The sequence below is a fragment of the Shewanella sp. S1-58-MNA-CIBAN-0166 genome, assembly GCF_040310085.1.
GTDB lineage: Bacteria > Pseudomonadota > Gammaproteobacteria > Enterobacterales > Shewanellaceae > Shewanella.
Map to the genome: position 1 here is coordinate 57,672 of NZ_JBEOPN010000016.1, position 43,809 is coordinate 101,480.

36 protein-coding genes, 1 tRNA gene and 1 pseudogene (1 of these 38 cut by a window edge) are annotated in these 43,809 nt (G+C 41.4%); 16 read left to right on the top strand and 22 right to left on the bottom strand.

What is annotated here, in order from left to right; all coding sequences use genetic code 11:
- The 6 genes in view from fabG to yceD are tightly spaced (at most 32 nt apart) and all read right to left on the bottom strand, a layout consistent with a single transcriptional unit that may run on beyond the window.
- On the bottom strand, nucleotides 1–607 hold the 5' portion of the coding sequence (gene fabG / locus AAEY99_RS11460) for a 3-oxoacyl-ACP reductase FabG (protein ID WP_351010558.1). It extends 140 nt beyond the left edge of the window; the window shows 607 of its 747 coding nt (coding positions 1–607); it begins with the start codon at nucleotides 605–607; its stop codon lies off the left edge, out of view.
- 10 nt (nucleotides 608–617) lie between these two features.
- Nucleotides 618–1,544 (bottom strand): ACP S-malonyltransferase, encoded by a 927-nt coding sequence (fabD, locus tag AAEY99_RS11465; RefSeq protein WP_162023381.1) that lies wholly within the window; start codon nucleotides 1,542–1,544, stop codon nucleotides 618–620.
- A gap of 32 nt (nucleotides 1,545–1,576) precedes the next feature.
- Complete coding sequence (locus AAEY99_RS11470) at nucleotides 1,577–2,536, bottom strand: beta-ketoacyl-ACP synthase III (RefSeq protein ID WP_351010559.1); 960 nt, start codon at nucleotides 2,534–2,536, stop codon at nucleotides 1,577–1,579.
- An 8-nt stretch (nucleotides 2,537–2,544) separates the two neighbouring features.
- On the bottom strand, nucleotides 2,545–3,573 hold the full coding sequence (gene plsX, locus AAEY99_RS11475) for a phosphate acyltransferase PlsX (RefSeq protein WP_101086811.1): 1,029 nt from the start codon (nucleotides 3,571–3,573) through the stop codon (nucleotides 2,545–2,547).
- Between the two features lie 15 nt (nucleotides 3,574–3,588).
- A complete protein-coding gene (gene rpmF, locus AAEY99_RS11480; RefSeq protein ID WP_011636967.1) occupies nucleotides 3,589–3,759 on the bottom strand; it encodes a 50S ribosomal protein L32 in 171 nt (56 codons plus the stop codon).
- A gap of 18 nt (nucleotides 3,760–3,777) precedes the next feature.
- The gene (yceD, locus tag AAEY99_RS11485) at nucleotides 3,778–4,302 is read right to left on the bottom strand and encodes a 23S rRNA accumulation protein YceD (RefSeq protein ID WP_101086810.1); all 525 of its coding nucleotides are present in this window, start codon (nucleotides 4,300–4,302) and stop codon (nucleotides 3,778–3,780) included.
- Nucleotides 4,303–4,550: 248 nt separating this feature from the next.
- Here yceD and AAEY99_RS11490 point away from each other — a divergent pair, with 248 nt between their 5' ends.
- Nucleotides 4,551–5,177: a Maf family protein gene (locus AAEY99_RS11490; RefSeq protein WP_162023382.1), complete on the top strand. Its 627-nt coding sequence runs from the start codon at nucleotides 4,551–4,553 to the stop codon at nucleotides 5,175–5,177.
- Between the two features lie 206 nt (nucleotides 5,178–5,383).
- Here AAEY99_RS11490 and AAEY99_RS11495 read toward each other — a convergent pair whose 3' ends face one another.
- Nucleotides 5,384–6,037 carry an HAD-IIIA family hydrolase gene (locus AAEY99_RS11495; protein WP_351010562.1) on the bottom strand — a complete coding sequence of 218 codons (654 nt, stop codon included), beginning with the start codon at nucleotides 6,035–6,037 and terminating at the stop codon, nucleotides 5,384–5,386.
- A gap of 31 nt (nucleotides 6,038–6,068) precedes the next feature.
- On the bottom strand, nucleotides 6,069–7,025 hold the full coding sequence (gene rluC / locus AAEY99_RS11500; RefSeq protein ID WP_351010563.1) for a 23S rRNA pseudouridine(955/2504/2580) synthase RluC: 957 nt from the start codon (nucleotides 7,023–7,025) through the stop codon (nucleotides 6,069–6,071).
- A gap of 627 nt (nucleotides 7,026–7,652) precedes the next feature.
- On the opposite strand from rluC, the gene rne reads away from it, so the two are divergent.
- A complete protein-coding gene (gene rne / locus AAEY99_RS11505; RefSeq protein WP_351010565.1) occupies nucleotides 7,653–11,018 on the top strand; it encodes a ribonuclease E in 3,366 nt (1,121 codons plus the stop codon).
- Nucleotides 11,019–11,211: 193 nt separating this feature from the next.
- Nucleotides 11,212–11,888, top strand: a pseudogene (locus AAEY99_RS11510) (SulP family inorganic anion transporter).
- Nucleotides 11,889–12,137: 249 nt separating this feature from the next.
- On the opposite strand, the gene AAEY99_RS11515 reads toward AAEY99_RS11510, so the two are convergent.
- Entirely contained in the window at nucleotides 12,138–13,055 is a 918-nt protein-coding gene (locus AAEY99_RS11515; RefSeq protein WP_101086805.1) for a bifunctional methionine sulfoxide reductase B/A protein, read from the bottom strand.
- 162 nt (nucleotides 13,056–13,217) lie between these two features.
- Here AAEY99_RS11515 and AAEY99_RS11520 point away from each other — a divergent pair, with 162 nt between their 5' ends.
- Nucleotides 13,218–14,057, top strand: a complete 840-nt coding sequence (locus AAEY99_RS11520) for an isopenicillin N synthase family dioxygenase (RefSeq protein WP_101086804.1) — start codon at nucleotides 13,218–13,220, stop codon at nucleotides 14,055–14,057.
- A gap of 130 nt (nucleotides 14,058–14,187) precedes the next feature.
- On the top strand, nucleotides 14,188–15,129 hold the full coding sequence (gene ylqF, locus AAEY99_RS11525; RefSeq protein ID WP_101086803.1) for a ribosome biogenesis GTPase YlqF: 942 nt from the start codon (nucleotides 14,188–14,190) through the stop codon (nucleotides 15,127–15,129).
- Nucleotides 15,130–15,283: 154 nt separating this feature from the next.
- Here ylqF and AAEY99_RS11530 read toward each other — a convergent pair whose 3' ends face one another.
- Both AAEY99_RS11530 and AAEY99_RS11535 read right to left on the bottom strand, forming a co-directional pair.
- The gene (locus AAEY99_RS11530; protein WP_351010566.1) at nucleotides 15,284–15,769 is read right to left on the bottom strand and encodes a low molecular weight protein-tyrosine-phosphatase; all 486 of its coding nucleotides are present in this window, start codon (nucleotides 15,767–15,769) and stop codon (nucleotides 15,284–15,286) included.
- A gap of 166 nt (nucleotides 15,770–15,935) precedes the next feature.
- Nucleotides 15,936–16,784, bottom strand: a complete 849-nt coding sequence (locus AAEY99_RS11535) for a DNA ligase (protein ID WP_101086802.1) — start codon at nucleotides 16,782–16,784, stop codon at nucleotides 15,936–15,938.
- 406 nt (nucleotides 16,785–17,190) lie between these two features.
- Between AAEY99_RS11535 and AAEY99_RS11540 the strand changes: the two genes are divergently transcribed.
- The gene (locus AAEY99_RS11540; RefSeq protein ID WP_101086801.1) at nucleotides 17,191–17,562 is read left to right on the top strand and encodes a diacylglycerol kinase; all 372 of its coding nucleotides are present in this window, start codon (nucleotides 17,191–17,193) and stop codon (nucleotides 17,560–17,562) included.
- Nucleotides 17,563–17,579: 17 nt separating this feature from the next.
- On the opposite strand, the gene hdfR is transcribed toward AAEY99_RS11540, so the two are convergent.
- Nucleotides 17,580–18,434, bottom strand: a complete 855-nt coding sequence (gene hdfR, locus AAEY99_RS11545) for an HTH-type transcriptional regulator HdfR (protein ID WP_101086800.1) — start codon at nucleotides 18,432–18,434, stop codon at nucleotides 17,580–17,582.
- A gap of 108 nt (nucleotides 18,435–18,542) precedes the next feature.
- On the opposite strand from hdfR, the gene AAEY99_RS11550 reads away from it, so the two are divergent.
- From AAEY99_RS11550 to AAEY99_RS11560, 3 genes are all read left to right on the top strand, one after another.
- Nucleotides 18,543–18,971 (top strand): MaoP family protein, encoded by a 429-nt coding sequence (locus AAEY99_RS11550; protein WP_101086799.1) that lies wholly within the window; start codon nucleotides 18,543–18,545, stop codon nucleotides 18,969–18,971.
- A gap of 447 nt (nucleotides 18,972–19,418) precedes the next feature.
- Nucleotides 19,419–20,330 (top strand): porin family protein, encoded by a 912-nt coding sequence (locus AAEY99_RS11555; RefSeq protein WP_101086798.1) that lies wholly within the window; start codon nucleotides 19,419–19,421, stop codon nucleotides 20,328–20,330.
- Between the two features lie 152 nt (nucleotides 20,331–20,482).
- Nucleotides 20,483–21,508 carry a GGDEF domain-containing protein gene (locus AAEY99_RS11560; protein WP_101086797.1) on the top strand — a complete coding sequence of 342 codons (1,026 nt, stop codon included), beginning with the start codon at nucleotides 20,483–20,485 and terminating at the stop codon, nucleotides 21,506–21,508.
- Nucleotides 21,509–21,607: 99 nt separating this feature from the next.
- On the opposite strand, the gene bioD is transcribed toward AAEY99_RS11560, so the two are convergent.
- The 4 genes from bioD to bioB are packed head-to-tail and all read right to left on the bottom strand — an operon-like array spanning nucleotide 21,608 to nucleotide 25,363.
- A complete protein-coding gene (bioD, locus tag AAEY99_RS11565) occupies nucleotides 21,608–22,315 on the bottom strand; it encodes a dethiobiotin synthase (RefSeq protein ID WP_197708446.1) in 708 nt (235 codons plus the stop codon).
- 7 nt (nucleotides 22,316–22,322) lie between these two features.
- Nucleotides 22,323–23,084 carry a methyltransferase domain-containing protein gene (locus AAEY99_RS11570; RefSeq protein WP_101086795.1) on the bottom strand — a complete coding sequence of 254 codons (762 nt, stop codon included), beginning with the start codon at nucleotides 23,082–23,084 and terminating at the stop codon, nucleotides 22,323–22,325.
- A gap of 20 nt (nucleotides 23,085–23,104) precedes the next feature.
- A complete protein-coding gene (locus tag AAEY99_RS11575) occupies nucleotides 23,105–24,304 on the bottom strand; it encodes an aminotransferase class I/II-fold pyridoxal phosphate-dependent enzyme (protein ID WP_351010568.1) in 1,200 nt (399 codons plus the stop codon).
- A 6-nt stretch (nucleotides 24,305–24,310) separates the two neighbouring features.
- Nucleotides 24,311–25,363, bottom strand: coding sequence for a biotin synthase BioB (gene bioB, locus AAEY99_RS11580; RefSeq protein WP_162023394.1), 1,053 nt, complete (start codon nucleotides 25,361–25,363; stop codon nucleotides 24,311–24,313).
- 114 nt (nucleotides 25,364–25,477) lie between these two features.
- On the opposite strand from bioB, the gene bioA reads away from it, so the two are divergent.
- Entirely contained in the window at nucleotides 25,478–26,812 is a 1,335-nt protein-coding gene (bioA, locus tag AAEY99_RS11585; protein WP_351010570.1) for an adenosylmethionine--8-amino-7-oxononanoate transaminase, read from the top strand.
- Nucleotides 26,813–26,957: 145 nt separating this feature from the next.
- On the opposite strand, the gene AAEY99_RS11590 is transcribed toward bioA, so the two are convergent.
- Entirely contained in the window at nucleotides 26,958–27,497 is a 540-nt protein-coding gene (locus tag AAEY99_RS11590; protein ID WP_351010571.1) for an Lrp/AsnC family transcriptional regulator, read from the bottom strand.
- A 224-nt stretch (nucleotides 27,498–27,721) separates the two neighbouring features.
- Between AAEY99_RS11590 and AAEY99_RS11595 the strand changes: the two genes are divergently transcribed.
- The 3 genes from AAEY99_RS11595 (at nucleotide 27,722) to AAEY99_RS11605 (ending at nucleotide 32,456) form a co-directional block, all read left to right on the top strand.
- A complete protein-coding gene (locus tag AAEY99_RS11595; RefSeq protein ID WP_351010573.1) occupies nucleotides 27,722–29,884 on the top strand; it encodes a TonB-dependent receptor in 2,163 nt (720 codons plus the stop codon).
- A 60-nt stretch (nucleotides 29,885–29,944) separates the two neighbouring features.
- Entirely contained in the window at nucleotides 29,945–31,252 is a 1,308-nt protein-coding gene (locus AAEY99_RS11600) for a cytosine permease (protein ID WP_351010574.1), read from the top strand.
- 79 nt (nucleotides 31,253–31,331) lie between these two features.
- A complete protein-coding gene (locus tag AAEY99_RS11605) occupies nucleotides 31,332–32,456 on the top strand; it encodes an S-methyl thiohydantoin desulfurase family protein (protein WP_182744026.1) in 1,125 nt (374 codons plus the stop codon).
- Between the two features lie 53 nt (nucleotides 32,457–32,509).
- Here the strand turns inward: AAEY99_RS11605 and AAEY99_RS11610 are convergent, their stop codons facing one another.
- Both AAEY99_RS11610 and AAEY99_RS11615 read right to left on the bottom strand, forming a co-directional pair.
- Entirely contained in the window at nucleotides 32,510–33,112 is a 603-nt protein-coding gene (locus tag AAEY99_RS11610) for a glutathione S-transferase family protein (protein WP_220487284.1), read from the bottom strand.
- A gap of 28 nt (nucleotides 33,113–33,140) precedes the next feature.
- Nucleotides 33,141–36,563 carry a hybrid sensor histidine kinase/response regulator gene (locus AAEY99_RS11615; RefSeq protein ID WP_101086791.1) on the bottom strand — a complete coding sequence of 1,141 codons (3,423 nt, stop codon included), beginning with the start codon at nucleotides 36,561–36,563 and terminating at the stop codon, nucleotides 33,141–33,143.
- 256 nt (nucleotides 36,564–36,819) lie between these two features.
- Between AAEY99_RS11615 and acs the strand changes: the two genes are divergently transcribed.
- Entirely contained in the window at nucleotides 36,820–38,772 is a 1,953-nt protein-coding gene (acs, locus tag AAEY99_RS11620) for an acetate--CoA ligase (protein WP_101086790.1), read from the top strand.
- 111 nt (nucleotides 38,773–38,883) lie between these two features.
- Here acs and AAEY99_RS11625 read toward each other — a convergent pair whose 3' ends face one another.
- Nucleotides 38,884–39,285 (bottom strand): hypothetical protein, encoded by a 402-nt coding sequence (locus AAEY99_RS11625; RefSeq protein ID WP_101086789.1) that lies wholly within the window; start codon nucleotides 39,283–39,285, stop codon nucleotides 38,884–38,886.
- Between the two features lie 246 nt (nucleotides 39,286–39,531).
- Here AAEY99_RS11625 and radD point away from each other — a divergent pair, with 246 nt between their 5' ends.
- A complete protein-coding gene (gene radD / locus AAEY99_RS11630) occupies nucleotides 39,532–41,283 on the top strand; it encodes a DNA repair helicase RadD (protein ID WP_182744028.1) in 1,752 nt (583 codons plus the stop codon).
- 79 nt (nucleotides 41,284–41,362) lie between these two features.
- Complete coding sequence (locus AAEY99_RS11635) at nucleotides 41,363–41,623, top strand: GrxA family glutaredoxin (protein ID WP_011636939.1); 261 nt, start codon at nucleotides 41,363–41,365, stop codon at nucleotides 41,621–41,623.
- Nucleotides 41,624–41,690: 67 nt separating this feature from the next.
- On the opposite strand, the gene AAEY99_RS11640 is transcribed toward AAEY99_RS11635, so the two are convergent.
- Both AAEY99_RS11640 and AAEY99_RS11645 read right to left on the bottom strand, forming a co-directional pair.
- Nucleotides 41,691–42,842, bottom strand: coding sequence for a DcaP family trimeric outer membrane transporter (locus AAEY99_RS11640; RefSeq protein ID WP_101086787.1), 1,152 nt, complete (start codon nucleotides 42,840–42,842; stop codon nucleotides 41,691–41,693).
- Between the two features lie 613 nt (nucleotides 42,843–43,455).
- A tRNA-Lys gene (locus tag AAEY99_RS11645) sits at nucleotides 43,456–43,531 on the bottom strand.
- Nucleotides 43,532–43,809: the final 278 nt, after the last annotated feature.

Below are 43,809 nucleotides of genomic sequence, written 5' to 3' on the forward strand. Positions count from 1 at the left end.
CTTGTTGCTGCTCAACTGTCAGCTCATCTGTCATGTCTGTCTGAATAAATCCAGGTGCAATAGCATTCACTGTTATTTGACGAGATGCAACCTCTCTTGCAAGAGATTTTGTAAATCCGATCAAACCAGCTTTAGCTGCCGAGTAATTTACTTGGCCAGCGTTGCCCATTGTACCTACTACAGAACCGATACTGATAATACGTCCGAAACGTTTTTTCATCATAGATCGCATTACTGGTTTAGACAATTTAAATAATGAAGTCAAATTAGTGTCAATAATATCTTGCCACTCATCATCTTTCATCCGCATTAATAAATTATCACGGGTAATACCCGCATTGTTGATAAGAATATCAACTTCACCTGCTTTTTCTTTGATCTGGCTATATAAATCAGCAACAGATTCAGAGTCAGTGACATTTAACACCATCCCAAAGCCTTTGTCACCTAGGTATGCTTGAATCGCCGCTGCACCTTTTTCACTGGTTGCCGTACCGATAACCATCGCGCCAGCTTGTACCAATGATTCAGCAATCGCACGCCCAATACCGCGACTAGCGCCTGTCACTAAAGCAACTTTACCGTCTAAATTAATGCTAAAGCTCATATCAACTCCTTTATTCGACTAATGCTGCAAATGAAGCAACATCATTGACCGCTTGAGCGGATATCGATTTATTAATTCTTTTTGTTAAACCGGTTAATACTTTACCCGGTCCACACTCTATTAATTTTGTAACACCTTGTGTCGCCATAAATTCAACAGACTCGCTCCAACGCACTGGGCAATATAACTGACGCACTAATGCATCTTTAATTGCCTGTGAATCTGTCGGCATGGCCACATCAACATTGTTAACGACATTAATGGTAGGCTCTGAGAATGTCACTTCAATTAACGCTTTAGCGAGTTCATCAGCGGCTGGCTTCATTAGTGCACAATGTGACGGTACACTCACAGGTAATGCTACTGTCATTTTTGCCCCTGCAGCTTTACATGCAGCTGCAGCGCGTTCAACAGCCGCTTTCTCACCGGCTATCACAACTTGACCTGGGCTGTTGTAGTTAACAGGGCTTACCACGCTACCTTCTGCAGACTCTGCGCATGCTTTAGCAATAGCAGCATCATCAAGACCAATAATGGCAAACATGGCACCAGAACCTGCTGGCACAGCTTGTTGCATTAACTTTCCGCGTAGTTCAACTAATTTAACTGCATCAATAAATTCAATCACACCTGCGCAAACTAAAGCAGAATACTCTCCAAGGCTGTGACCTGCTAATAAAGAAGGCATGGGCTTGTTAGATGCTTGATATGCACGCCAAATAGCTACGCTTGCCGTAAGCAATGCAGGCTGAGTTTTATCTGTTTCATTCAAGGTCTCAGCTGGACCATTGGCAACAAGATCCCATAAATCATAACCTAACGCTTCACTCGCTTCAGCAAAGGTTTTTTCGATAACATCGTTAGATTGAGCTAATTCAGCTAACATTCCTACAGCCTGTGAACCTTGGCCAGGAAATACAAAAGCAACATTTTCCATAAACGCTTACCTGTATAAAATTAATTTGAAAATTAAAAACGAACTAAAGCACTGCCCCAAGCAAAACCACCGCCAAATGCTTCGAGTAGTAATAAATGTCCACGCTGAATTCGACCATCACGCACCGCTTCATCTAATGCGATAGGCACCGATGCCGCTGAAGTATTACCGTGTCTCGCTAAAGTCAGCACGACTTTATCTAGACTCATGTGCAACTTTTTAGCCGTGGCATTAATAATGCGGAAATTAGCTTGATGTGGCACTAGCCAGTCAATTTCTGATTTATCGACATTATTAAGACGCAAAGTTTCGGTGACCACATTAGACAGCTGGGTAACTGCAACTTTAAACACATCGTTGCCTTTCATCGTCATAAAACCAACGGCTTCAGAACTTTCATTAGCACGAGGAGGGAAAGAGCATTTTAATAAATCCCCTTGGCTGCCATCAGCATAGATATGCGTTGCAATGATACCGGGGGTTTCACTAACACCAATAATCGCGGCGCCGGCACCATCGCCAAATAAAATGACGGTAGAGCGATCAGCAGGATCGCACATCCGAGACAATACGTCAGAACCTATAACCAGTACTTTTTTAGCAGAATCCGTTTTTACGAATTGATCCGCAACCGATAGAGCATAAATAAATCCAGAACACGCGGCAGCAATATCAAAGGCAGGGATATTTTTGACGCCTAATAAGGCTTGAATTTCGCATGCAGCTGCAGGAAATGCGTTTGATGCACTGGTGGTTCCACAAACAATCATATCAAGATCGCTTGCTTCGATCCCTGCCATTTCAAGCGCTTTTAGTGCCGCTTGATAACCCATTGTTGAAACCGATTCATCTGATGCAGCAATGCGCCGTTCAGAAATACCGGTTCGGTCAACAATCCATTGGTCACTGGTTTCAACCATTTTTTCGAGATCTTGATTGCTACGAACTTGCACAGGTAGATAGCTACCTGTTCCGAGAATTTTTGTGTGCATATATGAGATCAGCTATTGATGTCTAAAAGAATCGACTCCAAACGATCTTTAATCATTTCAGGAAGACGACGTTTTGCTTCTGTTGCTGCTAAATTTAATGCTTGTAAAAATGCAGCTTCATCCGCGTTACCATGACTCTTTACTACTATTCCGCGCAATCCTATCAGACTTGCACCGTTATAGTGGTCGGGGTTCATCTTACTGAGTACTGCTTGTATGCGTGGAGCGATGAGTTTGGAGAGTAAACGAACAAAAAAACCGTCATTTAAGCCGCGTTTTAATTGATGTACTAACAGTTTTGCGATGCCTTCAGAAGTCTTTAAGGTGATATTACCGACAAAGCCATCACAAACAATGACATCCACATTACCAGTGTAAATTTCATCGCCTTCAACAAAGCCGATATAATTAACTTGTTCGGTGTGTTGTAAAATTTGTCCGGCCTGTTGAACCTGGTCGTTACCTTTAATGGCTTCAATACCGACATTAAGCAAAGCGACTTTGGGACGGGATTTCTTATGGACAGCTTCACATAAGACAGACCCCATAATAGCAAACTGGAATAAGGTCTCGGAATCACAAGATACATTAGCCCCTAAATCCAGCAGATAAACGGGCTTGCCAGTCATTGCAGGTAAACAAGAAACCAGTGCGGGTCTATCAATACCCGGTAATGTTTTTAATAGCACCTTAGCCATCGCCATCAACGCACCAGTATTACCAGCGCTAACGCAGGCCTCGGCTTTTCCGTCACGTACCAGTTCAAGCGCTATTCTCATAGAACTGTTTTTACGCGAACGCAAAGCATGAATGGGCCTATCGCACATTGTCACGACTTCAGTAGTGTGGATTATTTCAATTCTGGATAAATCAGCTGAGTGAGCTTGGGGGAGGTATTTTTCTATTTCGGTTTTATTACCAACCAAAATAATATTTAAAGAGGTATGAAATTTCAGTGCCTGCATCGCTGCAGGCACTGTCACGTGGGGGCCGTGATCGCCCCCCATCGCATCTAACGCAAGCGTCAGATTTGTCATCAGATAATCAACAAATTACTTGTTGATAACCTTTTTACCGCGGTAAAAACCATCAGCAGTCACGTTGTGACGTAGATGTAATTCACCGCTAGTTGCGTCTACTGATAATTGAGCAGTGCTCAATGAATCATGTGAACGACGCATGCCGCGCTTTGAACGTGATTTTTTATTCTGTTGTACAGCCATTGGACCTGTCTCCTACGATTACTTGCTCTTCAGTTTTTCTAACACTGCAAACGGATTTGGACGCTCCTCATGAGCGGGTTCGATCTCGCCTACAACTATATCTTTCGATCCAGACTTACAACTATTATCATCGTGCATCGGGATGATAGGCATAGCGACTATCAATTCATCTTCAATCAATTGATGCAGACGTACTTCACCAATCTCATTACACTCAATTGGATCATACGCATCCGGGAGCTCATCGATTTCTGCCTCAGTCTTACAAGGACTAAAACAAAAGTCGACCGTAACCTCAGTAGTAAATTGTGTCATGCAACGTTGACATAGCAGAGTGAGCTCCGTCACAGCCTTCCCGCGAAGGTAGACTATCCCCTGTAAATCGACGCCACATTCCAACGACACAACTACGTCGGAACAGTCGCCGGCACATAACTCGCTTAATCGCTTAAGTTGCTTACCTAAAATGGTACCTTCATATCGAAGGCCGCTAGAGGCAGCGCGTATAGGATCAATTGAAACCGGTATCTTTACTGTTTGCATAAGGCGCGCATATTATAGTTTGAAAACGCTGGAGTCAAAGAAAATTTCCGTAAAAATACGGTAACCTCACCTAACAAGGAACTTTAGGTACTCTTTAAATCCGGCATTGAATTTGAAAGTTGGTAAATTTTACCGAACCCAACCCCATCACACAAGCATTACTCGAGAAAAATGATCCATTTGCATAGATGAATACAGTAAACTGACTAATATTCTGTTATTAGCCAATAAATAATGAAACAAAACCAATGAAATTCAATCTTGTACTTGCGTCAACCTCACCTTTTCGTCAACAACTATTGCAAAAATTAATGCTGCCTTTTAGTTGTGTTAACCCAGATATTGATGAAACCCCATTAAAAGATGAGACAGCATTAGCATTGGTTAAGCGCTTAGCCGAGCAAAAAGCATTAGCAGGCGCGAACTTAATTGATCAAACATCTGTGCCGCAATTAATTATTGGTTCCGATCAAGTCGCGCTGATTAACGGTCAAATTATCGGTAAGCCTTATACTGTAGACAATGCGATAGCTCAATTAAGCTCAGCATCTGGTCAAGCAATTACTTTTTATACAGGTCTTGCTGTATTCAATAGTGCCAATCAACAAATGATATCTTGTGTTGAACCGTTTACGGTTCATTTTAAACACTTATCTGCTGCGCAAATTCGCTATTACGTCGATGCAGAGCAGCCACTATATTGCGCGGGGAGTTTTAAATGCGAAGGATTAGGCATTGCCTTATTTAGCCGTTTAGAAGGTGACGACCCAAATAGCTTAATTGGACTACCATTAATTAAGCTGATTGATTTACTCTCACAACACGGTGTAGATGTTCTTAGTACAGCAGCAGAATGCTCAATCAACGAATACTAATATCGAATACTAATATCGAATATAAGGTCGATACCGAATCTAAAAAGGTGCATTGATGAAGGTAATGGTGTTTGCGCTTGATGTGGGAACGATAACAGGTGTAACACCGAGATAAGCTAAGCAACATATAAAGCGTATGCTATGCAGCATCGAACACTTATATTCGACGCTGCATTACACATCTGGCAATACATCACCCACAATAATTAAACATAGTCATGTATCGCCGATGCTTGGTCGACAATCGCGCGTGGATTTAACGTTTTCAATCTAGCTTCATTATGTGCGCCGTAACTCACACCGATACTCGCCATGCCAGCATTATTGGCCATGGTTAAATCATGAATCGAATCACCAATCATGACGGCTCTATCGGCAGCAACATCAAAATGTCTCAATAATGAATGCAGCATCTCAGGATCTGGCTTGCTCTTAGCGTCATCAGCGCAACGCGTCGCATGAAAATACTGTCCTAAGCCTGTTAATGCTAATACCTTGTCTAGACCATCTCGTCCTTTACCCGTCGCCACAGCTAATTGATAACCAGCCGCATGTAGATTAATAATGAGCGACTCTACCCCCTCAAACAGAGGTGTAGGCTGCTCATTGGCAAAATGATGACGTCGATAACAATCAATAATCTGTTGATGGTTTTGGTGACCAGCAAATAAAATCGGCATGATTTTAGGTAAAGATAAGCCTATGACATCTCTAATTTGTTGCTCAGAGGGTATAGGTAAAATTAATTCTTGTGCTACATCTTGCATACAAGACACTATTTTACCTACGGTATCCATTAGCGTGCCATCCCAATCGAAAATGACTAGTTCATAAGCTTTATCTTTAATGTTCAATATCATGCCCTACTTCATTTGCACATATCTGTGGGTGTTATACTCTCTTCAATTTATCAAGAGTGCTCAATAACACTGGATCTAAAGGCGCTTTAACTTGCATGATTTCATCATTTTCTGGATGAGTGAATTTAAGTTCAGCCGCGTGTAAAAACAGACGGTCTAACCCTAAAGCACGCATGCTGTCGTCAAATTGTTGCTCGCTGTATTTATCATCACAAGCAATTGCATGGCCTGCATACTGACAATGCACTCGTATTTGATGGGTTCGCCCTGTAACAGGACTCGCCTTAACTAAAGTACACCCTTGGTAACGCTGCATGATCTTATAACGGGTTTCTGACTCTTTACCCTCTTTGTTAACCCGAACGATTCTCTCGCCCGACTTTAAGGTAATTTTTAATAGCGGTGCTTTAACCACTTTATCACTTGCTTGCCATTCACCACGCACCAACGCTAAATAATCTTTTTGCATGGTTTTACTGCGCAATTGCTCATGTAAATGCTTTAGTGCACTTCGCTTCTTGGCCACAAGCAACACACCCGAGGTATCTTTATCTAATCGATGCACTAGCTCTAAAAACTTTTGCTGTGGTCGCAGTGAGCGTAATCCTTCAATCACACCATAATCGACACCGCTGCCACCATGCACAGCAATACCAGCAGGCTTGTTTAACACGATAAGATGATTATCTTCATGGATAATACGATCTTCAAGCTGTGACACTCTGGATAAATTAGGAGATGGTGCCTTGCGATTGTCTTTTTCGGCAACACGAACAGGCGGTACTCTTACGATGTCACCAATTTGTAATTTGTATTCAGGCTTGATGCGTTTTTTATTTACCCGCACTTCCCCTTTGCGCACAATCCGATAGATCATGCTTTTAGGAACACCTTTTAATTTAGTTAGCAGAAAATTATCGATTCGTTGTTCAAAATGATCTTCGTCGATAGTCACGTATTCAACTTGGGGGGTAGTTTGAGTATTCATGATGCGCCATATAGTGGTAACCCCAATAGTGTACCTTATCTTGCAAATGATTGGCTATTGCCGCATCAGACTTGAAATAAATACATGAAAGAATATAGGCTTTTGATTGCTGAAAATAACGTTTGTTGGTATATTTGCCCACAGGTTGAGAGTAAACAGTGGATAAAGTGTTCACAACTTTGACCAAATGCGAAACACTAGCAGTTAAAAAAATGAACCTAATCGGTAGCAACTCATTGATTTGCAAATTGTATTAATTAAAAAACGACAAAAACCGTTTGTGCAATTAAACCGTAAGTTTTGAATAAAGATTTCAATTTAACTGTAGTAAATCGCCCCAAATTCGAACAACATTTTAGCTTGTTATCAAACAAACCGATTCGACTTGGGCATTAACGGATTAAAATACCATAATTTATGGGGTTGGTTGTTAGTCAACCAATTCCTTGTTTTTGTAAACATTAGAAAATAAGCCATAAATAGGATGCGACACGCAGTGACTGCGTTTTACAGTAATGAGCACCTAATTGCCTGGATCTAGCCGTGAGGTTATACCGATTAATTCAGGCCCGTAATGCAGAAAAAATCGTGTTGTTTGATGACCTCATTTAGAAGAATCACGTCATCATGAAACGTATGTTAATTAATGCAACTCAATCAGAAGAGTTGCGCGTAGCCCTAGTTGATGGGCAAGAACTGTATGATTTAGACATTGAAAGTCCAGGTCACGAACAGAAAAAATCAAATATCTATAAAGGTAAAATCACTCGAGTAGAACCGTCACTTGAAGCCGCATTCGTTGATTACGGTGCAGATCGTCATGGTTTTTTACCCCTCAAAGAAATTGGTCGCGAATACTTCCCTAAAGGTTATTCATTCCAAGGCCGCCCAAACATTAAAGAAGTGGTACAAGAAGGCCAAGAAGTCATCGTTCAAATCGATAAAGAAGAACGTGGCAACAAAGGCGCTGCACTAACTACCTTTATTAGTCTTGCTGGCTCTTATTTAGTATTAATGCCAAATAACCCTCGTGCTGGCGGTATTTCTCGTCGTATCGAAGGTGATGAACGTACCGAACTCAAAGAAGCAATGGCTGAGCTAGAAGTACCTAATGGTATGGGCTTGATTGTGCGAACTGCTGGTGTAGGCAAAGAATCAACAGAGCTAAAGTGGGACTTAAAAGTACTACAACATCATTGGGACGCTATTCAAGAAGCTGCTCAAAGTAAAGCCGCACCATTCTTAATTCATCAAGAAAGCAACGTGATTGTTCGCGCTATTCGTGACTACTTACGTCGCGATGTGGGTGAGATCCTTATCGATCACCCACGTATTTTCGAAGAAGCTAAATTGCACATTGGTTTAGTTCGCCCCGATTTCGTAGAACGTGTAAAACTATATGATTCTGAAGTACCGTTGTTTACGCACTTTCAAATTGAGTCTCAAATCGAGTCAGCGTTCCAACGCGAAGTGCGTTTACCTTCAGGCGGATCAATTGTTATTGACCCGACAGAAGCATTAACGTCGATCGATATCAACTCAGCCCGTGCAACTAAAGGCGGCGATATTGAAGAAACAGCACTCAACACTAACCTTGAAGCTGCGGATGAAATTGCTCGTCAATTACGTCTACGTGACTTAGGCGGTTTAGTGGTTATCGACTTTATCGATATGACACCTGTTCGTCATCAACGTGAAGTAGAAAACCGTTTACGTGATGCAGTACATCACGACCGTGCACGAGTGCAATTAGGTCGTATTTCTCGCTTTGGTTTAATGGAAATGTCGCGTCAGCGTCTGCGTCCATCGTTAGAAGAATCAGCAGCTCACTTGTGTCCACGTTGTCATGGCCAAGGCACTATTCGCAGTACTGAATCATTAGCGCTATCGATTTTACGTTTAATGGAAGAAGAAGCCATTAAAGAGAACACTACACAAATCGAAGCGATTGTACCGGTTGATGTTGCTGCGTTCTTATTAAACGAGAAACGTAAAGCAATTCGTATTACCGAAGAACGTCACGAAGTTGAAGTTTACATCATCCCAGATGCACACATGCAAACACCTGATTACCGCGTTGTACGTCGTAAGAGTGATGATGAAGTCAGTGAATCTAGCTATAAACGAGTAGAACAACCCGTCGCCAAATTGTATGAGCCTCGTAAGCTTGAGCGTGCAGCGTCTCCTGAACCTGCATTAAAAGGCTTTACTGCTCCACAAAAAGCAGCTGAAGATACAGTAAAAGCAATACCTGCAAATGTCGCTCCGGTGGCAACGTCTAATCAGCCAGGATTATTCACTCGAATGATCTCAGCAATTAGCGCCTTATTTTCAGGTAATGAAGCTGAGGCTAAAGATACCAAAGCAGCTGAACCAACGAAAGAAACGGCTCAAACTAACACCCGTCGTAATACCCGTCGTAATGACACTCGTAACGACAGCACTAACCGTAATGACAAACGCAATGATAGTCGTCGTCAGCGAAATGACAGCGATAAATCAAAAGACAGCACAGAAGCTCGTCCTCAGAATAAGCGTAATGAACGTAATAGCAGAAATACGGTTCAAGATGACAACGCCAAAAACAAACCGAGAACTGAGAAAGTTGACAAGCCATTGCCTGTCAATGAAACCAAAGCAACAGAGGTTAAAGTAACAGAGCCTAAAGTTGCTACGGAAAAATCTCCAAAACAAGAAGCTGCTCGTGAGCGTCGCCAGCGTCGTAATTTACGTCGTAAAGTGCGTATTGAAAGCGAACAGAGTGAAACATTACCAACAACCGATGTTAATGATAATAAATCAACTGAGCAATCAGTTGAGGTAATGACATCAGAACCTAAAGCGGTAGAGTCAAAAGTAGCTGAAGAAAAAACATCAGAAACGAGAGCGCCACGCAGTCGTCGTCAACCTCGTAAAGAGAAGACTGAACAAACGGTTGAAGCACCAACAGAGAACGGTACAGACCAAGCAACTGATCCAGTAGCTGAAGTAACAAATGTTACCATTACTGCACCCGTTGAAGCTGACACAACTAATATCGTTGAAGTAAAAACAGAAGCAACTCAAGCAGATGTTAATACTGTCACTGAAACAGTAGTTGCTAACGCTGACGTTGTAACTGAAACGGATGAGTCAAGCTCAAGCGCTGACGATGCTACATCAGACAGCGAAGCTGAAGGCCGTGAAGGTCAACGTCGTAGCCGTCGTAGCCCGCGTCACTTACGTGCAGCAGGTCAACGCCGTCGTCGTGATGATGAAACGGGCTCTACTCAACCAGCCGTTTTCACACCTAATGATGAGCTAGAAAAGCAATTAGACGCAGAACAAGCTAGAGCTCAAGCGAAGACTCCAGATATTGAAGGTGAAGCAATTGCTGAAGTCGTTAATACACCTGTTGAACCCGTTACTAAGCCAGTTGAAGCCGTAGAGACAGAAGCTAACAAAGCTGATGCTGTAGCGGTTAATGTTGAAACAACTGAAACGCCAGTAGAAATAAAGGTGGCACCTCAAGCAGTAAAAGCACCTGAGGCCCCTGAACTTAAAGCTGAAGTAGAAGTTGCTAAAACAACCGTTGATGTTGAAGCTAAACAAGCACCGGTAGCGACAGTGACTGAAACAACATCTATTGAAACTGAAAAAACCGCAGCGTTAACTAGCAAGCAAGATAAATCGGTTGCGGCCAATTCATCTGCGCCAATGGCTAAGCCTGCTGCAATTGTGCGCCAAGCTAAACCTGAAGTGGTAAAAGACGTCACGGCGGCAATAGCAGCCACGGTTGCAGCTGAAGTTGCACCGTCGATAAAAGCACCTGTAAAAACAAGTCGCTTTGGTTCTATGGTGTCATCTGACACGACTAAACCTACGGTCGATGTACGTGAGCAGAAAGCTGTACCTCAAGGGCGTACTTATGAAGCCCAAGCGACTGAAAGCAACACTCCCAAAGTAGCAAAGAATAACAGTGCATCTGCTGATATGACTCGCCCTGGAGAGTAACGATAATAAGGGGCTAAAACTAGCCCCCATTATTTATAAAGCCATGCTTAGCATGGCTTTTTTATTGACAATATTAATAGAAAACTCAAAAAACAGCCTCATTGGATTGATATCATCACAGTTCCAAAAATCAAGTCTTTTTTGTTGAAATAATCCCCATTTTTATTAACTTACAAACAAAACCAGAAGTTAAATATTCGATCTCATTCGCCATAAAACAAGTAGTAGTAAAGCCGATATTTTGTCAGGATTAACCGTGGCGTTAGCCTTAATCCCAGAAGCAGTTGCCTTTGCGTTCGTCGCCCATGTTGAACCTATGGTAGGACTATACGCTGCCTTCATTATGGGTTTAATCACCGCATTAATTGGCGGGCGACCAGGTATGATTTCCGGCGCTACAGGTGCTATGGCAGTAGTCATGGTGTCATTAGTGATTGAACACGGTATAGCGGCATTTACCGATTTGGCTTTTGCTGTGTTTGTTGGTGTTATCGTATCTGCTTTGGTGTTTGCATGGCAACATGCAAAACACATCAACATTGACATAAGTGAAGACACAAATGGCTGGAAAATATATCGCTTAAATGGGCCATTATTCTTTGGCTCAGAGGCTAATTTCCTTGAATTATTTGATGCTGAAAATAATAACTAAGATGTGATTATTGATTTTCAAAATTCACGAGTGGCAGATCATTCAGCGTTAGAGGCTATCGATACCTTAGCTAAACGTTATGTGGTTGCGGGGAAACGTCTGCCTTTTCGTCACTTAAGCCAAGATTGTAAAGCCCTACTCCTAAAGCACTTGATTTGGTTGAAATGTACCTTATTGAAGATCTGCACAACAAAGTGGCCGACGATAAATTAGACTAAACGGACATAATACCAATTCCAATAATTATCTGGTCATTCAGCGGGAGTTACTCAGGCTTTCCATTTCTTTGTTGCATTGTTTTACAAGGGAACAACCATTCTTTCAACAATGCGCCTCAAACTGGAAAACCTGAGAGGCTCTGATTGAGCACATAATTAATGGAATTGATATAAAAAAAGGGGTGATTGAATATTCAATCACCCCTTTTTTATTATGCTTAGCCCTCATACAAGAGCAAAAAATTTAGTTTACACTTTACGCTTATCTGCAAACTTACTCATGACTTTATCAAATTTAGGCTTAACCACTAATTGGCAATAAGGTTGTTCACCATGCTTTGCAAAGTAGTCATCATGATAATTTTCAGCAGGATAAAATGTGTCAAACGCACTGATTTCGGTCACTATCGGCCTAGGCCAAAGTTGTTGTTCAGTTAACGCATGAATAAATCGGTTTGCAGCATCTACTTGTTCACTGTTATGGGCAAAAATAGCTGAACGATACTGTGGCCCTTTATCATTACCCTGTTGATTAAGTGTGGTCGGATCGTGGCTTTCAAATAGTACGCTAAGTAAGGTGTCAAATTGAATAACCGCAGGGTCAAATTCAATATGAACCACTTCTGCATGAGCTGTTTTACCAGAACACACTGCGTCATAATTTGCATCTTTTGCTTCACCGCCACAATAACCTGATTTAACACTGTGCACGCCATTAAGTTGAGCAAAAATAGCCTCAACACACCAAAAGCACCCAGCGCCAAAAGTGGCCTTTTGGTAAGAAGCTACCGCCGAACTTGATTGCGCTAACTCATCACGGGATTTAAAAATCATCGATACTGAATTAACACAATGACGAACATTATTATCCGTTAAATGCTCGCCTTCAAACACATGACCTAAATGACCGCCACATTGTGCACAGGTGATTTCGGTTCGATGACCATCAGCATCAGGAGTATGTTCTACTGCGCCCTCGATTTCATCATCAAATGCAGGCCAGCCACAATGTGCATTAAATTTATGTTCACTGTTATAAAGAGGTGCATGGCACTTTTTACATAAATAAACGCCTTGCGCATCATGATCAACATATTCACCGCTGAAAGGCCGTTCTGTACCTTTTTGTTCAATTACATATTTTTCAAATTCGGTTAAATTATTCATTGTCGGCTCTCATTGAGTTGTTTGTCGCAAATATTAACAAAGGATACGTGAGATCCGCAGCATCAGTTCAACCAATACAACATGAAGACACGCAAAGAATTGCGACAAAGTGTGACTAAGGTTACCATTAGCAGTGGGTCAACACACTAATAAGAAAATATAATGAAACTAAATACAATTGATTACTTAGCACCAGATAGCGCTGAGCGCTTTGTTGAATCGCTTCAACAAACAGGTTTTGGGGTACTATCGAATCACCCTATTCAAAAGCAACTTGTCGAAGACATTTATAAAGAGTGGTACAACTTCTTCCAATCTGAACAAAAACATGACTTTTTGTTCAAGTCAGAAACACACGATGGATTTTTTCCTGCATCGATTTCTGAAACAGCCAAAGGTAACAATGTAAAAGATATCAAAGAATATTATCATGTGTATCCATGGGGCCGTATTCCTGATTCACTTAGATCCAATATTCTTGCATATTATGAACATGCCAACACCCTAGCTGCGGAATTACTCAGTTGGATTGAAAAATATACACCTGCAGATGTTGCGGCAAAATATACGATTCCATTACCTGACATGATTGCTCAAAGCCAGCAAACCTTATTACGCATTCTTCATTATCCTCCAGTGAACGGAGATGAGGAAATGGGCGCAATCCGTGCCGCGGCGCATGAAGACATTAACCTCATCACCATATTACCTGCAGCAAATGAACCTGGACTACAAGTGAAAACCAAAACCGGTGAATGGATTGACGTACCTAGCGATTTTGGCAGCATCATTATTAACATCGGTGACATGTTGCAAGAAGCATCGGGTGGCTATTTCCCTTCGACATCACATAGGGTTATCAACCCTGAAGGGACAGACAAAACCAAATCACGGATTTCATTACCGCTGTTTTTGCATCCTAATCCAGAAGTCGTGTTATCAGAGCGTTATACCGCTGACAGCTATTTACAGGAAAGATTACGTGAATTAGGCGTCATTTAAACATTAATGCTTCATTTAGCAATGATACTAAGCGCCTTCGGGCGCTTTTTTTATGCATTTAATCTGCTAACGAGGTAGAATATCACTTTTGTATTTATTGTATTTACTCTCCGGTTTATAAGGCAACATCATGGCAATTCAGTGGTATCCAGGACACATGCACAAAGCACGTAAAGAGATCGAGGAGGCAATGCCTCAAGTGGATCTCGTTATTGAAGTGCTCGATGCACGTATTCCATACAGCAGTGAAAATCCGATGGTGTCACAACTACGTGGTGATAAACCCTGCATTAAATTACTGAATAAATCTGATTTAGCCGATCCTAAGGTTACCGCCCAATGGATTGAATACCTAGAACGTGAACAAGGCGTTCAGGCATCAGCAATCACAAGTTTACAACCCAGTATGGTAAAAAGCATTCCTGATCTTTGCCGTAAACTGGTGCCACACCGTGACATTATGGAAAAAGACATCCGCACCATGATCATGGGTATTCCTAATGTTGGTAAATCTACAATTATTAATACCTTAGCGGGTCGCACTATAGCCAAAACAGGTAATGAACCTGCTGTCACAAGACGTCAGCAACGTATTAACTTACGTAACGGAATAGTACTATCGGATACTCCGGGCATTTTATGGCCAAAGGTGGACAATGAAGCCAGTAGCTATCGCCTTGCTGTCACTGGTGCAATTAAAGATACCGCTATGGAATACGAAGATGTGGCAATGTTTGCTGCTGGCTATTTCCTTAAAGCCTATCCCGACGAAATTTGCGAACGTTATAAGCTTCAATCGCTACCCGCCAGCGATATCGAATTACTCGAAGCTATCAGTCGTTCCCGCGGAGCACTTCGCCCTGGCGCACGAGTTGATTACCATAAAGTATCTGAACTCTTACTACATGAATACCGCTCAGGGAAAATCGGACTATTAAGCCTTGAAACTCCAGCGATGGCTGAAATAGAAAAAGAGGAAGTTGCACGTAAATTAGCTGAGAAAGAACTCATTAAACAGCAGAAAATAGAGCAAGAGAAACTTAAACGCTCCGGTAAACGTTATAACGATTAAGCCGAACAAAGTCTAGGTCGTCAACATCAATGCCGGCCTAGCACTTATTATTCAGAAAGAACTGCCATGCTTAAGTAGCCTGAATTAAGTAACCATAATTAATTAACCTAGATAAGTAGCCTTAGTTAAATCTCCTTAGTTAATTGATTATATTTCAACGTTTAGCTAACTTAATCGCCAATGCCATTAAACTGGCCTCAAGCAAATCGATAACCATCTCAAATCCTCGCTCACCACCATAATATGGGTCAGGTACTTCTTCGACTAACGAATCACCATAGCTTAATATCAACTGTAATTTATATCGTAAATGGACAGGACACCTGTCTTTCAAATCATTTAAATTGGCAAAGTCTGCCGCTAAAATCAAATCAAATCGTTCAAAATCAGCATCGATAACCTGCCGAGCTGTCATTCCTGAAAAATCAAGTCCGCGCTTGTTGCCAGCAATAATACTGCGACTATCCGGAGCATGCCCTTGATGATAAGCAATAGTCCCTGCAGAATCGATATCAAGTTGATGCGAGTGACGTTTCATTTGTTGCCTAAACACTGCCTCTGCCGTCGGCGAACGGCAAATATTGCCCATACAGACAAACAACACCGAGCGAACATTTAAAAGATATTTATCATCGATCATTGATAACCGCCATTTTCTCCAGTTTTATATCATCACTTAATCATGTTGCCGATACCTTAACCGGGGTTATGATCATTACTAATTGTAGTTTTACATTTAGTTCTACATTTAGTTTTACCATTATTATTTAATAATACACCACGCAACATGTCAGCAAGTTTGAGCGTTATTGTGATGGCCTTTGGCGTAGAAAAGTAGCAAATCTTGGTGTCCCTTTTTGAGTTAAGCCTAAATATTGATAAGTAATTATCGAACCAACTAAAGGTGGATTTTCTCGTTGTTTATCGCTTAAACCACTGCCTATATTAAACACGATCCCTGCAGGTGTTTTTACGATTAACGCACCTAGCTTACCTCTATATTTACCTTTACCTTCTGTATGACCAATCACTACAGCTTCAGCGTCATATTTGGGTTTGAGCTTAACAATATACTCACTGCGGCCGACAGCATAATGCGCTTGCTGATAATGTAACATCAATCCTTCACCGCCAGCATTAACGACGGAATCAAGCAGTGTAAACAAAGCTTCCGTTGAAACCACTGGCCCCTGCTTAATGACCTGTAAATGTATGGAGGCCGTTTGTTCTACCAACATTTTCATTGCTGAATAGCGATCAATAAAGGGGCCGGAATGTCGTGGCAAATCAAACATCATAAACTTGACTTCCAGCCACTCTTTATCAGGTACTTGCTGACGTCGAACCAATGCAGAAATATCTTCGAAACGATTACGACCTAACCAAAGTTCACCGTCAATAGCAGTATTAGGAAAACCAAGGGTAAACGACGCAGGTAGAGTCACTTTTCGGCCACTGCGAGTCAGCATATTACTGCCATCCCAATAGCCTCGAACGCCATCGAGTTTCTCGCTGATTAAGTATTCAGTGACGTCGATATCTTGTTGATACTTTGTTGCTAACTGAATAGGAGGAATTGATAACACTTCACTCTTTATCGTAAAACAATGCAGTGAACTAATGACCAAAATTAAAATATAAGGTAGCTTACGCATATGCAATCCTTGCTAATAATAAAATCCATTTAGTGTCTTTTCGTTTTCGTTTTTGTTCAAAAGTTTATTTCAATGCCTCAAGTGTTTACTGTATTGGGCATCAAGTCACTTCCGAGCAATACCGCTCAAAACACTGTTATAACACCTGCCATTCGTGACGAAAGACTTACGCCTGTTTAAAATGATTATCTGTAATGTTAAGTGAGCCTAGTACAAACAGAAGAATTATCCATTCATTGGTCGGGCTTATTTTGATATAAATCGATGCATGATGAGGGCAGATATCAGCACAACGATAAATGTTTTTTCTGCTCTACAGCACATCATAAGACCGAAATAACCGCTGGATGCATATGAACAGAATGTTACAATCTACGGAATGAACATCAAAAAGATAATGAGCAAAATGAAACCAGAGAACAATCATGGTCTAAAACGCGTATTTCGAGCGACAGGATTTTCAATGCTAGGGCTAAAGTCAGCGTGGAAAAATGAAGCGGCATTCAGACAAGAAACCGTGCTTGCTTGCCTAATGCTACCTATTGCACTACTACTCAATATCAGTAGTACTGATCGTATTTTGCTTATCATGACGGTGTTAATTGTATTGATTGTAGAATTGTTGAACTCCGCTATTGAAGCGGTAGTTGATCGGATTGGTGATGAGATCCATCCACTCAGTGGTCAGGCAAAAGACATTGCTTCTGCAGCAGTCTTTATCAGTTTAGTATTATGTGCCATCACTTGGGGCATCGTTATTTGGCCATTACTGTTTTAATAACAGCCAGACGAATATCATTTAGTGTGCTTAGCGGTAGTCAAAATTGAAATGGCTTGTTCAATATAAGCAAGTCTTTCATTTTCAGCCCAATAAGCAGCATACACATGCCGATGGATACATTTTGCATCATCGACAACATACAGAGTCCCGTTATCTAAATAAGGCTGTATGAGTGCCTCAGGCAAAAATGCACATCCGCCGTTATTAAGTATAAAGTCCAACGCCATACGAGCAGAACTTGTATGTAATACCGGCAAAGGTAACATGGTAAAATCCTGAGCATGAGTGATATTAAAGGCAGTCCCCCAATCTACTTTTATATAAGGTAAAGTAGGTGTTTGAGTAAGCTTAACGCCTGCTTGTTTGCAGACTAAATACAATTTTACTTCAGCAAGCTTAACTAATATAACGCCATCAAGCTTTGGAGGATCAAACGTAATCGCAATATCTAAGGTTCGTTCAATAAGTTGACGAGTCATTACTGCTGCAGGTAACACATCCGTTCTTAAAGCCACTCCTTCCAAGCCTAAATGTAATGGCTGTAAAAAACCTTGTAAAAAAGCATCCCAAATATTATCGCCAGCCGACAACGCTAACTGAGCACTGTGCTGCTGATTTAAAATAATATCTTGTTTTGCTCTTTCCCAGGCGTTAAGCACGGCCTCAGCATGGCCGAGCATTCTTTCACCTGCCGGAGTTGGTTGAATGTTGTTACGTAAGCGTTCAAATAACTCTATACCCAGAATATTTTCTAATTGCTTTATCCTAAAACTGACAGCACTTCGAGTGAGGTATAGATTTTCAGCCGCTTTACCAAAGTGTCGAGTACGGGACACTTCTAAGAAGGTTTTTAATAAATCTGTATCCATAAAAATTCTTTACCATTAAGGACAAAATATTTTGATTTAAAAAATGATAATACTAGCCAATACTCCAGTTGCAAATCTTTATATCTCATAATCTAGAAGGTATTAGCCATGTCTCAGCAATCATTTATCAATGCAAAACAAGGTATTGATGCTAACACCAATGGTCATAGCAACAGTTTTCAATCTACTAAACGCTTCTATGATGACGTGAATTTCCCAAAAGGATTTAAACGTTGTGGTGATTTTACCAATAAGGAAGCTGAGTTGCTTGAACAACACGGTCAAGCAATGAAAAATTTAGCCGATGGCTCGCAGTTACCTTGTCATGTTGACGAAGACCAATTTGTTAACGTTTTACAGGGTAAAAAACCTGCAACAACACCAATGGAGCTATTGTGGTCTAAATATTGTCGTCTAGCAAAAGGCAAACCATTTTATGCTGTTGTTGGGACAATTCACGCGCCAGCAAGCTCTAAAGTTGAAATTGAATTTGACGATGTAGAAGAAGATGCTTCTGACACCGATGAGTCAGAATAAACTATCTTTCAACGGCTAAAGTCGCCACATTAAACATGTAACATATTTGTTGCATGAGTAGTAAAAGTAGAGTCAACATCCTGCTCTACTTTTCTTGTTCTGTCACATTTTTGTCACCCACCGCAGATACGCCAATGCTCTGGCGCCTTTATCCGTGTTGACTTTTCGCTGGAATGGTTGTTTTTACACCGTTGAGTTCAAGCTATTAACGAAAACTTGATTTAGCGCAATAATTCTATACAAATACTTCACATTTAGTAGCAAGGTGCTAGTATATGCACTGAACAGTTTGTCGTTTTTATTTTAACTTAATGTTTATGGCTGCGCATTTTGATAATCCTTATTTGGGATATCAGCGCTGAATAGGTTAGGTATTAAATTCGACAAAAGCATCATATGAAGACGCATATCCTGTGATATAGAAAAAATAATAAATGCGGAGTTTCAATGATAAGATCTTTTATTTGTATAGTGTTGTTGATATTAGGTACTCGAACTGCTGCGGCAGAAACGGAACTATCAACTAACAACTCAACAGTTACCGATAAATATACCCTTGATATCGGTATGTTTTATGCTAATTCAGATTCAAACTTCATCGCTACAAACCCTAAAACAGGCGGAACATTCCCGGTAGACTTTGAAGATGAACTGCTACTTGCTGAAGAGCAATACTTACCCTACTTTGAATTCACATTCTCTTTTAACCAACGCCATAGTATTTATATTGATTGGAAGTCGTTGGATCGCAAAGCAGACACTGAAACGGTATCAGAAGATTTTATTCTTGAAGATATTGATGGAAAAGACTACCTGATTGAAACTGGCGCCAAACTGAATACCGAACTCAATATTGATATTCTGCGAATTGGCTATGGTTATGACATATGGCAAGGAACTCACTACGCTGTTGGAGTATCCGTTGGTATACATACCATGTTTATCGAAACCGCTTTTAAAGGCACTATCGGTATTTGCGTGCCAGACTCAACCTTAACCAGTTTATGCAACGATGCAGTAGCAACACCTGAAGTGATAGACGACACTCTAACGGCGCCTCTACCAGACATTGGCCTTTACGGCTCTTACGAATTTTATCCTGGTTGGACATTTGATGCTCACGCCCAATATTTTGCTATCAAATATGATGATGTAGATGGATCACTTATCGATATCCGTTTAGGTGTTGAAGCTAAGGTTTGCGATAATTGGTCATTAAAACTGGCTTACAACTATTATGATGTTGATGTCACAATCGAAAAAACACGTAATGTCGGTAATATTGAACAGCGTACTTTTGATTACAATATAAACTACAGCTTTACTGGCCCAATGTTTGCTGTCTCTTACGTTTTTTAATATGATTCAAGTCACTAAAAAAGCATCTTCGGATGCTTTTTTGTTATTTGTATCACTATAATATCATGGTACAAACTCTGCTATTATTGTTATATTTACTTCAATTGTAGATTTTTTAAAGTCTTTCCTTAGCCCGGATCATGAGGCACTTAATGTCGAACACTCTACTGCAAACCGCTGCAGCCAATTTGAAAAAAGCTGTTCCGTTAATGTTAAAATATAGAATACCCACAACACCAACAAACTACGCGCTTTGGTATGCTTACGTGGGTGAACAAAACCCGTTACTTAATCAAGAGTTAGATACTGCAGTAAAACAAAATCAAACCTGTTCACCAGTGACCAGCGAATTGTTATATCGTAAACATGTGGCTGATCCGGTTGAGCTAGATGTGCGCGACATGCGTAAGAACCTTGATGCTATGGTATGTGAGTTATCTCAGTCACTCAAAGATACTAATTTGGACACTGAGACATTTCAAAATCAAATTGATAAAGATTTTAAAAAATTAAGCGAGCTTGAAAATAAAGGTTTCTCTCTCGAGCAAGTGATTGGTATTATTAGAAATATCGTTAAAGAATCTTCCAGCATCCGTTCTAGTACCGTGAGTTTTACCGAACAACTCCAAAAAGCTCAATCAGAGATTGATACTCTCAAAACTCGTTTAGCTGAATCTGAAAAAGACATGCTATTTGACGCCCTAACCAATGTGTTAAATCGCCGTGCATTTAACACTGACATTGAAGCGCAAATAAGTTCAGCCCCTGCGGGTACCTGCATGATTTTAATTGATATTGATCACTTTAAAACCTTCAACGATAATTTTGGTCATCAACTTGGTGATTTAGTCCTAAAAACCGTTGCGAAACGGATCCAAGAAGCCTGCCGTGACGGAATTAAATTGTACCGTTTTGGTGGTGAAGAGTTCGCCATTATTGTGCCAAGTAGTCAGTTTAGAGTTGCTAGACAATTAGCTGAAGGCATTCGCAGAGCGCTCGAAAAACTCAGTGTCAAAGACAGACGCAGTGACAAGGTTATTGATTCGATAACCGCATCTTTTGGTGTTGCTGAATGGAAACCTAAGCAAAATGTATCGCAATTAATTGAAGCAACCGATAAGTTACTGTACGAAGCAAAACGCTTAGGTCGTAATAGAGTGATGCCAATCGCAAACTAATCATTCTGGTAATATCAATTGATTGATCGCCCGCTTTTGCCTGCTCATACTGAAAAGCTAACTGCGGGCAAAGTTGGGCTTAATATTTTCGACTACGAATTATTTCGGTAATTGCAGATAACTCGCGGCATGTTCAGCTGTTGCATTGGCTAAATGAGGCACATAACCTAAAAATGGTCCCTGCATCATCTGCTGTAAACTGTTGAGGTTATCGTCAATAAAAGCCATATCAGGGTCCACTTGATTAGCAACCCACCCCGCTATCGACAATCCGTCGGCCAACACAGCCTCTTGAGTTAATAACGCATGGTTTAAACAGCCTAGTTTCATGCCTACAACTAAAATAACCTCAACCTGAGATATCGCCTGTTGACCTTGAACCAGCTGAATTTGTTGTAGCTTGGCGTGCAATAATTTAACAGTCTCAGATAAATACTCACCATTACCTAGTGGTAAACGCCAGCCACCAGCACCTTCTATCAAGGCGAAATCTGCATCTAACATCGCGGGATGGTACATAGTATCAAGTACACGTTGAGCCGTTAATGTTTGATTAGTTTGTTTGGCAGCAATGTGCGGCGCTATAGCGGGTTCAAAACAAATAGGATTCACCACTTGATACGGTAAATCCATATTCGACTGAGCTATTAGCATTAAGGCATCACTGTTGCGTAAGCCCGCGTCGGTGGATATACATCCTGATGCTATCGGTTTAAAGCCACATTTATGGCCTTGAGCCTTGGATAATAATGCAGCCGAAACTAAGGTTTTACCGCTGTCGGTATCGGTTCCTGTCACAAAGTACAACATCGTTTCAACCTCGCTTGGCGCGGATATACGCAATTTGATAAGTTAATGGCAAGCCTTTATCGGTACGCATTGTTTCTGCAAGTACGATGCGTTGCTGCCATTGTTGCTTTGTGAGTGGCTGATGTTGTGTTGAATTGTTTTCGTCTTGTTGAGCAAACGACGCACCCACCCCCTTTATTGAGTACAGCAAGCTGCGCAAATCATCAAAATACACGCTAATACTCTCAACATGGATATCAATGCTGTGCCAATCATCCACAGTCGTATGAGATGCACTCAATGCGGCATTAAGTGCCGATACGGAATAAAATGGGTTAACTCTAAAGCCTAATGTTTGTAATTCAGCCAAACTGCCATCAACAACTACACTAAGATGACACTCACCATTTTGTCGCAATACTCGATGAAACTCAGCAAATGCTTGTGGTAACGTTTGGCACCATTGCAAGGCTAAATTAGAATAGATACTGTCAATGGAAGCACTCTGTAATCCAAGCGCCTGTGCGTCGCTGCATATCGGTAAATAATCAGGGTGTTGTTTGGTTAATTGCTTAAGCATGCCATGAGCGATATCAACCGCAACGACCTGCTTAACATCAAAGGCATGAAAACTCGTACCAGGACCGGCACCGACATCAAGTAAGGTGCCAAATAGATGCGCATTGTCTAATAATTGCTTAGCGGTAATACGTTGTAATACATCATGTTGCTTGTAATGAGATGCGGCGATTGAAAATTTGCTTGCCACTGGATTATCTAACGTCATGAGAGTCTCATCGATACGATTTATTTAGCCACTGTTTGTGGCGCTAATGCACCTAGCTTTGCGTCAGTATCACTATATTGGTGAATAAGCTGAGTTAAAGTGCTCACAAGTGATTGAATATCAGCGGCTTTATGCTGTGCATTTAAAGTAATCCGCAAACGCGCCTGACCTTTTGGCACGGTTGGTGAACGAATAGCACCAACTAAAAAACCTCGTTGTTTTAACTGCTGCGCAATAGCGATAACCTGATGATTATCACCGATCATAATCGGTTGAATTGCGGTAGTAGAAGACGTAATACTCAATTTATTTACTAATGCGAGTTGCCTAAACAATGCAATATTAGCCGTTAATTGTTCCAATAATTCTGGGTGAGTTTGTTGCCAATTAATTGCCGCTAATGCTAATTGAGCATTGGCTGGCGCTAAAGCGGTTGAGTAAATATACTCACGACACGTCGCAACCAAGTAATCAATCACTTCTGTGGAAGCTAAAATAGCGGCGCCTTGGCAGCCTAGCGCCTTACCAAAGGTGACGACTTGAATATCGACATTATCGGCATTAACAAACGAGCTTGGTAATACCCCAAAACCATGGGCATCATCGACAATGAGCCAACAGCCATGTTGCTTACATAAATCCGATAGCTCAACAATGGGGGCTATGTCGCCGTCCATACTGAATACGCTCTCGGTAACCACTGCGGTATTGGGATTTCGTTCAATAATGCGTGCAGCGCTATTGATTTCGTTATGCAAAAATCGGCTAATTTTGCTGCCGCTGTCTTTTAAACCGTCAATGACAGAGGCATGCACCAATTTATCAGCAATGACCGTATCATCGGGGTTAAACAAGGTTTTCATTAACGCGCTATTGGCACTAAAGCCTGAACTAAACAGCATACAAGCTTGGTGACCGGTAATCTCACATAAACCTTGTTCCAGCGCCACATGGGCTTGGCTATAACCACTTACAAGCGGTGATGCCCCACTGCCCACACCATATACTGTTGCACCGTCGTAAAGTGCTTGTGCTAACGCTGGTTCATGGGCTAAACCCAAATAATCATTATGACTAAAATCAATCAATACTGACTGTTGCGACGTTGCTGCCACATGTCGCTGGCGTAAAAGACCTGCTGCGTTTAGTTCAGCAAGCTTTTCACTTATCCTTAAAGCTATTGGGTGTTTCCCAATCGCAGGCAGGCCTAATGACGTCATGCTTAATTACAGCGCTGCTGCGTCAAAAAACTGCTTGGTCGACTTATCTTGTATGGCGTTAGCTTTGGCTAATAATGCGTTATCTGTTTCGATGTGGGCTTGTGGGCCTTGTTCCGGGTGCAAACCTAAACGACGGAACAAATTCATATCATCGTTTTCTTCTGGGTTTGCTGTAGTTAATAGCTTACAACCGTAGAAAATAGAGTTAGCACCAGCAAAGAAACACATAGATTGCAGTTCATCACTCATGCTTTCTCGTCCTGCAGATAAACGCACCCGCGACTTAGGCATAATAATGCGGGCTACAGCAATGGTGCGCACAAATTCAAGCGGGTCAAGATCATCTATATTCTCAAACGGCGTACCGGCCACTTTGACTAACATGTTGATTGGCACCGAATCTGGATGTTGTTCTAAATTGGCCAATTGTTGCAATAAACCGGCGCGATCTGTGGCTTGTTCGCCCATTCCAACAATGCCGCCAGAACAGACTTTCATCCCAGATGCACGTACGTTTGTTAGCGTATCTAAGCGACTTTGATAGGTGCGAGTGGTAATAACGTCGCCGTAATATTCTGGTGAGGTATCAAGGTTATGGTTGTAGTAATCCAAACCAGCATCGGCTAATTTCCCGGCCTGCTCAGATGACAACATGCCTAATGTCATACAGGTTTCCATGCCTAAGGCACGAACATCTTTTACCATTTGCGTTAAATATGGCATATCTTTGTCACGCGGGTTACGCCAGGCTGCCCCCATACAAAAACGCGATGCTCCAGCAGCTTTAGCACTTTTAGCCTCGGTTAATACTTTATCAATTTCAAGCAAACGTTCTTTTTCAAGGCCAGTGTCATAGCGTGCGCTTTGTGGACAATATTTACAGTCCTCAGGGCATGCACCGGTTTTAATTGATAAAAGACGGCTGATCTGCACTTCGTTAGGGTCAAACGTTTCACGATGAATACTGTGAGCCTTAAACAATAAATCATTCATAGGCAGCGCAAACAATGCTTCAATTTGTGCTTTTTGCCAATCGTGACGAACTTCAGCTAACGACATGGTTCATTCCTTTATTTTGATTTTATGTTGGCTAGGATACCCTGAGCCCGTAAACTGTCAACGCAACAACCACTTTGCGCTTTACTAGCGGTCAAATAATGAGCACCTATAATTATGGCACTTCCCGACACAAATACCACTATCGATTACGCTTTCGATGCACAACATATATGGCACCCTTATACCTCTATGACCCAGTCTCTGCCTGTATATGGAGTCGTTTCCGCTCAAGGTTGCGAGTTGACTTTAGACGATGGCAAAGTACTTATAGATGGCACCAGTTCGTGGTGGTCTTGTGTGCATGGTTATAGTCATCCGACCATTTTAGCGGCTATGCAAAAGCAGTTATCACAACTGAGTCATGTGATGTTTGGTGGCATAACCCACCAGCCAGCCATTGAAACCTCAAAACGCTTAGTGCAGATGACGAGTGATAATTTAACTAAGGTTTTTTTAGCCGACTCGGGCTCAATTGCAGTAGAAGTTGCATTAAAAATGGCGCTGCAATATTGGCAAGGCCGAAATCAACCACAAAAGCAGCGGATTATGACCGTAAAAAGTGGTTATCATGGCGATACCTTTGCCGCGATGAGCGTATGTGATCCTGATGGTGGAATGCACACCATGTTCGGTAATAATGTCACTGAACAAGTCTTTATCCCTGCGCCAACGTCTAAGTTTAATGACCCCCTTAACCAAACAGATTCACTGGCTTTAGATGCTGCATTTGCTCAACATCACCAAGATATTGCAGCCGTAATTATTGAGCCCATCATGCAAGGCGCTGGCGGAATGCGTTTTTACTCCCCAGCGTATCTGACTAAACTTCGTCAACTTTGCGACCAATACGATGTGCTACTGATTTTAGATGAAATAGCGACTGGATTTGGCCGCACCGGCACCCTATTCGCTTATGAACATGCCAATATTGAAGCGGATATTTTGTGTGTTGGTAAGGCCTTAACCGGTGGATATATTAGCCTCGCGGCCACCTTATGCAGTGACGAAGTAGCTAATGGTATTAGTGACTCACCTGCAGGTGTATTTATGCACGGTCCTACCTTTATGGGTAATCCATTGGCATGTGCAGCAGCGACCGCCAGCTTAGATTTATTGCTCCAAGGTGAGTGGCAACAACAAGTTAGCGCAATTGAATCTCAGCTTAAGCAAGAACTTGCTAGTGCGATAGATTTACCGCAAGTGAGAGATGTCCGTGTGTTAGGGGCTGTTGGGGTAATTGAAATGGTCAATACAGTCAATACAGCTGAATTACAACAAGCCTTTGTTGAGCTTGGTGTCTGGGTAAGACCATTTAATAAATATATTTATCTTATGCCGCCCTACACCATCAGTGCTAAGCAATTAAATAAGCTAACCTCATCCATGCTCACGGTCGCAAAAGGCATTGATGCCACACCTGTTAAGACTCAATTTATTAGTCACGGTTAATCGCATTAAGAGGAGTACTTTTTTGTACATCTGACTTGAGGTAATCAAATGCTAATTAACCGCAACTTGGGATAAGTGTTAATGAGTATTTTCGTTAGTTGGTTAGTAATAAAGGCCGTTGATTCTCTCATCGGCCCCATATAAGCTATACAGCGGCTCGCTCTGACACTATTTCTCTATCATGTTCATTATCATCAAGCCATTTTAGTTTTGATAATGGATAGCCTAAAAACCATTTAGCTCGTTCGAGTACTATGCGAGTTTTAATGTGTTTTATCCGCAAATCTGTTTGATCACTTAATTCTGAGCACACTTCATTAAGCTTTTTAAGATTAGGAAAACAACTTAACGAAATATAATCCACATCGCCACTCAATTGCATGCAATCCATAATCTCTGGGATCTCGTGAATACGGCTAACAAATCGTCTTCTCGATGGCGCGCTATTATCTTCTAAAGTAAATTCTATATAAGCCAACACGTGCTCACAAAGCTGATCTAAGTTAACGTCGGCATGTAAATTTCTAAAATAGCCTGCCTCTTTTAATGCTTTGACTCTTTGAAAACATGCGCTAGGCGATAAGTTTACTTTTTCAGCTAATTCAATATTGGTAAGCGCACCTTCTAAGTGCAAGGTGGATAATATTTTTTTATTGTAGCTGTCAATCTTCATTTTTTTCTTCATATTGCCAACCTATCGAATTTAGTGGGTTTCCTATACTGAATCATCTGTATTTAAATTACCAAAATAACCATATTCACGCTAAATACAATAAATAATTTTCGCATTCATACCCAACTACAAAATATTATTTTGCAAGTAAAGCTGCAAAATGGCTGCAAGTCATTATTTTTAACAATCTGATTACGATTCACAATAACTAATATAACCCCAAAGAGGGAACGGTCATGAGAAAAAGTACCACTACAGTTCTTACAAAAAAATCTTTTGTGGCAGCAGCAATTTCAATGGCCTTGTGCTCTCCCTTAATGGCTGAAGAAGCCCAAGATCCAGAAAGTAACACCATCGATACTACTGGTGTTGAACGTATTTCAATTACGGCTCGAGGCCGTACTGAGACGTTACAAAACGTTCCAGACTCAGTCACCGCGTTTAGTGCCGATATGATTGAAAACCAGCGCATCACCAGTTTTCGAGATGTTGCCGACATGACCCCAAACCTAAGCCAACTGGATAACTTTCGCCCAGGTTTAGCGCGCATTACTATCCGCGGACTTATCACTCCACAAGTTGGCGATGCCCCACTCGCGTTTGTGGTCGATGGTGTCACCGCACCAGATTTAGAATTCATCAACCAAGATTTGGTCGACATTGAACGAATTGAAGTCATGCGCGGTGCCCAAGGCGCCCTGTACGGCAAAGGTGCTGTTGGCGGCGCGGTCATTGTTACCACCAAAAAGCCTACTGAAGATATTGAAGGTTCGGTAAAAGGCTCTATTGGTAATGGCAATACTTATAAACTTAGTGGCGTTGTATCAGGTTCGCTTAACGAGTCAGACAGCGCATTTTTTCGGGTTGGCGGTTACACCAAAAATACCGATGGTTTAATCGATAACGTTTTTTTAAATGACCAAGCAGATTATTTATCCGAAAAATCTGTGTTTGCACAACTTGAATTTGATTTATTTGAAGAAACCAGTTTAAACCTTCGTGGACGTTACACCACCAGTGACGCTGGATTTGCTTATTATCAAAATGTGTCAGAAGACACTATCGAAGACTTTGATCTACCTACCTCAAACAATATATATAACAATGACCAACGTGATGTTTACGAATTAAGCGCTAAGTTGAACCAAGATTACGACCTCGGTACCTTTGATTTTATTACGGCCTACAGCAATTCAACTAACGAGCATTTTTACGATGGTGACTACTCTGCTGATGCTACTTTTATTGATGAAGATGGTTTTTTCCGAGCTCCATTTGCTACTGAAGGTTTGTTTGATGTTGAATCCTTCACGCTAGAATCGCGTTTTACCTCTCGCAGTGACCAAGCGCTTCGATGGGCAGTATCGGCCTTTTATCAAGATAAAAAACGTGATAATACCATTAACTTTTTTGATGATTTCGCCGGCGACACCCCAGAATCTCGATCAGATTTTACCAACGACAGCATCTATTTTGTTATCGCTGATAAAAATACTAGCAACGCTTGGGCATTAGCAGGACAAACAAACTACGACGTCACCGATAAACTTGAACTGACTACCGCATTACGTTTCGATAAAGACAAACGCGAATCTTATGACCCAAATGCTCCTGACGCCACATTTGCAGAGCAAACCTTCAGTCAATGGCAGCCTAAAGCGACGCTTGCTTATCAAATGACCGAAGATTTACTGATGTTTGCCGGTTATTCAAAAGGCTTTAGAAGTGGTGGGTTTAATGAGCCAGCTGAAGGCATCGATCGAAACTTTAAAAAAGAAGTATCAGACAGCTATGAAGCAGGGTTTAAAACATCTTTGTTTGACAATCACCTAACCTTAAATGGCGCCGCGTTTTGGATTGATCAAACTGATGCGCAAATCACGCAATTTAATGTTGATACTTTCACCCTAGAAAACCTCTCGATTGATAACGTGGTGACTAAAGGGCTTGAGTTAGAAGCAGATTTAGCACTGATGGAAGATTTAGATGTCCGTTTTAGTGTGGGTATCATCGATTCTGAAATCAAAGAATTTGCTCGTCAACCTAGTTTAGAAGGTAAACCTCAATTCTTCGTGTCTGACTATAATTATGGCCTTTCAGTCAATCATAGTTATGAATTGAGTGGTAATTGGACCTTGATGTCCCGTGCCGATATTCAAGTTGTGGGTCCGCAGTCATTCTCTATCGATATTCCTGATATACGCTCGTCAGCATCAACGACCTTGAACCTTGGTTTAGGGGTTAAATCTCAAGACTGGACAGTACAAGTTTATGTCGATAACGCGACAGATGAGCGCACTATTGAAGACTTATTTTTATTTGGTGATGGTGTAACCGATCTTGCACGTCAACCTAATAAACCGCGTAGCTTTGGTATTGAAGCGATTTACAACTTCTAACCATTCGCTCATTGTGTTGTATGGCTCCAACATTGGAGCCTTAATTTATTAGGGACAAGCATGCCAGATCACACATCTCTTGATGGTTTACTCGAAGATTATGCTACAACCCCGGTTCCAGAGAGCAAAACCCACAATGGCTGGAGCATTGGCATGGTCAATGGCGGACTGGCTTTTGCAGTACCGGGGTTAATTACCGGCTTAGAAATTGGTTCCGCATTAGGACTAGAGCAAAGTATTTATGCCTTTTTACTGGGCGGACTCATATTGTCCATACTCGGCACCATCACAGGTATCGTCGGAATGAAAAACCGACTCAGCTCCTGTATGACGATGAAATTTGTATTCGGTTTACAAGGTGCAAATATTGTCAGTCTTGCATTTGTGATATCACTACTAGGCTGGTATGGCGTCAATATCAATTTATTTAGCGATGTCACTGAGCAGCTATTATTACAGCTATTTCAAGCCTCCCCGTCGATTTGGGTCATTGATGTGGTATCAAGCTTCTTTATTACCATTACCACCATCTGGGGCTTTAAAATTATTGAGCGAGTATCGAGCTTATTTGTTCCTATCCTGTTTATGTTAGTGGCTTATATTCTGTACAAAAGTATTGGATTTGTTACTGTTCCTTCTGACGTTGCCGCAGAATTTACTGCCAGTAGCTTCACTTTTGGTGAAGCAGTATCTGCCGTGGTTGGTAGCTTTATTGTGAGTGTGGTATTGATGCCAGACTTTAGCCGCTTTGCCGCCAAGCCAAAAGATGCCGCCATCGCTTCCTTCCTGCCCTTTTTAGGGATCAGTAATTTTGTCTATATTGCCGCCGCTATGGCCGGCCTTGCGGTCAAAAACTCAGATGTATTAGCGGTCATGCTGACGCTAGGTTTAGGCGTTAGCGCTTTTCTACTATTGATAGCATCGAGTTGGGTCACTAATGTGGTTAATTTATACAGTGCCGCACTGGGGTTTAATGCCATAAAGCCAACTTGGCATGAATGGAAAATCATTATTGGTTGCGGAATATTAGGCGCGTTTATGGCCTCACTCAATTTGCTCGACAGCTTTACCCATTTTATTTTTAGCTTGTCGATTATTTTCAGTCCTGTTGCGTCTATTTACACTGTCGATTTTTTCATTATACGTCGTCAGAGACGCTACAACATCAGTGAGCTCCCACAGGTTAATGCATTCAACATTCCCGCTATTATTGCTTGGGGGTGTGGTATCAGTGCCTCTTTGATGGCTAATCAAGGTTGGTTTACCTTAACGAGCATCGAAGTGTGCGATGCCATGTTAGTCACGGTGCCGGTGTATTTCCTAGCTCATAAATGGGCAATGAGATCTAATGCGTCCATAAGCCAATAATCGGCACAACCATTCATTCGATGCCTTTTTTATCTGCCCGCATTCATCCAATCGGGCGAGTCAGCCACAAGAGAACAATATGAAACGATTAAACCGAACTGAACTTGCAGATATTTTACATGGCTGTGTCATTTTAGGCACTGGGGGCGGCGGTGAGATTGATGAAGGATTTAAGTATATCGATAGTGCACTCGCAGCAGGTAAAACATTTAAATTAGTCAGTGTCGACGATGTGCCTGCAGGTAAAAAAATCTGCACACCTTACATGCTAGGGGCATTATCACCAATGTCGGCTGAAGAGGAAGCTGTTTATGCCAGATTACCTAAAAGCAATCAATCTTCAATGATGACCGCCTTTAAGCGCCTTGAGCAATATACTGGGGATACATTTTACGGCACTATTTGCTGTGAACTAGGTGGCTCAAATACTGCTATTTCATTCTATGTGGCTGCGATGGCTGATGGCTACATTATTGATGCTGATGTCGCAGGCCGTGCTGTACCTGAAATTACTCATTCAACTTATTACTTCAATAATATCCCTGCTGCACCGATTGTCACGGCTAATGAATTTGGTGAATGTTTTATTTGTGAAAACATCATCGATGACTTACGCGCTGAAACCGTGGTGAGAGCGTTATCGGTTATCAGTCGTAATGATATAGCAGCCATAGACCATGCAATGCCGATTGAACAGGTAAAAGACGCAGTCATTAAAGGTACCATTTCACAATCACTTGCTATAGGTAAAGCCTATCGAGAAGCTAAAGAACAAGGTATTGATATTGCCCAGGCCATTGCCAGTCATGGCGGCGGTTATGTTGGATTTAGAGGTAAGGTTAGCGAGTTTAATTTCCGTGCTCAGCAAGGGTTTACTTTAGGCGAAGTGTTGATTAATGGCACGGGTGAGTATGTAGATAATCAATATCATATCGAAATTAAGAATGAAAACCTTGTTGGCAGGTTGAATGGTCAAGTTGATGTCACCATTCCAGACTTGATTTGTATTCTCGACATGGACAACCAAAAAGCCATTACTAACCCTAATCACACTGTGGGTATGAATGTTGCTGTGGTGATATTACCTGCGCCAAAAGAATTTATGACTGAACGCGGATTACAAGCTTTTGGACCTGCTTATGTTGGGTTAACCAGTGCATTTGAACCGGCAATACCAAGATACTTAGCAGCTAACAAACTGTAAAAAATGGTCATTGAGCATTCTTCTAGAATGCTCAATGACATACGTGTACATTCCTACCCCAACATGGAAATAAAGCCAGGTTGTTGAGTCACTCTTTCAAGCCATTGGCGAATATATGGATAGTGATTCAATTCAAAGCCACCTTGATGAGCTACATGAGTGTACGCAAACAAAGCAATGTCCGCTAAGGTAAGCTGCGAACCACACAGAAAGGATTGCTTAGCAAGTTCAGCCTCCATAACCGCCAGCGCTTTATGGCCTTTAACGTGCAGTGAGTGATATTCAACTAAACGATCATCAGGCAACCCTAAATACAACTGAATAAAGCGTGCAACGGCAATATATGGCTCATGACTATATTGTTCAAAAAACATCCACTGGTACATTTTCGCTTTACTAAAGACATCAGTTGGGATCAACTCAGAGCCTTCTGCAAGATAACCCATAATGGCATTAGATTCAGACAACACTCTGCCATCATTGAGTTCAATTGATGGTATTTTTCCTGCTGGATTTTTAGCTAAAAACTCTGGTGTCTGCGTTTCACCTTTCGTGATACTTATTTCTTGCCATAGATGCTCAACACCTAGCATATTCAGCACCAACTGCACTTTATAACAATTACCTGACATGCTATCGCCATAGGCTGTGATCATTAGTTGTCCTCAACGCTGAATAACTCACTTACTTTTTGACCAGACTAGAAATTAACGCGCGTAATGCGGCAGGTTTAACCATCTTAGCCATATAGTGATAGCCGCGTCTTTCGACATCATCAACCAACTCTTTATTGGTATTGGCAGTAATTAATATTCCAGGTAAATGTTCACCATAACGACTGCGAATACCATTCATCGCATCAATACCATTTTGATCATCATCTAAATGATAATCAGCTAACATGATGTCAGGGGCAACCCCTTTAAGCCCTAACTTAATTCGAGCATCAGCAAGATCTTTGGCACAAATAACCTCGCATTGCCAACGACTTAATAACGACTCTAGCCCCGCGAGAATGGCATCTTCATTATCAATACACAATACTTTAATGCCAGCTAAAGGCTGTAATAATGTTGGTAAAGGCTTAATGCTTATTTGGCTGACCGTTTCACCTAATGGCACGAATATAGAGAATAGAGAACCATGGCCTAAGGTCGAACTTACATGAATTTGATGATCAAGTACTTTGCTAATCCGATCGGCAATCGCTAGCCCCAGCCCCAAACCACTGACATTACGACTACTGGGATGATTAAGACGTTTAAACTCTTTAAAAATTTCTTGTATATCAAACTCATTAATCCCACAACCCGTATCGAGTACTTGAATCTCGATAAAGTCACCTCGATGTCGGCAACCAAATAACACTTTACCACCTCGAGCATAACGATAAGCGTTGGTTAAAAAGTTTTGTAAAATACGCCGCAACAATGAAGGGTCGGAGTTCACCGTCGCGGTAGAGGGCACCATCGAAAAAGAAATTTGGCTGTCACTTGCCATTGCATCAAATTCAACCGATAAACCATTAATCACTTCAGCAATAGCAAAATCACGGCGGTTAACGTCCACCATGCCAGAGTCGAGCTTAGAAATATCGAGCAAATCGGTCAATAACTCTCCCGCTATTTTCAACGAACTATTCACATGAGTTAAGGTGGTGCGGGCTTCAAGATCCAGATTAGGATATTGTGATAACGATGCTGTAAATAATCTCGCGGCATTTAGTGGCTGCATTAAGTCGTGGCCCACTGCGGCTAAAAAGCGAGTTTTAGACGCGTGTGCCATTTCTTCCTGTGCTTTAGCTTCAAGTAATTCACTGTTTAACATTGCCAATTCATAGGTTCGTTCTTGTACCCGACTTTCTAATGTTTCATTGGCTTCCAGTAACGCCTTCTCTTGTAAGCGATATTGGGTAATGTCAGTAAATGTCATTACAAAACCGCCATCAGGCATTGGGTTTCCTTGAATTTTAATCACTTTACCATCTTGGCGTTCACGCTCAGATGTGTGCGGTGTTCCATTACGCATATGTTGAACTCGCACAGCAACCTGGTTTTCAATGTCTCCAGTACCACAAAAGCCGCGCAATGCATTAAATCGCACCACATCAGCAATAGGCATTCCTTGGACTAAAAAGCTTTCAGGGTACTGGTATAGCTCGACATAGCGATAATTCCAGGCAACTAAATTAAGATCTTTATCGACCACACTCATGCCTTCATAAGCATGTTCAATTGCGCCACGTAACATATCTTGGCTTAAAATAATTTTAGAGGATGCTTCATCAACGAGACTGAATACCTCATCCAGCGCCAAATCGCGGCCTTGCAGGACTGAGTCCATCACTAATGATGCACTTGATGCACCTAAAACCCCCGACAACATATGTTCGGTGTGGGCAATTAATTCTTCTGGGGCAGCTTTGTACCAACTATCACTTTTTACTGCATCGGCTGAAAAACGACTAAAACTCTCATAAGCACGAGTAGGACTCACAAATCGGCTAGCCAAAATTAACAAATCTTGTTGCGAAATTGGCCCTTGACGTTTTTTTGAATCTTTTTTTGATGACCAAGGTTTAACAAAATTACTCGCTTGAATACGCTCAGCAACGCCAGCTCTAAACCAAATAGACCCTAGTACATAGCAAAATATATTCGCTAACAAAGCAATCAAAGTATCACTAACATTTGGGGTTATCGAATTGAGTAAGCCTGACTCACTACCAATCAAACGGGCTTCACCGGCACCTTGAAGTAAAATAAAACACCACAGGCTAAAACCGACAGCAAGGCCTAGATAGACACCAGCTCGATTGCCGTGCTTCCAATATAATCCGCCGACTAGTGCGGGCGCTAGTTGAGAAAATGCACCAAAGGACATCATCCCCAAATGTGAAAGTGAATCACTGTCGGTAAACAGTAAGTAACTCAAATAGCCGAAGCCTAAAATAACCACAATCGATAAACGGCGTACATTTAACAATAATTGAGAAAATTGGCTGAAGTTTTTTTCCCTTATTTGCCCCGTTCGCAGTAAAAATGGCACCAGCCACTCATTACTGACCATCACACTGATAGTCACCACAGCAACAATCACCATCCCCGTTGCTGCAGATAAACTACCTAACAAGGCAACAACCGCTAATATTGGTTGGTCTAGTGCCAAAGGCAAATTAATCACATAGGTATCAGCAGATACCGAATCACCCAAAATAATTTTACCGGCTAATGCTAATGGCGCGACAAACAAGCCAAACAAGGCTAAATAAATCGGAAATATCCAACGTGATTTATTTAAAATATGCTCGCCGCCACACTCGACCACCATCACATGGAACTGCCTTGGCATACATAAAAAAGCGGCCATTCCAACAAATAGTTCAGGGAGAAACGACTCTAAACGAATGTGACTATTTTCGATTAATGCTTTATCTGATGCCTGCTGCCAAATATCGCCAAAGCCATCAAAAACACCAAAACTAATTACCACGCCGACTGAGATAAATGCCGCAAGTTTAACCAATGACTCAAACGCAATCGCGACCATCATTCCAGGATTATGTTCAGTCGCATCTAATTTACGCGTACCAAATAAAATGGCAAAAATGGCCAGTAACATGGTGATCAATAATGGCACCGCCACTGGGCTTAAGGGGGTATCATCAGGTTGAAATAAGTTAAGGCTAAACACCATTGCTTTAAGCTGTAGTGCGATATAAGGCATGATGCCAAACAATGCAATAAGCGTGACTAAAGCCGCTAATAACTGTGACTTGCCATAACGAGCAGCAATAAAGTCGGCAACTGAAGTAATGTTTTGTGCTTTAGACACTACAACCATTTTTCGTAGCATGCCAAACCCAAGGGTAAACACTAATATTGGGCCGACAAAAATAGGTAGAAATGACCATAAATCATTGGCAGACTGACCTACTGTGCCTAAAAAACTCCATGATGAGCAATACACCGCTAAGCTGAGCCCATAAATCCATACTTGAGCTTTTTGGTTTATTTTACTAAACCATCGCTCGGCACCCCATGCCAAAATAAACAGCAATGACACATAACACACCGCAATCACGGCCACGATTAAGGTTAAGTTCATGAAACGTCCGCTATCACTTTATTATTATTAAAAATCTGTTTTATTTTCATCTAAAACATCATGTATTGAGCAGAAAACAACCTACATAAGAGAATCGATATAAATAATCGACCAAATCTGCAGCAATCATTACCATATTAACACGTGCAACAGACTAAATATTAAGGATATTTTAAAACTAGACCAAGGTCTAATAGTGCAAACAGCCCGTTGCAGATGATACTTTAACCACGCCATTTTTAGAAAGGGAAGCCCCATGACCCCGCAGTCTCTTTACAAAGTTCCTAGTGACATTGCAGAAAACGCACTGGTTAATAACGATCAATATAAGAAAATGTACCAGGAGTCCATTATTAATCCAGAAGGTTTCTGGAGAGAACACGGCAAACGTATTGATTGGATTAAACCTTATACCAAAATTAAGAAAACGTCTTTTGATGATCATAATCTTTCGATTAATTGGTTTTATGATGGCACGCTCAATGCCTCGGCCAATTGTTTAGATCGTCACCTTGAAGAACACGGCGATAAGATTGCTATTATTTGGGAAGGCGATGACGCCAACGAACAACGCAAATTAACTTACGCAGAACTGCATACGCAAGTGTGTAAGTTTGCCAATGCGCTACGTAGCCAAGGGGTTAATAAGGGCGATATCGTCACTATCTACATGCCTATGGTGCCTGAAGCTGCAGTAGCGATGCTGGCTTGTGCTCGCATTGGTGCTGTTCATTCAGTGGTATTTGGTGGCTTCTCACCAGACTCGATAGCGGCAAGAGTAATTGATGGAAAATCAAAAGTCTTAATTACCGCCGACGAAGGTGTTCGTGGTGGCCGTAAAATTCCTCTAAAACGCAGTATCGATGAAGCAATATCAAATCCTGATGTTACGTGCGTCGAAAAAGTCATTGTATTTAAGCGCACTGGTGGAGATGTAGATTGGGTTGAAGGCCGAGATGTTTGGTGGCATTCACTCATGGAAGTTGCTTCAGAATTTTGCCAACCAGCAGAGATGAACGCCGAAGATCCATTATTTTTGCTTTATACCTCAGGTTCTACAGGTAACCCTAAAGGTGTGCTGCATACTACTGGCGGTTATATGGTATATGCCTCGATGACACACGAATACGTGTTTGACTATAAAGCAGACGAAGTATATTGGTGTACAGCCGACGTAGGCTGGATTACTGGCCATTCGTATATGGTATATGGACCTTTTGCTAATGCCGCCACGGTATTAATTCATGAAGGCGTACCTAATCACCCTACTCCAGCTCGATTAGGTGAAATGATTGATCGACATAAGGTCAATATCCTGTATACCGCGCCAACCTTAATTCGCGCATTAATGGCTGAAGGTAAAGAACCTTTTAGTAGCTATAAAGGCGATTCATTGCGCATTATGGGTTCTGTGGGTGAACCGATAAACCCAGAAGCTTGGCGTTGGTACCATGAAGTGATTGGTCATGAGAACTGCCCTATCGTCGATACTTGGTGGCAAACTGAAACTGGTGGCATTCTGATTAGTCCATTACCTGGCGCAACTGATACCAAACCTGGCTCAGCGACTCGACCATTTTTTGGGGTACAGCCAGCACTGGTTGATAACATGGGTGATATTGTTGAAGGCACTGGTGAAGGTAACCTAGTTATCCTTGACTCGTGGCCAGGCCAAATGCGAACAGTGTACGGTGACCACGATAGATTTGCGCTGACGTATTTTAAAACATTCCGCGGTATGTATTTTACCGGTGATGGCGCGCGTCGTGATGAAGATGGCTATTATTGGATTACAGGCCGTGTCGATGATGTCATCAACGTTTCGGGACATCGCTTAGGTACTGCTGAAGTGGAAAGCGCTTTAGTGTCGCATGAACTCGTTGCTGAAGCGGCCGTTGTGGGTTACCCCCATGACATTAAAGGCCAAGGCATTTATGCATACGTCACCCTAACTCGTGGCATTGAGCCAACAGAAGAGTTACGTCAAGAACTTCGTCAATGGGTTCGTAAAGAAATTGGTGCACTTGCAACCCCGGATCTTATCCAATGGGCAAGTGGTTTACCTAAAACGCGTTCAGGCAAAATTATGCGTCGATTCTTACGTAAAATTGCGGCTAATGAAGTCACTAACTTAGGTGATTCTTCTACTCTGGCAGATCCTGCAGTGATTGATACCTTGATTGAGTCTCGCTTAAACAAAACAGAGTAATAAAATCAACTTATGATGTTCTATCCACCCTGAGAAATCCTGACCAATTTCTCTTTTCGCCCCTCGATTGAGGGGCTTTTTTTATCTAAAAATCAAGATTCATTGACGTTTTTATTTATCTGAAACCTTAGGCTGTGGGCCATAAGCAGTATCAATGGTGACATTATATGAATGGTCATTTAGAGTCATTTTATAGCTCGTTGATTGGCCCACTTTAATCGTTATGGCTTTGTCACCTAATAGATCCGCACCATCATTAGATTCATCACGTAAACTTATCAACAAATTAACCTTATTATCACTATTTGCTGTCGACACGATGGTCACGCCATAGTCTCCTTCGACACTAAGTGACACAGATTCATTTAATCCCATCACAATTTTTGAAGCCGATGCAGTAGCATCATCTGAATGCTTAACCGTTTCTTCAATAGATAAACCAATGACAAGACCTTCTTCGGCAACGGCGAGGTGGCTAACCATTAACAGAGCGGCTAACGATAAAAATTTCATAATGTGTTCTTCCTGATGGTGATAAATTTCATTTTTATTAGTATCAATATCATCTTATTTCAATAGATGAATCTACACCAACTGATATAAAAAAACAGCGCTTAACACGCAAAAAGTACCATCCCAGTGTATTTATCATCTTTAACCATGACCAATTGATTTATTTAACGCATTTAAAACATCATGGTCTATCAATCATTGGCTATGTTAAGCTTTGTATAAACCAAAATAACACTACTCGATAACGTGAAACATTCATCTACTCAACCCGGAAATATCACCTTACGCGACTATCAACAGCAATCAGTTGATGCGGCTATCGCTCATTTCAAGCACAGCCAACAATCAGCGGTGTTAGTGTTACCTACCGGTGCGGGAAAAAGTATTGTCATTGCCGAACTGGCACGTATTGCTAATGGTAATGTGCTGGTGCTAACCCATGTAAAGGAATTAGTCGCTCAAAATGCTGAAAAAGTGGGTTTGCTCACCCAAGAGGCCAATATCTATTCAGCAGGATTAAATCAAAAAAAGGCTAATGGCAAAACCGTGGTAGCCAGTGTTCAATCGGCCGCTCGCGCCCTAGAAAAATTCACTCAAGCATTTTCATTAGTGATCATTGATGAATGTCATCGAGTCAGTAATGAGTCTACCAGTCAATATCAACAACTGCTCACGCACCTTAAAGCGCGTAATCCTGACATTAAACTGCTTGGGCTAACCGCCACGCCTTATCGTTTAGGTTTAGGCTGGATTTATCGGCACCATTATCATGGGAAAGTAGGTAATACTGATAAACCTGTATTCGAAAAATGCATTTTTGAACTCCCAATGCGACCATTAATCAAGAAAGGTTACCTAACCAAACCGACCATTTTTGACGGGTTGAGTGCGCAATATGATTTTAGTGAACTGGTGGCGCATGACAGTGGTGAATACCCACAAATGGAAATCGATTCTTTATTGCATCATCAGGGACGAGCAACCACTGCAATTATCAAGCAAGTAAAACAACTTGCCGAATGCCGAAAAGGTATTTTAATTTTTGCAGCTACGGTCAGACATGCCAATGAAATCATGACTCTGTTAGACAACGATGCCGCCTTAATTACCGCTCAAACGCCACATAACGAACGTGATGACATCATCCATCGCTTTAAAGCCCAGAGCCTCAAATACATTGTTAACGTTGCCGTATTAACCACAGGCTTCGATGCACCTCATGTCGACCTTATCGCAATTTTGCGCCCCACTGCATCGGTGAGCCTATTCCAACAAATGATTGGCCGAGGGTTACGTTTAGCTCCCAATAAAACAGATTGTTTAGTCATTGATTATGCCGCTAATGGTTACGACTTATTTTACCCAGAAGTCGGTCAAGCCAAACCCAATAGCAAATCAGTGCCAGTACAAGTGCATTGTCCTGTGTGTCAATTTGCTAATACTTTTTGGGGTCTAGTGGATGGCGATGGTGATATTGTTGAACATTATGGCAGACGCTGCCAAGGATTAATCAATGAGCAACAACAGTGTGATTTTAGATTTCGATCAAAATCATGCCCAGACTGTGGAGCGGAGAATGATATCGCGGCTCGCATTTGTCATAGCTGCCAATCGACCTTAATTGATCCCGATAAACGCCTAAAACAAGTACTTAATGCTCAGCATCATCATTTATTTAAATGTGAGCAAATGTTGTTGCACGATCAAGACAATAAGTTGCTTATTCAATACATTGACATTGAAGGTAATGATTTTAAGCAAACGTTTAACTTCGCGACACCAGCACAACGAAAAGCTTTTTATGCGGTATATGTTCTCAGTCATACCCGCACGCCAGGCATTCCCCATCCTCAATATAAAAAAGTCACTGATGTATTGGCGGATCAAACTCGATTCAGAAAACCCGATTTATTATTACTGAAAAAAAACAAACATCGTTGGGATTTAGTTGATTCATTTTTTGACTATCAAGGCAAATATAAAATCGATATGAGTTAAAACAAAATTAATTGCGTTGAATTATGATTTGAAAAGTACTTATGGTATAAATTGGCCATATCATTAAACAGGAGTCACCATGTTTGTAGTTATTTTTGGCCGCCCAGGTTGCCCATATTGTGTTCGAGCTGTTGAATTATCAGAAAAGTTAGCGGCGCAAAGTGAAGATTTTAAATTCAAATATATTGATATTCATGCCGAAGGCATCACTAAAGCGGATTTATCAAAAAGTGTGGGTAAAACGGTAGAAACTGTTCCACAAATCTTTGTTGATGAACAACCTATTGGTGGTTGCACCGAATTTGAAGCTTATGTTCGTCAAAACAACTTACTCAATTAAGTAAGCTTCTTAAATTTAAACTAAAAAGGCAACCGATCTGGTTGCCTTTTTGTTATCTGCTCAAATATTAAAGAGCATATTTCGCCGAAAACATAATCCGATTTAAGTCGCCATCAGAACCGTCTTCACGTTCATTTAAGGCATGCATAAACTCAACCCCAAATGTTAGTGGCTTTGAAGGTGAAAACAATAAGTTAACGTAACCAGAGTAAGCCTCTTTATTAACTGCACCACCGGTAAGCGCCACATCATTATCTGCGCTAAAACCTGAGAACGTCACACTAGAACGCCATTGCTCCGACCACCAGTGACGATATGACACAAAACCACCAAATGATTTAATCGCTTGAATTTCCCCATTGGTATCAAGCACGCCAGCGTTGGCATAATTTAGCGCCATATAACGACCTAACCCTTCCCCGTAAGTTGCAGTAAATTTGAAGTCATCTTTACCGACAGGAATAACACCCGCGAAACTGACACCATAACCTAGTTCTGATGTGTCATACGTTGTGGTACCAACAACTTGCTCTAGATCTAATTGCCTTACAATCGCCGCCACTGAAAATGCAGAACCACTGGCAGCACTAAAGTTATAGCGACCAACAAAATCAGGAACAACGCCACTGCCACTAGTAATTCGACCACCGCCGCTCAATGGCGTCACAGTTGTTTCAGGATTCTCAATTGAGAACTGCCAATTGCCACTGGTATAACGTAGTTGTGATTGTCTCACAAACGGTGTTCCATCAGCCGCACCGACAAAGTCTAGGTTTTCCGGTAAAGCACCAGGGTTTTGGAAAGTAGTCCACGTTTGCCCTACAGTCCAATTGTCATAACTTACAAATGCATGGCGAATACGTGGAGAGTAACTATTAGAAACTCGTTCATTACCATCTGTATGCGTCATAAAATCCAGTTCAATAAAACCAGTCAGTGTATGCCCTTCAACATCAGTAACAGTCTTAAAATTAAAACGTGATTCACGAGCTTGAAAGTCGACTACTTGCTTACCATTACCCGTCGTACCATAAATAGTGCCTGGCACATAAAACTGACGAGATAACGAACCTGAATCTGGCGCCCCATTGCCATAATCACTAAACATCACATCGGCTTTAATGTAACCACCAAAAGTCATATCTGTAGCAGCCTGAGCTCCCCCACTCATCGCCAATAACGCGCCTGCAACATAAAGACTGAGTTTTTGCTTTTTCATTATTATCTCCCTATTGATATTGTTCTAATCTTGAGCAATATGAGCCAATTAACAGTCATGTAACATTAGCAATAGGTCTATGAGACAAAAGTAGACAAGCAAAAACTAATAAATAGACTACTTCGAAAACAAGATGTTGTTTAATACAATGTAGATCTTGATGAGTTTGGACACTAAAGATTTATAAGAAATTAAACGCTAAATAAGCTGATAACAAAATACATCGACCAATTACGACCTGGATTGGTTTCGTATAGCATCTTAGGCTCGCTGGAATATAATCATCGAACGCTACTCAAATCTTGTAACGTAATAATAAGATATAACGTTGATAAAAGGGATTATTAGAGGACATAACTAAAGGAGTAAAATAGTGGGTGATGAAAGGTTCAAACATTGTAAACATGACTCAAAAGTCAACGGCAGCAGTTGATTTCACACAGAGTAACTGAGCTGACGATCCATCTTGATTTTGCAAAACCTAGTTATTATTGAAGTTAAAACAAACTATCGAGATTTAAACATCTGAAAATATACTGAGCTATTTTAGCCAATGATAAGTCTGGTATTCTGTGATGATTTAGAAATAATAGTGAGGGAATAACAGAGAAAGTGGTGGGTCGTGAAGGATTCGAACCTTCGACCAATTGGTTAAAAGCCAACTGCTCTACCAACTGAGCTAACGACCCATCTTGGTGTTGCGATATTCATACTCTTGCTGGAACAAAAGCCAACTGTCTCTATTTCAAGACCAACTAAGCTAACGACCCATCTTGGTTTTGCAAGAACTGATATTCTTACTGAAACAAAAGCCAACTGTCTCTATTTCAAGACCAACTAAGCTAACGACCAATCCTGGTGTAACGTTTAAATTCTTTAACCACGATTTAAAAAGTGGTGGGTCGTGAAGGATTCGAACCTTCGACCAATTGGTTAAAAGCCAACTGCTCTACCAACTGAGCTAACG

What these genes read in the sequence shown, in the direction of transcription:
- fabD (WP_162023381.1), bottom strand. Translation starts at nt 1,544, where the DNA reads ATGGAAAATGTTGCTTTTGTATTTCCTGGCCAAGGTTCACAGGCTGTA.
- AAEY99_RS11470 (WP_351010559.1), bottom strand. Translation starts at nt 2,536, where the DNA reads ATGCACACAAAAATTCTCGGAACAGGTAGCTATCTACCTGTGCAAGTT.
- plsX (WP_101086811.1), bottom strand. Translation starts at nt 3,573, where the DNA reads ATGACAAATCTGACGCTTGCGTTAGATGCGATGGGGGGCGATCACGGC.
- rpmF (WP_011636967.1), bottom strand. Translation starts at nt 3,759, where the DNA reads ATGGCTGTACAACAGAATAAAAAATCACGTTCAAAGCGCGGCATGCGT.
- yceD (WP_101086810.1), bottom strand. Translation starts at nt 4,302, where the DNA reads ATGCAAACAGTAAAGATACCGGTTTCAATTGATCCTATACGCGCTGCC.
- AAEY99_RS11490 (WP_162023382.1), top strand. Translation starts at nt 4,551, where the DNA reads ATGAAATTCAATCTTGTACTTGCGTCAACCTCACCTTTTCGTCAACAA.
- AAEY99_RS11495 (WP_351010562.1), bottom strand. Translation starts at nt 6,037, where the DNA reads ATGATATTGAACATTAAAGATAAAGCTTATGAACTAGTCATTTTCGAT.
- rluC (WP_351010563.1), bottom strand. Translation starts at nt 7,025, where the DNA reads ATGAATACTCAAACTACCCCCCAAGTTGAATACGTGACTATCGACGAA.
- rne (WP_351010565.1), top strand. Translation starts at nt 7,653, where the DNA reads ATGAAACGTATGTTAATTAATGCAACTCAATCAGAAGAGTTGCGCGTA.
- AAEY99_RS11515 (WP_101086805.1), bottom strand. Translation starts at nt 13,055, where the DNA reads ATGAATAATTTAACCGAATTTGAAAAATATGTAATTGAACAAAAAGGT.
- AAEY99_RS11520 (WP_101086804.1), top strand. Translation starts at nt 13,218, where the DNA reads ATGAAACTAAATACAATTGATTACTTAGCACCAGATAGCGCTGAGCGC.
- ylqF (WP_101086803.1), top strand. Translation starts at nt 14,188, where the DNA reads ATGGCAATTCAGTGGTATCCAGGACACATGCACAAAGCACGTAAAGAG.
- AAEY99_RS11530 (WP_351010566.1), bottom strand. Translation starts at nt 15,769, where the DNA reads ATGATCGATGATAAATATCTTTTAAATGTTCGCTCGGTGTTGTTTGTC.
- AAEY99_RS11535 (WP_101086802.1), bottom strand. Translation starts at nt 16,784, where the DNA reads ATGCGTAAGCTACCTTATATTTTAATTTTGGTCATTAGTTCACTGCAT.
- AAEY99_RS11540 (WP_101086801.1), top strand. Translation starts at nt 17,191, where the DNA reads ATGAAACCAGAGAACAATCATGGTCTAAAACGCGTATTTCGAGCGACA.
- hdfR (WP_101086800.1), bottom strand. Translation starts at nt 18,434, where the DNA reads ATGGATACAGATTTATTAAAAACCTTCTTAGAAGTGTCCCGTACTCGA.
- AAEY99_RS11550 (WP_101086799.1), top strand. Translation starts at nt 18,543, where the DNA reads ATGTCTCAGCAATCATTTATCAATGCAAAACAAGGTATTGATGCTAAC.
- AAEY99_RS11555 (WP_101086798.1), top strand. Translation starts at nt 19,419, where the DNA reads ATGATAAGATCTTTTATTTGTATAGTGTTGTTGATATTAGGTACTCGA.
- AAEY99_RS11560 (WP_101086797.1), top strand. Translation starts at nt 20,483, where the DNA reads ATGTCGAACACTCTACTGCAAACCGCTGCAGCCAATTTGAAAAAAGCT.
- AAEY99_RS11570 (WP_101086795.1), bottom strand. Translation starts at nt 23,084, where the DNA reads ATGACGTTAGATAATCCAGTGGCAAGCAAATTTTCAATCGCCGCATCT.
- AAEY99_RS11575 (WP_351010568.1), bottom strand. Translation starts at nt 24,304, where the DNA reads ATGACGTCATTAGGCCTGCCTGCGATTGGGAAACACCCAATAGCTTTA.
- bioB (WP_162023394.1), bottom strand. Translation starts at nt 25,363, where the DNA reads ATGTCGTTAGCTGAAGTTCGTCACGATTGGCAAAAAGCACAAATTGAA.
- bioA (WP_351010570.1), top strand. Translation starts at nt 25,478, where the DNA reads ATGGCACTTCCCGACACAAATACCACTATCGATTACGCTTTCGATGCA.
- AAEY99_RS11590 (WP_351010571.1), bottom strand. Translation starts at nt 27,497, where the DNA reads ATGAAGAAAAAAATGAAGATTGACAGCTACAATAAAAAAATATTATCC.
- AAEY99_RS11595 (WP_351010573.1), top strand. Translation starts at nt 27,722, where the DNA reads ATGAGAAAAAGTACCACTACAGTTCTTACAAAAAAATCTTTTGTGGCA.
- AAEY99_RS11600 (WP_351010574.1), top strand. Translation starts at nt 29,945, where the DNA reads ATGCCAGATCACACATCTCTTGATGGTTTACTCGAAGATTATGCTACA.
- AAEY99_RS11605 (WP_182744026.1), top strand. Translation starts at nt 31,332, where the DNA reads ATGAAACGATTAAACCGAACTGAACTTGCAGATATTTTACATGGCTGT.
- AAEY99_RS11610 (WP_220487284.1), bottom strand. Translation starts at nt 33,112, where the DNA reads ATGATCACAGCCTATGGCGATAGCATGTCAGGTAATTGTTATAAAGTG.
- AAEY99_RS11615 (WP_101086791.1), bottom strand. Translation starts at nt 36,563, where the DNA reads ATGAACTTAACCTTAATCGTGGCCGTGATTGCGGTGTGTTATGTGTCA.
- acs (WP_101086790.1), top strand. Translation starts at nt 36,820, where the DNA reads ATGACCCCGCAGTCTCTTTACAAAGTTCCTAGTGACATTGCAGAAAAC.
- AAEY99_RS11625 (WP_101086789.1), bottom strand. Translation starts at nt 39,285, where the DNA reads ATGAAATTTTTATCGTTAGCCGCTCTGTTAATGGTTAGCCACCTCGCC.
- AAEY99_RS11635 (WP_011636939.1), top strand. Translation starts at nt 41,363, where the DNA reads ATGTTTGTAGTTATTTTTGGCCGCCCAGGTTGCCCATATTGTGTTCGA.
- AAEY99_RS11640 (WP_101086787.1), bottom strand. Translation starts at nt 42,842, where the DNA reads ATGAAAAAGCAAAAACTCAGTCTTTATGTTGCAGGCGCGTTATTGGCG.